This is a genomic window from Delftia sp. RIT313 (assembly GCF_000632165.1).
GTDB lineage: Bacteria > Pseudomonadota > Gammaproteobacteria > Burkholderiales > Burkholderiaceae_C > Comamonas > Comamonas acidovorans.
This window is the reverse complement of the sequence record NZ_JFYT01000063.1, coordinates 1-50,011: the sequence shown is the minus strand read 5'-3', so window position 1 is coordinate 50,011 and position 50,011 is coordinate 1. Positions and strand designations below refer to the sequence as shown.

At 67.3% G+C, this 50,011-nt stretch carries 47 protein-coding genes and 1 tRNA gene; 21 read left to right on the top strand and 27 right to left on the bottom strand.

The genetic code is table 11. The features are described from left to right. Positions 1-265 precede the first annotated feature (265 nt). The 6 genes from BW39_RS19660 to cysS form a co-directional block, all read right to left on the bottom strand. Positions 266-358: transfer RNA gene (locus tag BW39_RS19660), tRNA-Ser, on the bottom strand. A gap of 53 nt (positions 359-411) precedes the next feature. Next, on the bottom strand, positions 412-1,677 hold the full coding sequence (locus BW39_RS19655; protein WP_012204430.1) for an aspartate kinase: 1,266 nt from the start codon (positions 1,675-1,677) through the stop codon (positions 412-414). A 178-nt stretch (positions 1,678-1,855) separates the two neighbouring features. Beyond that, entirely contained in the window at positions 1,856-2,815 is a 960-nt protein-coding gene (tilS, locus tag BW39_RS19650) for a tRNA lysidine(34) synthetase TilS (RefSeq protein ID WP_200871530.1), read from the bottom strand. A 186-nt stretch (positions 2,816-3,001) separates the two neighbouring features. Further along, positions 3,002-3,979, bottom strand: a complete 978-nt coding sequence (locus tag BW39_RS19645; RefSeq protein ID WP_012204428.1) for an acetyl-CoA carboxylase carboxyltransferase subunit alpha — start codon at positions 3,977-3,979, stop codon at positions 3,002-3,004. An 83-nt stretch (positions 3,980-4,062) separates the two neighbouring features. Next, complete coding sequence (locus BW39_RS19640; protein WP_034391589.1) at positions 4,063-4,872, bottom strand: DNA-3-methyladenine glycosylase family protein; 810 nt, start codon at positions 4,870-4,872, stop codon at positions 4,063-4,065. Positions 4,873-4,921: 49 nt separating this feature from the next. Continuing rightward, positions 4,922-6,307 (bottom strand): cysteine--tRNA ligase, encoded by a 1,386-nt coding sequence (gene cysS, locus BW39_RS19635; protein WP_013803373.1) that lies wholly within the window; start codon positions 6,305-6,307, stop codon positions 4,922-4,924. 204 nt (positions 6,308-6,511) lie between these two features. Here cysS and BW39_RS19630 point away from each other — a divergent pair, with 204 nt between their 5' ends. From BW39_RS19630 to BW39_RS19610, 5 genes are all read left to right on the top strand, one after another. Next, the gene (locus BW39_RS19630) at positions 6,512-7,045 is read left to right on the top strand and encodes a tetratricopeptide repeat protein (protein ID WP_013803374.1); all 534 of its coding nucleotides are present in this window, start codon (positions 6,512-6,514) and stop codon (positions 7,043-7,045) included. 144 nt (positions 7,046-7,189) lie between these two features. Then, positions 7,190-7,777 carry a peptidylprolyl isomerase gene (locus BW39_RS19625; protein WP_013803375.1) on the top strand — a complete coding sequence of 196 codons (588 nt, stop codon included), beginning with the start codon at positions 7,190-7,192 and terminating at the stop codon, positions 7,775-7,777. 57 nt (positions 7,778-7,834) lie between these two features. Next, entirely contained in the window at positions 7,835-8,341 is a 507-nt protein-coding gene (locus BW39_RS19620; RefSeq protein WP_013803376.1) for a peptidylprolyl isomerase, read from the top strand. A 164-nt stretch (positions 8,342-8,505) separates the two neighbouring features. After that, positions 8,506-9,354: a UDP-2,3-diacylglucosamine diphosphatase gene (locus BW39_RS19615; protein WP_043823794.1), complete on the top strand. Its 849-nt coding sequence runs from the start codon at positions 8,506-8,508 to the stop codon at positions 9,352-9,354. Continuing rightward, on the top strand, positions 9,351-10,220 hold the full coding sequence (locus BW39_RS19610; protein WP_043823793.1) for a zinc-dependent peptidase: 870 nt from the start codon (positions 9,351-9,353) through the stop codon (positions 10,218-10,220). The genes BW39_RS19615 and BW39_RS19610 overlap by 4 nt, the downstream gene beginning before the upstream one ends. Here BW39_RS19610 and BW39_RS19605 read toward each other — a convergent pair. Then, complete coding sequence (locus tag BW39_RS19605; protein WP_043823792.1) at positions 10,211-11,179, bottom strand: LysR family transcriptional regulator; 969 nt, start codon at positions 11,177-11,179, stop codon at positions 10,211-10,213. The genes BW39_RS19610 and BW39_RS19605 overlap by 10 nt on opposite strands. A 126-nt stretch (positions 11,180-11,305) precedes the next feature. Here BW39_RS19605 and BW39_RS19600 point away from each other — a divergent pair, with 126 nt between their 5' ends. Continuing rightward, the gene (locus BW39_RS19600; protein WP_225614328.1) at positions 11,306-12,061 is read left to right on the top strand and encodes a sulfite exporter TauE/SafE family protein; all 756 of its coding nucleotides are present in this window, start codon (positions 11,306-11,308) and stop codon (positions 12,059-12,061) included. A 28-nt stretch (positions 12,062-12,089) separates the two neighbouring features. Here the strand turns inward: BW39_RS19600 and BW39_RS19595 are convergent, their stop codons facing one another. Beyond that, a complete protein-coding gene (locus BW39_RS19595; RefSeq protein ID WP_043823790.1) occupies positions 12,090-12,761 on the bottom strand; it encodes an HAD family hydrolase in 672 nt (223 codons plus the stop codon). 167 nt (positions 12,762-12,928) lie between these two features. On the opposite strand from BW39_RS19595, the gene BW39_RS19590 reads away from it, so the two are divergent. Both BW39_RS19590 and BW39_RS19585 read left to right on the top strand, forming a co-directional pair. Further along, on the top strand, positions 12,929-14,263 hold the full coding sequence (locus BW39_RS19590) for a DUF2325 domain-containing protein (protein WP_043823789.1): 1,335 nt from the start codon (positions 12,929-12,931) through the stop codon (positions 14,261-14,263). Positions 14,264-14,320: 57 nt separating this feature from the next. After that, positions 14,321-14,533 (top strand): TOBE domain-containing protein, encoded by a 213-nt coding sequence (locus BW39_RS19585; protein WP_043823788.1) that lies wholly within the window; start codon positions 14,321-14,323, stop codon positions 14,531-14,533. A 122-nt stretch (positions 14,534-14,655) separates the two neighbouring features. Here BW39_RS19585 and BW39_RS19580 read toward each other — a convergent pair whose 3' ends face one another. Both BW39_RS19580 and mdeB read right to left on the bottom strand, forming a co-directional pair. Next, a complete protein-coding gene (locus tag BW39_RS19580; protein WP_043823787.1) occupies positions 14,656-16,836 on the bottom strand; it encodes a c-type cytochrome in 2,181 nt (726 codons plus the stop codon). 334 nt (positions 16,837-17,170) lie between these two features. After that, a complete protein-coding gene (gene mdeB, locus BW39_RS19575) occupies positions 17,171-19,801 on the bottom strand; it encodes an alpha-ketoglutarate dehydrogenase (RefSeq protein ID WP_043823786.1) in 2,631 nt (876 codons plus the stop codon). 104 nt (positions 19,802-19,905) lie between these two features. Here mdeB and BW39_RS19570 point away from each other — a divergent pair, with 104 nt between their 5' ends. After that, a complete protein-coding gene (locus tag BW39_RS19570) occupies positions 19,906-20,376 on the top strand; it encodes an Lrp/AsnC family transcriptional regulator (RefSeq protein ID WP_012204416.1) in 471 nt (156 codons plus the stop codon). A gap of 13 nt (positions 20,377-20,389) precedes the next feature. On the opposite strand, the gene BW39_RS19565 is transcribed toward BW39_RS19570, so the two are convergent. From BW39_RS19565 to BW39_RS19535, 7 genes are all read right to left on the bottom strand, one after another. Then, complete coding sequence (locus BW39_RS19565) at positions 20,390-21,310, bottom strand: DUF3014 domain-containing protein (protein WP_043823796.1); 921 nt, start codon at positions 21,308-21,310, stop codon at positions 20,390-20,392. Between the two features lie 190 nt (positions 21,311-21,500). Next, positions 21,501-22,166 (bottom strand): alpha/beta hydrolase, encoded by a 666-nt coding sequence (locus BW39_RS19560; RefSeq protein WP_013803384.1) that lies wholly within the window; start codon positions 22,164-22,166, stop codon positions 21,501-21,503. Between the two features lie 95 nt (positions 22,167-22,261). Continuing rightward, the gene (locus BW39_RS19555) at positions 22,262-23,200 is read right to left on the bottom strand and encodes a dioxygenase family protein (RefSeq protein WP_043823785.1); all 939 of its coding nucleotides are present in this window, start codon (positions 23,198-23,200) and stop codon (positions 22,262-22,264) included. Between the two features lie 82 nt (positions 23,201-23,282). Beyond that, a complete protein-coding gene (gene arfB, locus BW39_RS19550) occupies positions 23,283-23,693 on the bottom strand; it encodes an alternative ribosome rescue aminoacyl-tRNA hydrolase ArfB (RefSeq protein ID WP_017405644.1) in 411 nt (136 codons plus the stop codon). Next, positions 23,686-24,570: an alpha/beta fold hydrolase gene (locus BW39_RS19545; protein WP_043823795.1), complete on the bottom strand. Its 885-nt coding sequence runs from the start codon at positions 24,568-24,570 to the stop codon at positions 23,686-23,688. Before BW39_RS19545 ends, arfB begins: the two co-directional genes overlap by 8 nt. Further along, positions 24,567-25,010 carry a type II 3-dehydroquinate dehydratase gene (aroQ, locus tag BW39_RS19540; protein ID WP_012204410.1) on the bottom strand — a complete coding sequence of 148 codons (444 nt, stop codon included), beginning with the start codon at positions 25,008-25,010 and terminating at the stop codon, positions 24,567-24,569. The genes BW39_RS19545 and aroQ overlap by 4 nt, the downstream gene beginning before the upstream one ends. A 130-nt stretch (positions 25,011-25,140) precedes the next feature. Next, positions 25,141-25,506, bottom strand: a complete 366-nt coding sequence (locus BW39_RS19535; protein ID WP_043823784.1) for a hypothetical protein — start codon at positions 25,504-25,506, stop codon at positions 25,141-25,143. Between the two features lie 230 nt (positions 25,507-25,736). Between BW39_RS19535 and BW39_RS19530 the strand changes: the two genes are divergently transcribed. The 5 genes from BW39_RS19530 to BW39_RS19510 all read left to right on the top strand — a co-directional run bounded on the left by BW39_RS19530 (position 25,737) and on the right by BW39_RS19510 (position 32,241). Next, positions 25,737-27,545 carry a glutamine--tRNA ligase/YqeY domain fusion protein gene (locus BW39_RS19530; RefSeq protein ID WP_043823783.1) on the top strand — a complete coding sequence of 603 codons (1,809 nt, stop codon included), beginning with the start codon at positions 25,737-25,739 and terminating at the stop codon, positions 27,543-27,545. A 130-nt stretch (positions 27,546-27,675) separates the two neighbouring features. Next, positions 27,676-28,392, top strand: coding sequence for a class I SAM-dependent methyltransferase (locus tag BW39_RS19525; RefSeq protein ID WP_043823781.1), 717 nt, complete (start codon positions 27,676-27,678; stop codon positions 28,390-28,392). 91 nt (positions 28,393-28,483) lie between these two features. Further along, positions 28,484-28,801 (top strand): DUF2322 family protein, encoded by a 318-nt coding sequence (locus BW39_RS19520; protein ID WP_043823779.1) that lies wholly within the window; start codon positions 28,484-28,486, stop codon positions 28,799-28,801. 183 nt (positions 28,802-28,984) lie between these two features. Then, entirely contained in the window at positions 28,985-31,249 is a 2,265-nt protein-coding gene (locus BW39_RS19515; protein ID WP_043823778.1) for a DUF3300 domain-containing protein, read from the top strand. Between the two features lie 119 nt (positions 31,250-31,368). Then, positions 31,369-32,241 carry a peptidoglycan DD-metalloendopeptidase family protein gene (locus BW39_RS19510; protein WP_034391556.1) on the top strand — a complete coding sequence of 291 codons (873 nt, stop codon included), beginning with the start codon at positions 31,369-31,371 and terminating at the stop codon, positions 32,239-32,241. A 22-nt stretch (positions 32,242-32,263) separates the two neighbouring features. Here the strand turns inward: BW39_RS19510 and BW39_RS19505 are convergent, their stop codons facing one another. Then, positions 32,264-32,842 (bottom strand): DUF2242 domain-containing protein, encoded by a 579-nt coding sequence (locus BW39_RS19505; protein WP_013803394.1) that lies wholly within the window; start codon positions 32,840-32,842, stop codon positions 32,264-32,266. Between BW39_RS19505 and BW39_RS31560 the strand changes: the two genes are divergently transcribed. Beyond that, positions 32,841-33,029: a hypothetical protein gene (locus BW39_RS31560; protein WP_148078915.1), complete on the top strand. Its 189-nt coding sequence runs from the start codon at positions 32,841-32,843 to the stop codon at positions 33,027-33,029. The genes BW39_RS19505 and BW39_RS31560 overlap by 2 nt on opposite strands. A 145-nt stretch (positions 33,030-33,174) precedes the next feature. Further along, positions 33,175-34,017, top strand: a complete 843-nt coding sequence (locus BW39_RS19500) for an META and DUF4377 domain-containing protein (protein ID WP_043823777.1) — start codon at positions 33,175-33,177, stop codon at positions 34,015-34,017. A 61-nt stretch (positions 34,018-34,078) separates the two neighbouring features. On the opposite strand, the gene cls is transcribed toward BW39_RS19500, so the two are convergent. Both cls and BW39_RS19490 read right to left on the bottom strand, forming a co-directional pair. Next, the gene (gene cls, locus BW39_RS19495; protein WP_043823776.1) at positions 34,079-35,527 is read right to left on the bottom strand and encodes a cardiolipin synthase; all 1,449 of its coding nucleotides are present in this window, start codon (positions 35,525-35,527) and stop codon (positions 34,079-34,081) included. A gap of 366 nt (positions 35,528-35,893) precedes the next feature. Continuing rightward, complete coding sequence (locus BW39_RS19490; protein ID WP_012204400.1) at positions 35,894-36,241, bottom strand: MoaF-related domain-containing protein; 348 nt, start codon at positions 36,239-36,241, stop codon at positions 35,894-35,896. A gap of 90 nt (positions 36,242-36,331) precedes the next feature. Between BW39_RS19490 and BW39_RS19485 the strand changes: the two genes are divergently transcribed. After that, a complete protein-coding gene (locus BW39_RS19485; protein ID WP_043823775.1) occupies positions 36,332-37,705 on the top strand; it encodes an MFS transporter in 1,374 nt (457 codons plus the stop codon). A gap of 1 nt (position 37,706) precedes the next feature. Here BW39_RS19485 and BW39_RS19480 read toward each other — a convergent pair whose 3' ends face one another. After that, positions 37,707-38,705, bottom strand: coding sequence for a diaminopimelate dehydrogenase (locus BW39_RS19480; RefSeq protein ID WP_043823774.1), 999 nt, complete (start codon positions 38,703-38,705; stop codon positions 37,707-37,709). Between the two features lie 194 nt (positions 38,706-38,899). Here BW39_RS19480 and BW39_RS19475 point away from each other — a divergent pair, with 194 nt between their 5' ends. Continuing rightward, complete coding sequence (locus BW39_RS19475; protein WP_043823773.1) at positions 38,900-39,769, top strand: pseudouridine synthase; 870 nt, start codon at positions 38,900-38,902, stop codon at positions 39,767-39,769. Here the strand turns inward: BW39_RS19475 and BW39_RS19470 are convergent. Next, positions 39,709-40,701, bottom strand: coding sequence for a DHH family phosphoesterase (locus tag BW39_RS19470; RefSeq protein ID WP_043823772.1), 993 nt, complete (start codon positions 40,699-40,701; stop codon positions 39,709-39,711). The genes BW39_RS19475 and BW39_RS19470 overlap by 61 nt on opposite strands. A gap of 244 nt (positions 40,702-40,945) precedes the next feature. Here BW39_RS19470 and BW39_RS19465 point away from each other — a divergent pair, with 244 nt between their 5' ends. Then, positions 40,946-42,142: a M20 aminoacylase family protein gene (locus BW39_RS19465; protein WP_043823771.1), complete on the top strand. Its 1,197-nt coding sequence runs from the start codon at positions 40,946-40,948 to the stop codon at positions 42,140-42,142. A 43-nt stretch (positions 42,143-42,185) separates the two neighbouring features. Here the strand turns inward: BW39_RS19465 and BW39_RS19460 are convergent, their stop codons facing one another. Beyond that, positions 42,186-44,477 carry a putative bifunctional diguanylate cyclase/phosphodiesterase gene (locus tag BW39_RS19460; RefSeq protein ID WP_043823770.1) on the bottom strand — a complete coding sequence of 764 codons (2,292 nt, stop codon included), beginning with the start codon at positions 44,475-44,477 and terminating at the stop codon, positions 42,186-42,188. Positions 44,478-44,612: 135 nt separating this feature from the next. Next, complete coding sequence (ylqF, locus tag BW39_RS19455; RefSeq protein ID WP_012204393.1) at positions 44,613-45,566, bottom strand: ribosome biogenesis GTPase YlqF; 954 nt, start codon at positions 45,564-45,566, stop codon at positions 44,613-44,615. A 167-nt stretch (positions 45,567-45,733) separates the two neighbouring features. Between ylqF and BW39_RS19450 the strand changes: the two genes are divergently transcribed. Next, entirely contained in the window at positions 45,734-45,976 is a 243-nt protein-coding gene (locus tag BW39_RS19450) for a hypothetical protein (RefSeq protein WP_043823769.1), read from the top strand. A 2-nt stretch (positions 45,977-45,978) separates the two neighbouring features. Continuing rightward, complete coding sequence (locus BW39_RS19445) at positions 45,979-46,191, top strand: oxidoreductase-like domain-containing protein (protein WP_012204391.1); 213 nt, start codon at positions 45,979-45,981, stop codon at positions 46,189-46,191. A 7-nt stretch (positions 46,192-46,198) separates the two neighbouring features. Here BW39_RS19445 and gshA read toward each other — a convergent pair whose 3' ends face one another. The 3 genes from gshA to BW39_RS19430 all read right to left on the bottom strand — a co-directional run bounded on the left by gshA (position 46,199) and on the right by BW39_RS19430 (position 49,908). Further along, positions 46,199-47,728: a glutamate--cysteine ligase gene (gshA, locus tag BW39_RS19440; RefSeq protein ID WP_043823768.1), complete on the bottom strand. Its 1,530-nt coding sequence runs from the start codon at positions 47,726-47,728 to the stop codon at positions 46,199-46,201. A 270-nt stretch (positions 47,729-47,998) separates the two neighbouring features. Beyond that, complete coding sequence (locus tag BW39_RS19435) at positions 47,999-48,907, bottom strand: SDR family NAD(P)-dependent oxidoreductase (protein ID WP_013803405.1); 909 nt, start codon at positions 48,905-48,907, stop codon at positions 47,999-48,001. Between the two features lie 575 nt (positions 48,908-49,482). Next, a complete protein-coding gene (locus tag BW39_RS19430) occupies positions 49,483-49,908 on the bottom strand; it encodes a hypothetical protein (RefSeq protein ID WP_043823767.1) in 426 nt (141 codons plus the stop codon). Positions 49,909-50,011 lie beyond the last annotated feature (103 nt).

The following is a 50,011-nucleotide window of genomic DNA, read 5'->3' as shown; positions in this document are numbered from 1 at the left end:
CTTCCGACTCGCTGCGATCAGCGAAGCCTTGAATTCTAGCACAGTTTTTAGCGTCGTTGCAATCAAATTTCTTCGATCTTTTCAACACCAGCGATCTGCATCGCTTCTCTTCAGCAGAGCCTTGCATTGTAGCACGTTTTTTCAACCCGCCAACAACAAGAACCCTACCGCAGCAACCAGAGCATCAGCTCCAACCACCGGATCAGGCCGCCGAAGCAACCCTCTCATAAAAAAAGCCACCCTTGCGGGTGGCTTTTTTCTATCCTGGCGGAAACGGAGGGATTCGAACCCTCGATGAGGCTCTACACCCCATACTCCCTTAGCAGGGGAGCACCTTCGGCCACTCGGTCACGTTTCCGGAATGACGTTATTGTAACGTGCTTTTTTGCCGGTTTCGGCAAAACGATGATTTTATTCCGGCTTGTCGAGACCGAAGGCGGTGTGTAGGGCGCGCACGGCCAGCTCCAGGTACTTCTCGTCGATGACGACGGAAGTCTTGATCTCGGAGGTGGAGATCATCTGGATGTTCACGCCTTCCTGGCTCAGTGCACGGAACATGGTGGATGCCACGCCCACATGGCTGCGCATGCCGATGCCGACAATGCTGACCTTGGCGATGTTGGGGTTGCCGACGACTTCGGTGGCACCCAGGGCGGGCACGACCTTGTCGCGCAGCAGCTCCATGGCGCGCTGGTAGTCGCCCTGGCTGACGGTGAAGCTGAAGTCGGTTTTGCCTTCCTTGCTGATGTTCTGGATGATCACATCGACTTCGATGTTGGCATCAGCCACCGGACCCAGGATGCCGTAGGCGATGCCGGGGGTGTCGGGCACGCCGAGAACGGAGATCTTGGCTTCGCCGCGGTTGAATGCGATGCCGGATACGACGGCCTTTTCCATTTTTTCGTCTTCCTCAAAAGTAATCAGCGTGCCGGAGGTGGATTCTTCCTCCAGGTCGATGTCCCAGGGCGTGAAGCTGGAGAGCACGCGCATGGGCACCTTGTACTTGCCGGCAAATTCCACCGAGCGGATCTGCAGCACCTTGGAGCCGAGGCTGGCCATCTCCAGCATTTCCTCGAAGCTCACGGTGTTCAGGCGCTTGGCGGCCTGCACCACGCGCGGGTCGGTGGTGTAGACGCCGTCCACGTCGGTATAGATAAGGCACTCGGCCGCCTTCAGCGCCGCAGCCACGGCAACGGCCGAGGTGTCGGAGCCGCCACGACCCAGCGTGGTGACATGTCCGTTGGGATCGATGCCCTGGAAGCCCGTGATGATGACCACGCGGCCAGCGTCGAGTTCGGCGCGAACGCGTTTGTCGTCGATGGACTCGATGCGTGCCTTGGTGAAGCTGCTGTCGGTGCGCACGGGAACTTGCCAGCCCGAGAAGCTGATGGCTTCCACGCCTTCGGCCTGCAGCGCAATGGCCAGCAGTGCCGACGACGCCTGCTCGCCCGTGGAGGCCAGCATGTCGAGTTCACGGTAGTACGCCGTTTTGGCCGAGCCGGGAGCCAGCTCGCTGGCCAGACCCAGCAGACGGTTGGTTTCGCCACTCATGGCGCTGGGGACGACCACCATCTGGTGACCGGCACGAGCCCACTTGGCCACGCGCTTGGCAACGTTGCGAATGCGCTCTGTCGAGCCCATCGAGGTGCCGCCGTATTTATGAACGATCAGTGCCATTGGATATCAGGGTGACGAAACTGCTTGCCACGGCGCTGTACGACAGAGGGATGCCTGTGCAAGCCAGGATGTTCGAGAGGACTGCGCATGAAGCGAAATGTCCGCCCGGATCCGTCTTGCGCAAGCCGTTTGGTTTTGGCGCGCCGCCGGTTTTCGTACAAAGTTGGACCAAAACTCGTCAATTGTACCAATCGAGCACCGACCCCAGGCGCCGCACAAAACCCCGCCCCATCTTGAGATGGATGCGGTGGCCTCGCGTAAGGCAAACGCCGATCTGCGCGAGCAGCTGATCGAGCTGCGCGGCACTGGGCGTGGTGGCATGCACACTGCGCAGCCAGTGGCGCAGCACATTGGCCTGGCGCGCGGGGCTCAGCGCCTGCAAGGCGGTGATGCCGGGGGGGGTGCCGATGGCTGCCAGATCGGCCTGCGCCATCTCCTGCAGAAGCTCGGCCGCCTCGGCGCAATGCCGGCTGCTGCGCGCGAACGTGGCGCGAAACTGGGGAAAGGCCTGCTGCAGCGCGGGCAGCAACTGGGCGCGGATGCGATTGCGCGTATAGCGTGCGTCGGCATTGGTCGGGTCTTCCACCCACGCCTGGCCACGCGCCGCAAGCCAGTCACGCAGGACTTGGCCGGGCAGATCAAGCAGCGGACGATGCCATTCGAGATCCGCCCTGCTCCACTGCGCCGGCATGGCAGCCAACCCGGCCACACCGGCGCCGCGAGACAGGGCCAGCAGCAGCGTCTCGACCTGGTCGTCCCCATGTTGCGCCAGCGCCATGCTGCGAACGGGCGGCAAGGGCTCTCCGCTGGCGCCCTGCACAGGCCAGGGTTCGCGGGCGGCCTCTATCAGCGTTGCGTAACGCAGCTGGCGTGCGGCGTCCTCAGGACTCTGGCCCGGCGCGTGGCGTGCGTCCACGCGGCGAATCTTCAAAGGAACGGCATGCTGCGCGCAGACTTTCTCGCACTGGCCGACAAAGGCATCGGCGGCCGACTGCAGACCGTGGTGCACATGGATGGCCACGACCTGGCCCGGCCAGCGCTCGGCGCACGCCAGCAGCAGTGCCGTGGAGTCCGCACCGCCGCTGAAGGCCACGGCCAGCGGCAGTTGCGGCGCAAAGCGATGGATGGCCGCGTCCAAAGCGGCACCCGGTGCAGCACCTGGTGCGGCATCTGGCGCGGCTGCCGGAACATTGCGCAGTGGGTCGGTGATCGGAATTTCCACAGGCTTGGATCAGAGGTATCAGGACGCGGGCCAGGGATTGGCGCAAAAAGCAAACGGCTCCCAGGGGGAGCCGTTCAGTGTGCCAGAGCGTGGCGCAGGCCTTCAGCGGTTGTCGGCCTTGGTATCGGCGAAGCGGCCGTAGCTTTGCAGGCGCTCGTAACGGCGGTCCTGCAGTTCCTTGGGCTTGAGGTCCGCCAGCTGGCGATAGGCATCGCCCAGCGCGCGCTTGAGGAAAGCTGCCATTTGCTTGGGGTCGCGGTGGGCGCCGCCCACAGGCTCGTTGACGATCTTGTCCACCAGGCCCAGGGCCTTGAGGCGGTGGGCCGTGATGCCCATGGCATCGGCCGCGTCCTGGGCCTTTTCGCCGGTCTTCCAGAGGATGGAGGCGCAGCCTTCCGGGCTGATCACGGAGTAGACGGCGTATTGCAGCATCAGCACCTGGTCGGCGACGGCAATGGCCAGGGCGCCGCCCGATCCACCTTCACCGATGACGGTGGTGATGATGGGGGTCTGCAGCTGGGCCATTTCGTAGATGTTGCGGCCGATGGCTTCGGACTGGCCGCGCTCTTCGGCTTCGATGCCGGGGAAGGCGCCAGGCGTGTCCACGAAGGTGAAGACCGGCAGGCCGAACTTTTCGGCCGTCTTCATGAGGCGCAGGGCCTTGCGGTAGCCCTCGGGGCGCGTCATGCCGAAGTTGCGCAGCGTGCGCTCCTTGGTGTCGCGGCCCTTCTGGTGGCCGATGACCATGCAGGAAATGCCATTGAAGCGTGCCAGCCCGCCCACGATGGACTGGTCGTCGGCAAAGTGCCGGTCGCCGTGCATCTCGATGAAGTCGGTGAAGCAGTCGCGCACATAGTCCAGCGTGTAGGGACGCTCGGTATGGCGCGCGATCTTGGTGATCTGCCAGGGCGAGAGGTCGCTGTAGATGTCCTTGGTCAGCTGCAGGCTTTTTTTGCTGAGCTGCTCGATCTCTTCCGAGATATCGACTGCGCTTTCGGTCTGCACGTAGCGCAGTTCCTCGATTTTGGATTCGAGCTCGGCGATGGGCTGCTCAAAATCCAGAAAGTTCTTTTTCGCCAACTTGTTTCTCCTTGTCCCAGCCAGGCACGGTGCATGCGTTCCGGCCGGAAAACGGGGGTTGATCGGGTGTGATCGGTTTGTCTTCAGGCTGCAGGCTGCGGTTCGAGCGAGCGCCAAATATACCAAGTCGCCACGGTGCACCACGGCTTCCAGGCCTCGGCAACCTCACGCGCCTCGCTGCGGCTGACGGGGTCGCCTGAAAAATAGTTCTGGCTGATGCCCGAGATCAGGCCTGCATCGTCCAGCGGCAGCACATTGGGCCGCTGCAGGTAGAAGATGAGGAACATCTCGGCGGTCCAGCGGCCCACGCCTCGGATGGACATGAGCTCGGCCACGATGGCTTCGTCACTCATGCCCTGCCAGTCGTCCTGGTGCAGGCGGTGCTCGGTGAAGTGCATGGCCAGGTCCACCAGGTAGTCCACCTTGCGGGCAGACAGGCCCACGGCGCGCATGTCGTCCACCTTGAGCTTGAGCACCAGGTCAGGCGCCATGCGGGCGGGCAGGCGCGCGAACTTGTTCCACAGCGTCTGCGCAGCCTTCATCGAGATCTGCTGGCCCACGATGGAGCGCGCCAGCGTGGCGAAGGCATCGCCGCCGGGCTGCAGGGCCAGGTGGGCAAAGCGCGGGATCAGGCGCTTCATCACGCGATCGCGCCGCACCAGCTGGCGGCAGGCCTCGGCCCAGTAGGCCGGGGCACCCTCGGGCGGTGCGGGCAGGGATATCTTGGCCTTGGGAGCGGAGGCAGCGGCAGCGGCGGCCGCAGGCGCCGATCCTGCGCGCGCGCCCAGCGTCACCATCGGCAGCGGGGCCGGTTGCTGTTCGGGCACGGGCAGATCAGCCACCAACGGCAACTGCTCGAAATCCATGGTGTCCAGGGGTTTGGCGGAGGCCATCAAAGCACCTCCCCGCACCTGGCGCGGCACATCTGGCAAGGCATACGGATCAGCCCTTTGCGGCTGCCTCCCAGGTCGTGCCAGCGGGGGAGTCCTTGAGCACGATGCCCTGTTCCAGCAGCGCCTTGCGGATGCGGTCGGCCTCGGCCCAGTCCTTGGCCGCCTTGGCGGCTGCGCGTGCGGCAATCTGCGCCTCGATGGCGCCGGCATCCATCTCCGACGTGCCCGCCTGCAGGAAGGCCTGCGGGTCGCCCTGCAGCAGCCCCAGGCAGCCGGCCAATGCCTTGAGCAGGCCCGCCGTCTCGGCACTCTTGCTGCGGTTGACTTCGGCAGCCAGCTCGAACAGCACGGCCACGGCCTCGGGCGTGCCGAAGTCCTCGTCCATAGCCGCCTTGAAGCGTGCGGCAGCGGGATGATTCCAGTCGATGGCAACCTCGGCAGGCGCGACCAGGCTCAGCGCCGTGTACAGGCGCTTGAGCGCGCCGCGTGCGTCGTTCAGGTGCACGTCGCTGTAGTTCAGCGGGCTGCGGTAGTGGCTGCGCACGACGAAGAAGCGCACGGTCTCGGCGTCGTACTCCTTGAGCACGTCGCGGATGGTGAAGAAGTTGCCCAGCGACTTGGACATCTTCTCGTTGTCCACGTTGATGAAGCCGTTGTGCATCCAGACCTGCGAGAACGGCTTGCCGGTCGCGCCTTCGCTCTGGGCGATCTCGTTTTCGTGGTGCGGGAACTGCAGGTCGGCGCCGCCGCCGTGGATGTCGAAGCTCTCGCCCAGCATCTCGCAGCCCATGGCCGAGCACTCGATGTGCCAGCCGGGACGGCCCACGCCCCAGGGGCTGGCCCACTTGACCTCTTCCGGCTCGGCGGGCTTGGCGCTTTTCCACAGCACGAAGTCCAGCGGATCCTGCTTGCCGTCCTGCACGGCCACGCGTTCGCCAGCCTGCAATTCGTCCAGCGACTTGCCCGACAGCTTGCCGTAGCCGGGGAATTTGCGCACGGCGAAGTTCACGTCGCCATCCGTGCCCTGATAGGCCAGGCCCTTGTCCTGCAGACGGCCGATCATGGACAGCATCTGCGGCACGTATTCGGTGGCGCGCGGCTCATGCGTGGGGCGCTCGATGCCCAGGGCGTCGGCGTCCTGGTGCAGGGCGTCGATCATGCGGTCGGTCAGCGAGCGGATGGTCTCGCCGTTCTCGACGGCGCGACGGATGATCTTGTCATCGATGTCGGTGATGTTGCGCACATAGGTCACGCGATGGCCGCTGGCACGCAGCCAGCGCTGCACCACATCGAAAGCGACCATGGAGCGTGCGTGTCCCAGGTGACACAGGTCGTACACGGTCATGCCGCACACATACATGCGCACATGGCCCGGTTCGATTGGCGAAAACGCTTCCAATGCACGCGACAGCGTGTTGTAGATACGCAAACTCATGGATGTTTATCAGGGGAGAAAGGGTCGCTGCAGGGGGCGCGTCCCACGCGCCGCCGGACCCTTGGCGCCGATGCAGGCATGCTCAGCAGGGAGCAGGAGCGGCAGGCGCAGAGCCCGTGTGACCCAGCACACCCCTCAGCTACAATTGACCGCAGTATAAGCCCGCGCCGCGGGGCATTCCCCCGAGGCCCCGAAAGCACCTACATGCCTCTACGCAACTCGTTTCGCTCCGCCCTGCGCCTCGCGGCACTGGCGGCCCTGCTCGCAACAGGCCACGCCCACGCCGACGACTATACGGAAGTGAATCAGTTGCTGCGCAACGGCAAGAGCACCCAGGCGCTGGCACGCGCCGATGCCTATCTGGCCAAGAACGCACGCGACCCGCAGATGCGCTTTCTCAAGGCGGTTGCACTGACCGACAGCGGCAAGACAGACGAGGCCATCGCCGCGCTGAACCAGCTCATCGAGGACTATCCCGAGCTGCCCGAGCCCTACAACAATCTGGCGGTCATATATGCCGGCCAGAACCAGCTCGACAAGGCGCGCTCCGCGCTCGAATCCGCCGTGCGCAACAACCCCAACTACGGCGTCGCCTACGAGAACCTGGGCGACATTCATGCCCGCCTGGCCTACGAGGCCTACTCCAAGGCGCAAGGCCTGGATGGCCGCGCGGCCAGCGTGCGTCCCAAGCTCAAGCTGCTGCGCGACCTGCTGGCGCCCGTCACCGCCGCCAAGTAGGCCCCCGGCCCACGCGCGCAGCCCTTGCGCCAGCGCGCGTGCGGCGGTCGATCGGTTCTTGCCATGCCTGGCGCGCACCCGCAGGAACCTGCCCGGTTTTCCCCACTCCATCCCCCAGCCCTTTGGCTCTCACAGGAGATTCGCATGACCACACGCCGCATTGCGTCGCTTTCCCTGGCCGGCATGGCCCTGGCCGCTTCCCTTTTCACCGCCCTGCCCGCCATGGCGCAGAACGCCACGCCCAAGGTGCAGATCAAGACCAGCATGGGCGACATCGTGCTGGAGCTGAACGAAGCCAAGGCCCCCAAGACCGTGGCCAACTTCATGCAGTACGTGCGCGACAAGCACTATGACGGCACGGTGTTCCACCGCGTGATGGACGGCTTCATGATCCAGGGCGGCGGCATGGATGCCAGCCTCAAGGAAAAGCCCACGCGCGCGCCGATTCCGCTGGAGGCGGACAACGGTCTCAAGAATGACCGGGGCACCATCGCCATGGCGCGCACGGGCAATCCCAACTCGGCCACCTCGCAGTTCTTCATCAACGTGGTGAACAACGACATGCTCAACGCGCCCAAGCCTGACGGACACGGCTACGCCGTCTTCGGCCGCGTGGTCCAGGGCATGGATGTGGTGGACAAAATCCGCACGGTGGCCACGGGCAACCAGGGCATGCACCAGAATGTACCCACCAAGCCGGTGACCATCCTCTCGGCCACCGAAGTCAAGTAAACCGCGCGCCGCGCCTTGCGTGGCACGCCCTTCCCCTCCATCCAACAAGGAATCGCCATGAGCAATCCCCAAGTCGAACTCCACATCGCCGACCACGGCGTCATCACCATCGAACTCGACGCCGCCAAGGCCCCGAAGAGCGCAGAGAACTTCCTGGCCTATGTGAACAAGGGCCACTACAACAACACCATCTTCCATCGCATCATCGATGGCTTCATGATCCAGGGCGGCGGCTTCGAGCCCGGCATGAAGCAAAAGGAGACGGACGCTCCCATCGAGAACGAGGCCAAGAACGGCCTGAAGAACGACAAGTACACCCTGGCCATGGCCCGTACCGGCGACCCGCACTCTGCCACCGCCCAGTTCTTCATCAACGTGGCCGACAACGGCTTCCTGAACCACACCTCGCCCAGCGCACAGGGCTGGGGCTATGCCGTGTTCGGCAAGGTGGTCAAGGGCACCGAGATCGTGGACAAGCTGCGTGGCGTGAAGACCGGCCGCAACGGCGGCCACCAGGACGTGCCCAAGGATGACGTGATCATCGAAAAGGCCGTGGCCCTGTAATCAGGCGCTTCCGCACACTCGGCGGCCGTGCCCTTTCGGGTTCGGCCGCCCTGTTGTCCATGCGCATGGCACCAGGCCGTGCGCATGGACAACAGACCCGCTCCAGAGCCGTCCCAAGGCTCCTACAGCCCTTCATGCAGCGCCCTTGCCGGGTGCCCCGTCCCATGGCCCAGACCGCCGCGCCCCGCCCTCTTCCCGTGCCGCCCATTGCGGCCGAGTGGACACTGCCTGCGGGCTGGCGCACGCTGGAGTTCATCTCGGACCTGCATCTGCAGGCCAGCGAGCCCGCCACCGTGCAGGCCTTCCGGAACTACCTGGCCGCCACGCGGGCCGATGCCGTCTTTCTGCTGGGCGACCTGTTCGAGGTCTGGGTGGGTGACGACGCCCTGCTGGAGCCGGGCAGCTTCGAGGCCGAATGCGCCACCGCCATGCGCGCGGCAGCCACCCGCACGCCGCTGTTCTTCATGCAGGGCAACCGCGACTTTCTGACCGGCGCGCAGTTCGATGCGCTGTGCGGCACGACCACGCTGACCGATCCCACCGTGCTTGACTGCGGCGACCAGCGCATCCTGCTCAGCCATGGCGATGCCCTGTGCCTGGACGATGTGGACTACCAGCGCTTTCGCGCCATGGCCCGCTCGGCGGCCTGGCAGGCAGGCTTCCTGGCCCAGCCGCTGCAGGTGCGCCGCGACCAGGCACGCGGCATTCGGCAGGAGAGCGAGTCGCGCAAGCGGGAATCGGACGGCCATGGCGCCGCCATGCCCACCTATGCCGACCTTGACGCGCAGGCCACCCGCAGCTGGCTGCATGCCGCAGGTGCCACCGCCCTGATCCACGGCCACACGCACCGCCCGGCCGACCATGACCTGGGCGATGGCCTGCGGCGCATCGTGCTCAGCGACTGGGATCTGGCGGCGCCCGCGCCCCGCGCCGAGGTGCTGCGCTGGGAGCGCGGCATGGGCCTGCGGCGCCTGCCGCTGTCCGATGTTCTTGAACAGGCCAGCCCGCCATGAGCCTTTGGCAACACCTGGGCCGCTGGGTCCGCAGACTGGGCCGCCGCGCACGCTCCACGGTGTCGCCAGTGCCCGAGATTCCCGCGCCGCTGTGGCTGTCCACGCTGGCCGCCTACCCTTTTCTCGCGTCGCTGACGCTGGAGGAGCAATCCAAGCTGCGCGCCCTGGCCGCCGTCTTCCTGCAGCGCAAGCGCTTCCACGGCGCCCACGGCCTGCAAGTGAGCGATGCCATGGCCCTGGAGATTGCCGCCCAGGCCTGCCTGCCCCTGCTGCACTGGGGCGAGCCGCAGGGCGCGCTGTCCTGGTATGACGACTTTGTCGGCATCGTGGTGCACCCGGGCGATGCCGTGGCACGGCGCCAAAGCATGGACGAGGCCGGCGTCATCCATGACTACGACGAAGTGATCATGGGCGAGGCCATGCATGGCGGCCCCGTCATGCTCAGTTGGCAGGCCATTGGCGCAGGCCGCGGGCCGCATGCCAGCCACCACGGTCACGGCGGCCAGGTAGCCAACGTGGTGATCCATGAATTCGCCCACAAGATCGACATGCGCAACGGCGGTGCCGACGGCTGCCCGCCCCTGCCGCCGGGCTTCATGGGCAGCAGCTCCGCGCGCCAGGCCCGCGAGATATGGCAGGCCGCCTGGGCACCGGCCTACGACGCCTTCCGTGAGCAGATCACCATCGCCGAGCGCTTTGGTGGCGAATGGCCCTGGCTGGACGGCTATGGCGCCACGGCGCCCGCCGAATTCTTCGCCGTGGCCTGCGAGGCCTTCTTCGTGGACCGCGCCCGCTTTGCCCTGGAATTTCCCACGCTGGCGCCGCTGCTGGCTGCGCTCTTCAAGCCGGCCACCAGTCAATCCTGATCGGAGCAAACCTCCTTCAGCGCCTGGGCGAACAGGCGCTGCTCCTCGTACTGCCCGCCCGCCTTGCGCTCGAACAGGGTGATAGGCGGAAGGGTCCAGCCGAAACGGTGGCGCACAATGCCCACGCCCGCGATGCGCACCAGTTCCTCGGCAATGTCGGCCGGCACGATGGACACGGCACGCTCATTGGCCGCCACCAGTTCGCCGATCACCTTGGCCGAGAGTGTTTCCACAAACGGCGGCGGCGGCTCCACGCCCGCGCGCAGAAAAAAGTCGGTGATCTGCTCGCGCATGGGCGTGCGGCGCTGGCCCAGCACCCAGTCAAGCCCCGTGAGCTCGGCCCACTGCAGAGGCCGGCGCCCCAGCCGCGTGGCCAGGCTGCGGTGGGCGATCAGGCGAGGCTCCTGCTCATAAAGCACGCTGTGCCGTATGCCGCTCATGTCCAGCACGGCCGAGGCGCGGCCAATCACGCAGTCCAGCTCATGTGCGCGCAACTTTTGCAGCAGGCGGTCGCTGGTGTCCTCATGCAGCGTGACCGTGATGCGCCGGCCCTGCGGCCGCGTCCTGCCGATGGCATCGGCCAGCATGCGCGCCGGCAGGAAGGGGATGACACCCACCTGCAGGTGCGCCGCACGCTGCTGCCCCACGGCCTCGATGTCGTGGGCCCAATGGTCCAGATCGGCCAGCATGCCCCGGGCGCGCGCCAGCACCAGCGCGCCCAGCTCCGTAGGCTCCATGCCGCGCGCAGAACGCAGGAACAGCGGCGCGCCGAACAACGACTCCAGCTCGGCCAGGGCCTGGGTCACGGCGGGCTGGCTGGTGGCCATGCGCTCGGCCACGCGGGTCAGCGTGCCCAGCTCGCTGATGGAGCGCAGCAGCAGCAAATGCTTCATCTTCAGGCGCGTGGCCATGCGGTGGGCCAGTTGGGCAGCGGACGATGCAGTGCGGTTTTGCGGCATGGATTCAGGCGTGGTGCGGCATAAGCAAAACCATATTGAACAATAAAAACAAACGAATTTCTGCTTATGCATGCGTTCCAGAATTCCTGCGTCTTGCACACCCAAAACGAAAGGACCAGGCAGACCATGGATGGCATGTTTTTCATCATCGCGCTGGGCGCGGCGGCGGCCGGATTCGTGCAGGGCCTGTCGGGCTTCGCCTTCGGCATGGTGGCCATGTCGTTCTGGGCCTGGGTGCTGGAGCCGCGCGATGCGGCCGTGCTCACCGTCTTCGGCTCGCTGCTGGGCCAGGTGCTGTCGGCCATCACCGTGCGGCGCGGGTTTGCGCTGGCAAAGCTGCTGCCCTTCATCCTGGGCGGGCTTGCCGGCATTCCGCTGGGCGTCTTGCTGCTGCCGCACCTGGACATGGCCTGGTTCAAGGCCCTGCTGGGCGGCATGCTGGTGCTGTGGTGCCCGGTAATGCTGCTGTCGGCCCGGCTGCCCAGGCTGGCGCGCGGCGGCCGGGTGGCAGACGGCGCCGTGGGCCTGGCGGGCGGCGTGATGGGCGGACTGGGCGGCTTCACGGGCACGCTGCCCACGCTGTGGTGCACGCTGCGCGGCTACCCCAAGGATGAGCAGCGCTCGGTCATCCAGAACTTCAACCTGTCCATGCTGGCCGTGACCATGGCCACCTACCTGGGCACCGGCATGGTCACGCGCAGCATGCTGCCGCTGTTCGCCATCGTGGCGCCGGCCATGCTCATTCCATCGCTGCTGGGCTCCAGGCTCTATATCGGTATCAGCGAGGCACGGTTCCGGCAGATCGTGCTGGGCCTGCTGTGCCTGTCCGGCGTGGCCCTGCTGGCGTCTTCCGTGCCCGTACTTTTGCAGCGCGTGGCCTGAGCCCAAGCCCCCTTCAGACCACCAGCACCTAGACCGTCTCGGGCACGGACAGCATGTGGACCAGGTGGCGGAAGTCCGTGGCGACCACCTCGGCTCCCGCGTTCTTCAGCAGCTCGGCCTTGGCACCCGCGCCCACACCCACGAATTGCAGCCGCAGTTGCCTTGCGGTGTGCAGATCCCAAAGCCCGTCGCCGAAGGAAACGACCGATGTGATCTGCGATGCATCTCGGCCAGCGCTGGCGGCAGCGATGGCTGCGCTGACGATTTCCTCGCGCGTGGCGAATTCGCTGGCTGTCACCAGCGAGCGCTCGGGGCAGGCAATGCCCGCCGCCGCCAGCTTGGCTTGCGCCAAATGCCGATAGGAACCCGTGGCAAAGGCAAACCGTATCTGGCCGGACTCGGCCAGCTTGGCCATGAAGTCCGCGGCGCCGGCAATCTCCTGCACCTGGGCAGGAACCTTTTCCCATTCGCGGACCAGGGCGCTGACAAAGCGGGCCTCGTCCTCGACGGACGCTTCGCGGCTGTGGGCACGCGCGAAGGCTTCGCGGAAGATGCCTGAATCCGTGTGGTGGCGGTAGCCGCCCCAGTTCTCGTCCACCTCCCGCATGCCAATGGCGCGAAAGGCTGCGCCAAAGCAGCGCTGGTGCGCGGCAACGCTGTCCGTGAGGGTTCCGTCTATGTCGAAGATGTAGATATGCATGGCAGGGAAAAATCCTGGATGGCCGCTCCGCGAATGCTGCGGTGCAGCCAGAGCATGCCGCGCACCCGGACCGAAGCCTCGGTCAACTTTGAAGTCTTCATGCACGCATACGCTATGCTTCATCATATATTACGAACTGCACCAGCCCATCCATGAGAGGCCTTCCGATGTTGACGCCCCCCTTCAAACTCAGCGCAGGCGGCATGGCCGCCCTGGGCGCCGCCGTGTCGGCAGGCGCGTTGCAGTCCGGGGACGGCCAGTGCTGCGGGCACGACCATGTCCGCGAAGAGCATGGCGGCGCAGCGCACGCCCAGGCGCGCACCCGGCTCTATCAGCTGGACACGCATCTGCACTGCTCGGTGATAGGCACCTGCCTGAGCCCGGCCGAGCTGCGCAAGCTGATGGGCAGGCACATGGATATCAAGGGCAAGACCGACCTGGAACTGCACCACCAGGCCGTGGGCCTGGCGCATGAGAACGGCGACCTGTCCAAGGCCATCCACAAGGCGCTGGACCAGCGCCATGCCGCCGTGATCAAGGGCTTTGCCGCCGCCCAGGACGAGGCTGCACTGGAGGCCGCGTGGAAGCAGGCCTGGCAGCAGGGCGAGATTCCGGGCGCCTACTGGGCCCTGCTCACGCACAAGTGCACCAGCTTTGCGCTGCGGCAAATGGCCTTTGGCGAGGTGCACATGCTGTCGCACCTGATGGGATCGGCCAACCGGCATGAACTCAAGCGCTTCGTGGCACTGGAAAAGGAAAACCTGGAACTGCAGGACAAGCTGGAACGCGAACGCCAGCGCCACCACCAATCCCAGCTCGAACGTGATGCGCTGGCCGGCCAGCTGCGCCAGCAGTCCCTGGACTTCGAAGCCCGCCCGTCGCAACTCAGGGCGGGGGCCGCCCCGGGGGGCGAGACCCGCCCCGCCGATGCCGGCGCCCTGGTGGGCATGCACACCGAACGGCGCGAGCGTGCAGAACGCGCTGCCGAACAGGCCTGGGCCGAGGCTGGCCGCCTGCAGCAGATGGCCGAGCAATTGCAGCAGCGCGTGCAATGGCTGGCCGAGGAACTGGCCGCCGCCGAAAAGGAACTGCATCGCGCCGCCACCCAGCCCCAGGCCCCCGATGCCGCGCAGCAGCAGGCGCTGCAGGGCCGCAAGCTGCTCTACGTGGGCGGGCGCCCCAGCTCCACCCCTGCCATACGCGACCATGTACAGCGCCATGGCGGCGAATTCCTGCACCACGACGGCGGACTGGAAACGCGCAAGGGCCTGCTGGCCGCGCAGCTGCCCCGCGTCGACCTGGTGGTGTTCCCCGTGGACTGCGTGGACCATGATTCCGTGGTCAACCTCAAGCGCCTCAGCGAGCGGCATGGCGTGCCCTTCATCGCGCTGCGCACGGCCAGCCTGGCCAGCTTCGCGGCCACCGTGGCGCGCGAGTTGGCACCGCCCGACGCGGGAACCCGCACCACCAGCGCATCACACTTTTGCCTGCGCCACAGTTGATGGTGCCGCGTGGCGCGGACTAACATCCGGTCTTTGCACATCCATCAGGAGTCCAGCATGAAGATCAGCGCGCGCAATGTGCTTTCGGGCACGGTCGTTTCCATCGTCCGGGGTCCGGTCAGCACGGAAGTGACGCTGGAGATCGCCCCCGGCATCCAGATCACTTCGAGCATCACCAGCAATTCGGCCGATGCGCTGGGCCTCAAGGAAGGCGCCAAGGCCTATGGCGTGATCAAGGCCTCGTCCGTGATGATCGGCGTGGACGACTGAAGCCCGGGAAACCAGGCGCGACACGTACGCAAGAAGCACAAGGCCCGGCGCGGGGAATCCAGCGCCGGGCCTTGTGTTTTCAGGATTTAATCAGTACCTCAGTACCTCAGTACCTCTGCATCTCAGTACCGCGCATCGGCCGGCTTCTTGTCCTTGGGCCAGTCCTTGTGCTTGTTGGCAAAGTCCGGGCGCGGCTGGTGGCTGAAGTACTCGGCCACATCCACGGCCTCCTGGTCGCTGAGGCCGCCCTGGCCCAGCGGGAAGTTGCCATGGAAGGCGATGGGCATGTTGCGCTTGACGAAGGCCGCTGCCGTGTAGGTGCGCGCCATGCCCGCGCCGATGTTGAAGGACTCGTCACCCCACAGCGGCGGATAGACCCACTGGCCCTTGGCATTCTTCACGCCCTCGCCCTCGCCGCCATGGCAGACCGCGCACTGGGCCGCATAGACCTTCTTGCCGTTGTCCACGTTAGGCACGATGGACTGGCTGATCTTGCCCACGCCCCGGCCTTCGACCTTGTCTTCGGGTTTGGTTTCGCGGCGCATCCAGTCGAAGTAGGCCACCATGGCCTTGATCTCGTCGGACTCCAGCGGCAGCGGCTTGCCGTTCATGGAGCGCAGGAAGCAGCCATTGATGCGGTCCTCCAGCGTGATGACGCGGCCCGCGCGCGGCGCATAGCCGGGGAAGAAGGCCGAGACACCGATGTAGGGCGAACCATCGGCCACCGTGCCCGCGTTCAGGTGGCAGCTGGCGCAGTTCAGCGCATTGCCCACATTCCTGGGCAGCAGGTCACGCGTCTCTATGTTCAGGCGGGCGCCGTAGACCAGTTGCTTCGCGTTGGATTCGTCCAGCATGGCGGCCAGGCGCGGCGTCTCGAAGGGGCGTGCGCTTTCGCCCTTGGCGTCGACCTGCTTGCGCATGGATTGCACCTCCTTGGCATGGATCTCGCGCGCATCGGCACGGCCCCAGCTCTTGCGGGCGAAGTTGAGGATGTCGGCGATCTCCGCATCTTTGAGCTGTGCGAAGGCCGGCATGGTCAGCGGCCGTGCATGGCTTTGCGTGACGGGAGCCTTCCAGCCCACCAGCATCAGATGGATCAGCGTGGACGGGTCCTGCGACTGCAGCGAGAAATTGCCGGCCAGTGGCGGGAACACGTCCTTCACGCCACCGCCATCGGCACGGTGGCAGTCGGCGCAGAACTGCAGATAGCCCAGGCCGCCCCGGCTGGCGTAGAGATCGGCAGGCACGTCGGAAGACACTGCCGACGTGGCGGACGGCGCATGCCCGGAGGCCTGCGGCGCCGGATGCGGGGCGATGACCGGCCCCGGCCCCTGGGCCACCTGCATGGGCAGATCGTTCTTGCCTGCGGGCAGCGACTTCAGATAAGTGCCAATGGCCAGCAGGTCCGCATCGCTCATGTACTGCGTGCTGTGCTGCACCACATCGACCATGTTGCCGGAGACCGTGCCGTGGCTGTTGCGCCCGGTCTTGAGCAACTGGGCGGTTTCCTCGGGTGTCCACAGATTGCGCAGGCTCAGCGCGCGCCAGTTCTCCACGGTCTCGCCGGCCAGGAAATACTCGCCCTTGCTGCCCTCGCCGGTCATGGTCTTTTCCTGGAAGCCCACGCCGCGCGGCGTATGGCAGGCGCCGCAGTGGCCCAGGCCCTGCACCAGGTAGGCACCCCGGTTCCACTGGGCAGTTTGCTGCGGCTGGGGCTGGAAGGGCGTGTCATCCAGAAACACCCAGTTCCACAGCGCCAGGCCCCAGCGCTGGTTGAAGGGAAAGCCCAGGTCGGACTCCTTGTTGGCCGCCTTCACGGGCGCCACGCCCTGCAGCAGATAGGCGTACAGGGCCTGCATGTCCTCGGCCGTCATCTTGGCGTAGGAGGGATAGGGCATGGCCGGGTACATGTTGCGGCCATCGGCCGCGACGCCCTTGCGCATGGCGCGGTCGAACTGCTCGAAGCTGTATTTGCCCATGCCCGTATCGGCGTCGGGCGAGATATTGGTGGAATATATCTTGCCGAATGGCGTCTCCAGCGCCAGCCCACCACCCATGGGCTGGGATTTATTGCCGGTGTGGCAGGCAACGCAATCTCCCAGGCGTGCGATATATCTGCCGCGATCGACCAGATTTCTTTGCTCCACCGTCAGGTCCGCTGCGTAATCGGCAGGCAGGTCATCAATGATTTGTGGCATTTGCGCATGGTCCACTCCGGGCGCCGGCGCCGAAATGGCCAGTTGCCAGGCGGCGGCCGACAGCGCGGCCACGCACAGCAGGCCTTGCTTGAGCGAGAGTTTCATCGTCTTCGATCCACTGAAATGAATTATTATTGAAAGAGGAAAAACGGATATTGACGAGATATTCAACCCAACACCTGCAGCCATTGCAGCAAATGATCATCTCTTTGCGCAATATCTTCTTATATATACGAATTCTAGTGGTATCTCCCTATTTTTTCCATGCAAGCCGACGAAAACGATAAGCCAATAGCGCATTTAACGCGGGCTTAATCAATGCAAGGAAAAAGCGCGCGCAGCCTCCTCGGGCGCGCACGAAAAAGCGGCCCGCAAGGGGCCGCTGATTTCACCGTCGGTGTATCCGTCAGTGTATGGGGTGGCGGCTCGCCCGCCGGGCTCAGGCCGCCTGGCTGCAGCGGCGCGCCGCCTGCGCCACGCTGTGCGCGTCCACGCCAAAGTGGCCGCGCAACGCGGCACGCGTGTCACTTCGGCCAAAGCCGTCCGTGCCCAGGGTGAGGAATCGCCTGCCTGCGGGCAGGAAGGCGCGCACGGTCTCGGGCACGGCGCGCACATAGTCGGTGGCGGCAATCACCGGGCCCTGCGTGCCGTCCAGCAGTTGGGCGATCCAGGGCTGGCCAGGTGCCTCACCTGCCAGCATGCGCTGCTCGCAGGCCACGCCATCGCGCGCCAGTTCGCTCCAGCTGGTCACGCTGACCACGGTGGCGGCCATGCCCTCGCCGGCCAATTGCTCGGCGGCCTTGAGCACTTCGGTGAGGATGGCACCCGATCCCAGCAAGGTGACATGCTGCGTGGCACGGCCCGCATCGCCAAAGCGGCCGAACACATAGCCGCCGCGCAGCACGCCTTCGGCCGCGCCCGGTGGCAGGTCGGGCTGGGCGTAGTTCTCGTTCATCAGGGTGATGTAGTAGAAAACGTCGCGCTGCTCCACCAGCATCTCGCGCATGCCGGCGTCCAGGATCACGGCCAGTTCGCCCGCATGCGCGGGGTCCCAGGCCTTGCAGTTGGGAATGGTGGCCGCCACCAGATGGCTGGAGCCGTCCTGGTGCTGCAGGCCTTCTCCGCCCAGCGTGGTGCGGCCCGAGGTGGCGCCCAGCAGAAAGCCGCGCGCCCGCTGGTCGGCCGCCGCCCAGATGGCGTCGCCCACGCGCTGGAAGCCGAACATGGAGTAGTAGATGTAGAACGGCAGCATGGCCAGGCCGTGCACGCTGTAGCTGGTGGCCGCCGCCGTCCAGCTGGCGATGGCGCCGGCCTCGCTGATGCCCTCCTCCAGGATCTGGCCGTCCAGTGCCTCGCGGTAGGACAGCACGGAGCCGATGTCCTCGGGCGCGTAGCGCTGCCCCAGGCTGCTGTAGATGCCCACCTGCTTGAACAGGTTGGCCATGCCGAAGGTGCGCGCCTCGTCCGCCACGATGGGCACGATGCGCGGACCCAGCTGCGCGTCCTTGAGCAGGCCGCCCAGCATGCGCACGAAGGCCATGGTGGTGCTCATCTCCTTGCCGGCAGGCGCCAGCGCGAACTGCGCGTACTGCTCCAGGCCGGGCACGGGCACGCGGTCGCACACCGTTTCACGGCGCGGCAGTGCGCCGCCCAGGGCCGTGCGGCGATCGCGCAGGTACTGCATCTCGGCGCTGTCATCGGCAGGTTTATGGAAGGCCAGGCCCTTGGCCTGCTCGTCACTGAGCGGCAGGTTGAAGCGGTTGCGGAACTCGATCAGGTCGGACTCGTCCAGCTTCTTCTGGCTGTGCGTGGTCATCTTGCCCTGCCCGGCCGATCCCATGCCGTAGCCCTTCTTGGTATGGGCAAGGATCACCGTGGGCTGGCCGCGATGGGCGGCAGCCGCTGCATAGGCCGCATGGATCTTCACCAGGTCATGGCCGCCGCGCTTCAAGCGGTCGATCTGCTCGTCCGTCAGACCCTGGGCCAGGGCGGCGAGCTCGGGGTTCTGTCCGAAGAAATGCTCGCGGTTGTAGCGTCCGTCCTTGGCGGCGAAGGTCTGCATCTGCCCGTCCACCGTGCCGCCCAGCGTGCGTGCCAGGGTGCCGGTGAGGTCGCGCGCAAACAGCCCGTCCCAGTCGCTGCCCCACAGCAGCTTGACCACGTTCCAGCCCGCGCCGGCAAACAGCCGCTCCAGCTCATCGACGATGCGGCCGTTGCCGCGCACCGGGCCGTCCAGCCGCTGCAGATTGCAGTTGACCACCCAGACCAGGTTGTCCAGCCCCTCGCGCGCGGCCAGCGTGAGAGCGCTCATGCTTTCGGGTTCGTCCATCTCGCCGTCGCCGAACACGCCCCAGACCTTGCGTTCCTGGCAGTCCAGCAGGCGGCGGTGCGTGAGATAGCGCATGAAGCGCGCGTGGTAGATGCTGCTGATGGGGCCAATGCCCATGGAGCCCGTCGGGAACTGCCAGAAATCGGGCATCAGCCAGGGATGGGGATAGCTGGACAGGCCTTGCGCGCCAGCGGCCGGCGCGCTGATCTCCTGGCGGTAGTGCTGCAGGTCCTGCTCGGTCAACCGCCCTTCCAGGAAGGCCCGCGCATACACGCCGGGCGCGCTGTGCGGCTGAAAGAACACCAGGTCGCCCCGGTGCTGGCCCGGCTCAAGTCCCTCCCGGGCATGGAAGAAATGATTGAACCCGGTCTCGAACAGGTCGGCCGCGCTGGCATAGCTGGCAATATGGCCGCCCAGCTCGCCATAGGCCTGGTTGGCGCGCACCACCATGGCCAGCGCGTTCCAGCGCATGATGGACGCCAGCCGCTCCTCGATGGCCAGGTCGCCCGGAAACACCGGCTGCTGCTGCGCCGCCACGGTGTTCACATAGGGCGTGTTCAGGTCAGGCTGCCAGCCCAGGCGCTGCTCGCGCGCCATGCGCGCCAGCTCTTCCAGCACGAAGCGCGCGCGCTGCGGACCTTCTGTGGCGACCAGGGCCAGAAAGGCCTCGCGCCATTCGGCGGTTTCCTGGGGATCGGTATCGATATCGGCCAGCGCGGCCAGTGGCGTGGGTGCGTTCATGTCCGCCACTTTAGGACTGGCAGGCCGGCATGAGCAGCCGTTCATGGATAAGGAAAACGCCATATTCCAGCATTTCATGCCGGTATTTACATAAAATCCAGCACATGAAACTGGACACCATCGACTTGCGCATTCTGGCCGAGTTGCAAACGGACGGCTCGCTGTCCAACGTGGAACTGGCGCGGCGCGTGCATCTGTCGCCTTCGCCATGCCTGGCGCGCGTCAAGGCACTGGAGAAGGCCGGCGTGATCGCGCGCTATGTGGCGCTGGCCAATGCGTCGGCGCTGGGGCTGGGGCTGAATGTGTTCATCAACATCAGCCTCAAGTCGCAGGCCAAGGAATCGCTGGCCGACTTCGAGCGCCGCATTGCCGAGCACGACGAGGTCATGGAGTGCTACCTGATGAGCGGCGACGCCGACTATCTGATCCGCGTGGCGCTGGCCGACATCGGCGCGCTGGAGCGCTTCATCGTGGAGCAGCTCACCCCGATTCCGGGCATAGAGAAGATCCGCTCCAGCTTCACGCTCAAGCAGGTGCGGTACAAAACCGCCCTGCCCCTGCCTGCGGCGGGTTGATCCGACCCTCGACTCAGCCCGCAGGCTTGGCCATCTCGCCGGTGGCGATGCGGCGGCGCAGCTCGCCCAGCACGGCCTTGAGGCGGCGCTCGTTGTCCAGGCCCACGCGCACCAGCATCTTCTGTCCGCTGGACAGGGCCTGCAGCTCAGGGTCGGCGTACTCGTAGCGCACCCAGGGCTGGATGGAGGGCACCTCGCCCTCCACCTTGGTCAGCCGTACCTGCACCGGGCCTGCAGGCTCGGGCGCGGCGCGCAGGTGGTCTATGACGGCAATGAGGCGATCGTTGAAATAGCGGCTGGGATAGCCCAGGTCTTCATAGGCGGTCTGGAACAGGGGGTACAGCCGGGCATAGAGCTTGACGGCCCCGTCCATGGGAATGGACTCGGCAAAGGTCACAAAGGCCTTGTAGCGTGCGGCGTTGGCGGGGGCGATGGCCTGCGCCTCCCCCGCCTCTGCCGCGCCCTCCACCGTGAAACGCTGAGGCGCCGGGTGCACGGGCCAAAGCCGTGCAGGGGCCTGGGAACGGGTCAGGTTGTCCACGGTGGCCACGGCGCGGCGCACAAAGCCGTCCATCTGCAGAAAGCTGCCTGCCTTGTCACGGCCCAGCAGGCCGTTGAGGGCCTGGGTGACATGGGCGTCGGAGTCCTGCAGCGCGGGCAGGCCGGAGGCGGGCTGCTCCAGCGCATCGACAGGGTTCTGGGGCTCGGTCAGCTCGGGCGCGGGGACGGGTTCAGGTTCGGAGGGCTGGGTGGACTGGGCGGGCGCCTGCGCCACTTCCGGCGGCGCCTCGGGCACGGCGGCGGGACGCCACCAGTACCACCAGGCCGCGCCCCCCAGGGCGGCAGCCGCCAGCACCGCTGCGGCGATGCCGAAAGCCGATGGGCCGGAGGATCTGGCGCGGGGGCGGAAGTCTTGGGGATCGCGTTCTGGCATGGATGGGTCCTTTGGCTTGGGCAGGGGCTGGCAGCTCAGTTGCCGCAGGACGTGCGACAGCAAAGCACAACCAGGGTTCCCCGGCTTTGCTGACACCGGCCCCTGCCTTGTGTTTATAAGCCGCCCCGCTGCCTGCACAGGCCATCGGGCGCGCCAGGCAACAAGGCGTTACCCGGCTTACCCGGCCGTCTCAGCCCTGCGTGCCCAGATCCTGGAGCCAGGCCATGGCGGCCTGCAGCTCGTCAGGGCGGATTTCGTGCATGCTCGGGTACTCGTGGTAGCTCAGTTGCAGCGGCAGGCGCTGCACGTGGCTGCGAATGGCGTGGGCGCTGGTCAGCGGAATGACGTTGTCGTAGGTGCCGTGGCTGACCCAGAGCGACTTGCCGTCAAAGGCCGCATCAGGGGCCTGGTGCGGCAAGGCCTCGGGCAGCAGGCGGCTGTGCCAGCACATGGCGGCGCGCAGCAGCGCGGGCTGGGTCAGCAGCAGGCTGAGCGCCATGATGCCGCCCTGGCTGAAGCCGCCCGCCACGGTTCGCTGGGCAGGGATGTCCAGCCGCGCTCCGGCCTGCTGCACGGTCTGGGCCACCAGGGCGCGGCTGTGCTCTTCCTGCGATGCGTGGATGTGGCGCGTGCCGTTGGCATCCACCGTGAACTGGAACCAGGCATGGGCTGAGGGACCCATGGAAAACGGAGCGCGCAGGCTGAGCACGTGGAACTGCGGCGGCACGAACGATGCGAGGCCGAACAGATCCTGCTCATTGCTGCCAACGCCATGCATGAGCACCAGCAGCCAGGGCTGCTGCCCCGGTGCGGGTTGTGCGGGGCGCTCCAGCGCCACCAGAGGCAGGTCGATCATCACGGACTCCTTGGTTTTTTAGCGATTTCCAGGACCGGGGTGGTCCCGGGCAACGCGCCATTGTGGCGCCTCGCCAAGTCCGCGGCAGCAGGAGGTTATGCCGCCTGCGCGTCCTCGAAGGCCATCGCATCCATGGCCAGGATGGAATACATGACTTCGCGGCTCAGATACCGTGGCCGCGCTGTCGCGCCGGCCGCGCCCAGCGCGAAGTACAGCGGCATGAAGTGCTCTTCGCTGGGATGGGCGCGCCGGGCCGAAGGCGCGCGGGCGCGGTAGTCCAGCAGCGCGGGCAGGTCCTGTGCCTGCAGGCGCGATTCGATCCAGCGGCTGAAATCCTGCACGTAGGGCGAGGAGGCGCTGGAGCCGCCGACGGCATGGTCGTCCTGCAGGCCATCCTGGCTGCGCAGGGCCTGCACGGCGTCGTCCACACGCACCGTGGTCTCGCCCGTGCCGCCCCGGAATTCGCCCAGGTTATGCGTCATGCTGCCGGAGCCAACGATGAGCACGCCCTCATCGCGCAAGCCCGCCAGGGCTGCGCCCAGCGCATGGGTTTCGGCCGGCCCGGCCGAGGCGGGCAGGGACAGCTGCACCACGGGCAGGTCGGCATCCGGCAGCAAATGCATCAACGGCACCCAGGCGCCGTGGTCGAAGGGCCGCTGCGCGTTGGCGCTGGCGGCAATGCCTGCGGCCTGCAGGCGGTCCATGACTTCCTGCGCCAGTTGCGGCGCGCCGGGGGCCGGGTATTGCAGTTCGTAGAGCGCGGGCGGAAAGCCGCCGAAGTCGTGCCAGGTGGAGGGCGTGGCACCGGTCATGACTTCCACGCCCTGCGACATCCAGTGCGGCGACATGACGACCACGCCGCGCAGCGGGCCGTGGGCCTGGCGCAGCGCCCTGCCCCATTGCGCGAGCACGGGGCCGGTTTCACCCGGCTCCAGCGCGAACATGGGCGAGCCGTGGGAGATATAGAGCACGGGCAGCCGGGCACCGGCAGCGGAGGAAACCCGGGGAGAGTGGGGAGCGTGGGAGTCTTGCATTCCCCTAATGTAGGGACGCCCGGGCGCCGCGCCAAGCCGCCAGCGGCAGCACACATTGTTGCGCTGGCCGGGCCAATCCGAATCAATCGTCGCGCGGGCGCCCGCGCAGGGCCTTGGTGGCGCCGTGCCGGCTCTTGCTTTCCAGGCGGCGCCGCTGCGACCCCAGCGTGGGCCGGGTGGCGCGGCGCAGGATGGGCTCGGGATAGGCGGCGGCCACCAGCACGTTGAGCCGCTGCAGCGCGGCGCGCAGGTTCTGCTCCTGCGTACGGTGTTGCTGTGCCTTGATGACGACCACGCCCTCGTTGGTGATGCGGCCGTCGCGCAGGGCCAGCAGGCGCTGCTGCACGGCCTCGGGCAGGCGCGAGGCGCGCACGTCAAAGCGCAGGTGCACGGCGCTGGAGACCTTGTTCACGTTCTGGCCGCCTGCGCCCTGGGCGCGCATGGCGGTCCACTGCACCTCGTGCAGCTCGATGGGCCGCATGCGCTCAGGCATCCAGCGCAGCGGTCAATGCCGCCACAAAGGCATCGGGACGCTCATGCATGACCCAGTGGCCCGCGCCGGGCACCAGCGCCAGGCCGCGGAAGTCGCGCGCATGGCGTGCAAAGGCCTGGGCCAGCTCCTGCATCATCGGGCCCGGGTAGAGCGCGTCGTGCTCGCCATAGATGGCCCATACGGGGCCGTCCACGGCCTGCAGGGCACGCGCCAGCACGTCGGTGTGCGAGAGGCGGCGGCGCGGAAGGCGGTCACGCTCCACGTTGAGCACATGCAGGGCCAGCGTGTCCTCGTCGATGAGGCTGGCGTCATGCAGCATCAGCGCCTGCAGGTTGTAGCGATGGGCCACGGCCTGCGCCTCGGGCGTGGCCAGGTGGCGCCAGCCCTTGAGCCGCACGGCCAGGCCCTTGCCCACGCCCATGCCGGGCGCCCCGGCCAGCACCAGGCACCGGGCCAGCGTGCCGTCGGCGGCGGCCAGCATGCCGGCCGTCATGCCGCCAAAAGAGAAGCCGACCAGATCACACAGCGGGGCGGCGGGCGCACCGTCATCGGCCAGCAGTTGCCGCAGGCCCTGGCGCAGCGGCTCGACCAGGGTGTCGGCATCCTGGCCGCCCGGCACGCCGTCGGAATCGCCGAAGCCGGGCAGGTCGGGTATCCACAGCTGGCGCCCCTGGGCCAGCAGCGCGTCCATGCAGCGCAGCCAGTGCGTCCAGCTGCCGCTGCCGCCGTGCAGCATGACGATGGGCAGCACGCCCGCGCGTGCCTCGCCCCAGACATGCCAGACCATGTGCCCGTCCTCGGGCTGCGCGGCAGACAGCGGCGTAGTCAGGCGCCGCGCCTGGGCGCGCAGGCGCTCAATGGCGGCGGGCGTATTCACCACTGGGCCACGGCGTCAATGGCCAGGCCATAGCCGGCCACGCCAAAGCCGCACATCACGGCGCGCGCGGCGGCCGACAGGTAGGAGTGGTGGCGGAAGCTCTCGCGCGCATGCACGTTGCTGATGTGCAGCTCCACCAGCGGCACGCCCGTGCCCTTGACGGCATCCAGCAGGGCCACGCTGGTGTGGGTGTAGGCGGCGGCGTTGAAGATCAGGCCGGCCAGGCGGCCTTCGGCGTGCACGCGGCCGGCTTCGTGGACCCAGTCCACCAGTTCGCCTTCGTGGTTGCTCTGGCGGAACTCCAGCCCCAGCCCGTAGCGCGCGCAGGCGGCTTCGCACAGCGCACGCACATCGGCCAGGGTCTGGGAGCCATAGATGGCGGGTTCACGCAGGCCCAGCAGGTTCAGGTTCGGGCCATTGAGGACATAGACGGTTTTCACGGCGGGGACACTCCAGGTTTCCAACGGGCTGGATTATGCGGGCCATCCCAGGCCCGGTCTTGGCGCAGGCACCACGGAAAAAGCCGCCCCAAGGGGCGGCAAGAGTCGGTTCAGCGCGGTTCAGCTCAGATCAACGGCGCCAGTGGCCATGCCCGTGGCCATGGCCATGGCGGTACTCGCCACGGTATCCACCCCGGTAGCCGCCACCATAGCCGTATCCATAGCCGGGAACGACCACGACGGGCGGAGCACGGTAGACGGCGCGCGGCGCGTAGTAGACCGGCGGCGGGGGCGCGTAGTAGATGGGCTGGGGCGGTGCCACATAGACGGGGGCAGGCGCGACATAGACGGGCGGGCCATACATGCCCGGCGAATTCAGGCTGATGGACCATTGCACATCGCCCCGGGCCTGGGCGGCGCCCGAAGCCATGAGGGCGGCCAGGGCCAGGCCGGCTGCTGCTGCTTTTGCAACCCACGGGGAAGCTGTCGTTGTCATGGTGTCTCTCCTCGAAGTTGGACAGGCGTGGCAGGCATTGCCGCTGGTGCCGCCTTCCCGCACTTTGGCACAGGGGGACGGCATACGCCCTGCATTCTCAACGCGCGAGAGGGGTCTACGGATGGCAGGCTTTTATACAAGTTTGTTTCCAAATGCCTCAACCCTTGGCTGGCGCGGCTGTCCGAAAGCCGTCCGGAGCGGGTCTGCAGGCGGGCGCCTACAATGCTGCGATGAGCTCTGCTGACGCCTCCCCCATCTCCAAAGATCCGGTCAAACCGAGTAACTTTTTGCGCCAAATCATCGAGGCCGACCTGGCCAACGGTACCCACGCCCAGCGCCGCTGGGGTGGAAGCCCCGGTGATGGCGACCACCACAACCAGGGCCAGGTGGACGTGGCGAAGATCCGCACACGCTTCCCGCCCGAGCCCAACGGCTACCTGCACGTGGGCCACGCCAAGGCCATCTGCCTGAACTTCGGCCTGGCGCGCGACTACGAAGGTGCCTGCCACCTGCGTTTCGACGACACCAATCCCGAGAAGGAAGACCAGGAGTACGTGGACAGCATCATCGATGCCGTCCATTGGCTGGGCTTCGGCTGGAAGGAAGCCGACGGCCACGAGAACCTGTACTTCGCCAGCAACTACTTCGACTTCATGTACCGCGCAGCCGAGTACCTGATCGAGCAGGGCCTGGCCTACGTGGACGAGCAAAGCGCCGACGACATGAAGGCCAACCGCGGCGATTTCTCGCGCCCCGGCGTGGACAGCCCGTTCCGCAGCCGCACGGTGGCCGAGAACCTGGCGCGCTTTCGCGAAATGCGCGACGGCAAGCTGCCCGATGGCGCTGCCGTGCTGCGCGCAAAGATCGACATGGCATCGCCCAACATCAATCTGCGCGATCCCGCCATCTACCGCGTGCGCCATGCCGAGCACCACAACACCGGCAACCAGTGGTGCATCTACCCGATGTACACCTTCGCCCATCCCATCGAGGACGCGCTGGAGCACATCACCCACAGCATCTGCACGCTGGAGTTCGAGGACCAGCGCCCGTTCTACGACTGGCTGCTGGACCATCTGCGCGAAGGCGGCCTGATCGCCGCGCCGCAGCCGCGCCAGTACGAGTTCTCGCGCCTGCACCTGACCTATGTGATCACCAGCAAGCGCAAGCTCAAGCACCTGGTGGACAACGGCATCGTCAGCGGCTGGGACGATCCGCGCATGCCCACCATCGTCGGCCTGCGCCGCCGTGGCTACACGCCCCAGAGCATCCAGGCCTTCTGCGAGCGCATCGGCGTGACCAAGGACTACGCCTGGATCGACTACTCCACGCTGGAAGGCTGCCTGCGCGAGGACCTGGAGAACCAGGCCCATCGCGGCATGGTGGCCCTGGACCCGCTCAAGCTGGAGCTGACCAACTGGGCCGAGGTCTTCGGCAGCGCCGAGCACCTGGAAGCCTGCGAGCTGCCCGCCCTGCCCCACGCCGCCGAAGGCCAGCAGGTGCCGGTGCGCCGCTTCACGCTGGGCCGCGAGGTGTGGATCGAGCGCGAGGACTTCGCCGAAGTGCCGCCCAAGGGCTACAAGCGCCTGTTCCCCGGCAACAAGGTTCGCCTGAAGGGCGGCTACGTGATCGAGTGCACGGGCTGCGAGAAGGATGCCGAGGGCAACGTCACCAAGGTGCTGGCCACCGTGGTGCCCGACACCAAGAGCGGCACGCCGGGTGCGGACAGCGTCAAGGTCAAGGCCGCCATCACCTGGGTGGGCGTGGCCGACGGCGTGCAGGCCGAGGTGCGCCTGTACGACCGCCTGTTCACCGACCCGCAGCCCGATGCGGGCGGCAAGGACTTCCTGACGCTGCTCAACCCGGACAGCCTCAAGGTGGTGACCGCCTATGTGGAGCCTTCGCTGGCCAACGCTCAGCCTGACGACAAGTTCCAGTTCGAGCGCTTCGGCTACTTCGTGGCCGACCGCAAGGACCACACACCGGGCAAGCCCGTGTTCAACCGCGCAACGGGTCTCAAGGACTCCTGGGGCAAGTAGGCGCATGGCCCGTTGACGGGCACCTGCACCGCTCCTCCCCCGAAGATGGCCCACCATCCTGCTTTGCAGGGGTGGGCCATCGCACATGGGCGCTTTTGCAGGGACCGTGGCCTCAGCACAATGCTAGGCCATGAACCAAGCCTTGCCACAGGCGGCTTCCGCCGCCAAGTTCGACACCTCCCGCGCTGCCGAGTACGAAACGCAAAGCCGCATCGCACTGGCCGGCTACGACGCCTGCCACGAGCTGGCCGCCTGCCTGCTGGCCGCCTGCCTGGATGCCGGCCCGAAGTCCGTGCTGATTGGCGGTGCCGGTGGCACGGGCCAGGAGATCCTGGCCACGGCGCGTCTCAGGCCGCAGTGGAAATTCACGGCTGCCGACCCCTCGGCCCCCATGCTGGACCAGACCATGGACCGCATCGCCGCAGCGGGGCTGTCGGCCCAGGTGCAGGCCGCTGCCTGCGCCGTGCAGGACCTGCCGGCCGGCACGGTGTTCGACGCAGCCACGCTGATCGGCGTGCTGCACCACGTCCCTGACGACGCGGACAAGCTGCAGCTGCTGCAGGCCCTGTCGGCGCGGCTGGCGCCTGGGGCGCCCTTCATCCTGGCCTGCAACCGCCACCGCTATGACAGCGAGCCGCTGTTCCTTGAAGCCTGGGCCATGCGCTGGCGCATGGCGGGCGTGGACGAGGCCGCCGTCCATGCGAAACTCGGCAAAATCCGGCAGGGCGCGGTTCCACCGGCCTCGGAAGAGGCGGTGGAGCAGATGCTGGCCCAGGCCGGTTTCGTGCAGCCCAAGCGCTTTTTCTCCAGCCTGTTCTGGTGTGCCTGGATTGCCTTCAAGGCCTGACCACTGAACCACTCAGGCACTGAAACACCAGAACGCCCGGCGCCGGTTGGCCCTTCCCTTTCTCCCTTTTCCCTTTGATTTGCCTTTCAGCATGAACTTCTCCGCACGCCTTCAGCAACTGCCCACCGTCACCCACCTCGCCGCGCTGCAGCTGGCCGACGCCCAGGGCCAGGTCGTGGCCACCATCGAGAACAAGCCCGGCCAGACCGGCTCGCTGGCCGTGTACCACGCGCTGGCCGCGCTGTACGGCGGCACCATCACGCCGGCTGCCGCCGAGCTCGGCCTGGAGTGGTATGCCGAGCACACGCAGGACGCCATCGCCTTCCCCGGCAAGCACCCCAATATCGACCGCCTGCTGGCCTGGTCCAAGGGTGCCGAGAGCTACCAGGCCCGCCTGATCGCGGCTTGATCGCGGCTTGATCGCGGCTTGATCGCGGCCTGATTCAGCCTGGGTAAACACCGCGTCACAGAAGTTGCGCGGACTGGGGGCATCGGCTGACACGCCGGTGTCAACGCAGGGCGCACTTTGGCGTTCAAATGACATGTGCCTTGCCGCTTCGGCGCGCAAGGCGTTCCTGCCCAGGAGAACGCAATGCTGCAACCCGCCGTGCCCACAGCACGCACCACGGCCCGCTCAACTTCCCACGCTGGCGTCCTGCGCCTGAGCGTGCTGGGCCTGGCCGCCGCCATGGCGCTGAGCGCCTGCAACGAATCCCAGGACAAGCCCCCGCAGGCCGCCAGCGCGCCGCTGCCGCCTGCCACCGAAAGCGCCCAGCCCGTCGCCACGCCCGTGGCCTATGTGCCGCCTTCGGCCGAGACGCTCTACCAGATGGTGGCGCCCATTGCGCTGTACCCCGACAAGCTCGTGGCCCAGGTGCTGGCCGCCTCCACCTATCCCGACCAGGTCGGCGCCGCCGAGGTGTGGATGGGGCAGAACCCCGGCCTCAAGCCCGAGGAACTGCAAAACGCCGTCAACAGCCAGGACTGGGACCCTTCGGTCAAGTCGCTGGCGCAGTTTCCCAATGTGCTGGCACAGCTGTCATCCAACGTTCCCTGGACCACGGCCCTGGGCAAGGCCTACTACAACGATCCGGCCGATGTGATGAACGCCATCCAGGTGATGCGCCAGCGCGCCTACAAGGCCGGCACGCTCAAGGACTCCAGCCGGCTCAAGGTGGCCGTGGCCACGGCCGATGCCCCGCCCCCCGTGCCCCAGCCCGCACCGCAAGCCGTGGGCGAGCCGCTGTCGTCCATGCTGCCCGTGCCAGTGATCGACACACCGCCGCAGTTCATCGAGATCGCACCGGCCCAGCCTGACACCGTCTATGTGCCGCAGTACGACCCCGGCGTTGTTTATGGCGAGCCCGTGCCCATGTACGGCGGCTACCGGCCCATCGTGGCGCCGCAACCCGTGTATGTGGGCAGTTCGGCCGCGCCCGTGGTGGCGGGGCTGATCGGCTTCGGCGCAGGCGTGATCCTGGCCGAGTCCGTGGACCGCCGCCCCTGGGGCTGGAACTCCTGGGGCATGCGCTGGGGCGAGCCCGGCTACCGCTGGCACCGCAACGAGCCGCCGCCACCGCCCTCGCGCCGCCCGGCCGTGATCTACAACAACAACACCTACGTCTCGCGCTCGACCACGGTGGTGCAGAACATCCACAACACGCACATCAACAACGTTGGCAACGTCACCCACATCGCGAACAACCCGCACTTCAAGCCGCGCCGCCCTGACTTCCCGCAGCAGAGCGGTGATCCTCGCTTGGGCGACCCGCGCTCCGGTGACCCTCGTTCTGGTGACCCTCGTTCAGGCGGCATGGCCGCTGCGGCCCTGGCCGGTGCCGCAGGCATGGCCGGCGCCGCCGCCGCAGCGCACTCCGGCATGCCCCAACGCCTGGGCCTGAGGCCGCCACAGGGCGGCCCGCCCCCGTCCGCCCAAGGCATGGTGCCGCCCGGCGGCGCCCAGGGCTTTGCCCGGCACGATGGCGCAGATCGCGGACGCCCGGGCCTCAGGCCTGATGACCGGCCCCAGGCCTCGCTGCAGCCCCGTATGAACCCGGTGCCGGCCTCGCAGCCGGGCCAGTTCGGCAAGTGGCCGCAGTCCCCTCAGTCTGCGCAATCGGCCCCCTCATCCCCACCGGGCGCCGCGCAGCGACCCGCGCCAGCACTGCCTGCGGCAGCCATGCAGGGTGACAGGGGCCGTGACTCCCGCGTGCCTTCCTGGTCTTCCGCAGCCACGCAGCAGGGCGTGAGGCCACAGGACCGGCAGAACGGCCTGGACAGGCAGGACCGCGACCGCTCCATGGCCGATGCAGCGCGCCAGCGCCAGCAGCAACAGCAGCAAATGGAGACGCAGGCCGCCCGCCTTCGCGGCGAGGAACAGGCGCGCCAGCAACAGCAGCGCCAGGCCCAGATGCAGGCCCAGGCGCAGATGCGGGATCAGGCGCGTGACCAGGCCCAGGTTCAGGCACAGGCCCAGGCCCGCCAACAGGCCGAGCGCGATCGCCAGGCCTTGCAGCAGCGCTCCCAGGACCAGGCGCGCCAGCAGCAAATGCAGCAGCAGCAACAGCAGGCACGCGCACAGGAGCAGATGCAGGCAAGGATGCAGGCCCAGCAGCAGGCGCAAAGACAGGCCCAGATGCAGGAGCGGCAGGCGCAGCAGCAAAGACAGCAGCAGTTCGAGGCTGCCCAGCAGCAACGCATGCAGGCCCAGCAAGCACAGCAGGCCCAGGCACAGGCGCGTGCCCAGCAGCAGCAGGCCCGCGCGCAGCAGGAGCAACGCCAGCAACAGCAGCGCATGGCCAACGCGGCCCGCCCACAGGAGCGGCGCGGCGGGCGCGACGAGCGCCGGGACCGTTGAGCGGCGCGCAAGCGCATTTGAATGCCATGGCGTCATGGCGTCATGGCGTTGAGGCGATGGCAAGCTGGCGGCCGGCATGGCGGACAATGGGGCGCTCGACCACAGCCCCCGCTTCCCTCATGCAGATACCGACGACGAATTCCCGCTCCCGCCGACTGTTTGTGCAATCCCTGTGCGCCTCGGGCGCCGGCCTGATGGTCCCGGCCTGGGCCGCTGCGGCCTCCGGGGAATCCCCCTGGCCGCATGACAGCCGCGTGCCCGGTGGCGTGGCCCGCCTGTCGCTGGGGCCATCGGCCCAGCGGCCCCAGGTGCTGGCCGGCGACGTGCCCGTGCTGGTGGTGGGCGACATGATCGAATGGACGGCCGTGGTCGGCATTGCGCTGTCGGTGGCGCCCGGCACGCATGGCGTGACGGTGAAGGGCGAAGGCGCACCGCGCACCCTGCCCTACGAAGTGCGCGACAAGAAATACACCGAGCAGCGCCTGAAGGTCTCGCCCAAGACCGTGGACCTGTCACCCGAGGACGATGCCCGATACCAGCGTGAACGCGCCCACCAGCAGACCATCATGGCGCTGTTCACCGAGCCGCCCGCACGCCCTGGCGACCTGCGCATGCGCCAGCCCGTGCCGGGCCGCCGCAGCAGCAGCTTCGGCCTGCGCCGCGTGTTCAACGGCCAGCCGCGCAATCCGCACAGCGGCATGGACATCGCGGCAGCCACGGGCACCAACGTCGTCGCGCCGCTGCCGGGCAAGGTGGTGGATGTGGGCGACTATTTCTTCAACGGCGGCACCGTGTGGCTGGACCACGGCGGTGGCCTGCTGAGCATGTACTGCCATCTGAGCAGCGTGCAGTGCAAGCTGGGCGATCAGCTGGACACGGGAGATGCCTTCTGCAAGGTCGGCGCCACGGGCCGCGTCACCGGCCCGCACCTGCACTGGGGCGTGATGCTCAACCGTACCATGGTGGACCCGGCGCTGTTCCTGGCGGCGTGAACCGGGCCGGCGCCCGCAGGCGTCAGTGGTTGGCCGAGGGAATGGTGTTCTGCGGCGCCACCGGCGTGGGCACGGCGATGGACTCGCGGTCCTGCGCCAGGTAGCGCGACACCAGCTCGAAGAAGCTGTCGTAGAAACCGCTCTTGGCAATCGTCTCGCTGCCCACCTTGACCATGGAGTCGCTGCCCGAGGAGAACGGCAGCGACACCGACCCCAGCGCACCCACGCCCAGGCTGGCCGAGTTGGCGCTCTTCTTCAAGGTATAGCGGTCCTGCAGCGCCGTGACAAAGCCGATGCTGACCTGGCCATCGGCTGTCTCGGGCACGCAGACCACGCGGATGTTCATCTGCAGGTTCAGTTCGGGGTCGGGCTGGAAGCTCTTGCTGCCCTCTATGAGTTCGGCCGTGCGCGCCATGGCGATGTAGCCCTGGCTCAGCAGCGCGCGGCGCGCGGCCTCGCAGGTCTGGGCCGGCGAGGCATCGAACATGCGCGAGAAGGTCTCGGTGGAGCCGAAGCTCTCCTGCACGGGCACATGCTGGGGAATGGTCGAGCCGCAGCCCGCAAGCATTGCAATGATGGCCAAAGCTCCCGCGTAGCGCATGCCACGCACCCTGTTTGCTGCACTCCAACGTCGATACACGAACCTGCTCCTTGCTGCGGCGCCGCAGCCTGCGGATGGCATGGCGGCTGGCCGCCTATTCTCACCTGAGCGCAACGCATCGGCCGGCAACTTTGCAGCAATCCGTTTTTTCCGCCTGCATCAAATAGATGCAAAGGAATGTGAATAGCGCCCCGTTCTGACAGGCGCCGCCCCGCATCTGCGTTATGGTGCCCCGGTTCGGCCAGGGCCGGCGCGGCACATGCCGCACCAGGGCTGCCACCAGCCCGCCGCGCCTGAGCCTGTCTCCGTACCCATCAACCAAGGAATTCAACATGAAGCCAAGCTGGACCTGGTGCCTGCCCGTGATCGTCACCATGGGGCTCGGCGCCTGCAGCCATATCGACAAGGGTGGCAACGCCGAAGAAGGCGCCAAGACCCAGGCGTCGGCCCCTGCCGGCCCACCCGGTGATGCCCAATCGCTGACCGCCTACCACTGGAATCTTCGCCAGGCCTTCACGCCCCAGGGCACCGAAGACCAGAGCTGGTTCCTGACCGCCGCCTCGCGCAAGCGGCCCCTGCAACTGGAATTCGCCGACCAGCGCCTGGCCGTCAAGAACCTGTGCAACGTGGTGACCACGGGCTACCGCACCGAAGGCAACCGCATCGCCACCCAACGCGCCGCCAGCACGCTGATGGCCTGCGACGACGACCAACTGATGGCGCTGGAGCAAAAGGTGGCCCGCATCCTGCCCACGGCCAAGCAATGGTCCGTGCAACTGGGCGAAGGCAAGCAGCCTGCGCGCCTGACGCTCACCTTCATCGACGGCACGCGCTGGCAGTTCGACGGCTCGCCCACGGCCCAGACCCAGTACGGCAGCGCCGGCGAGCGCATCTTCCTGGAAGTGGCACCCCAGCGCACGGCCTGCAATCACCCGCTGATCAAGGACTTCCAGTGCCTGCGCGTGCGCGAGATCCGCTACGGCGACAACGGCGTGAAGACCTCCACCGGCGAGTGGGAGAACTTCTACAGCGAGATCGAGGGCTACAAGCACGAACTCGGCATCCGCAACGTGCTGCGCATCCAGCGCTACAAGCGCCAGAACGTGCCCGCCGACGCATCGGCCTACGCCTATGTGCTGGACATGGTGGTCGAGAGCGAGCGCGTGGGCCGCTGAGCGCGTCTGCCTCCCAACAGCCCTGAAGGCCTGCATTGCGCAGGCCTTTTTCTTTGCAGGCTCACAGCACCGGGCTCAGCATTGCCAGCAGGTTGTTCCAGATGCGGCGGCCCCAGTGCCAGGCGTGGACCTGGGCGGCGGTGATGCGGTCGGACTGGCGGATGTAGTCGCCCTGGCGCTGGCGGATGGCGCGGGTCACGGCCTCGTCCTGCAGCAGCACGTTGTTCTCGAAGTTCAGGTCGAAGCTGCGCAGGTCCAGGTTGGTGGAGCCCACGAGGGCCACCTGCCCGTCCACGCACAGGGTCTTGGCATGCAGCAGGCCGGGGCGGAATTCATGGAGGATGACGCCGGCCCGCAGCAGGTAGCGGTAGGTGCTGCGGCTGGCCGCGCCCACGATCCAGGAATCGTTGCGCGCCGGCAGGATGAGCGTGACCTGCACGCCGCGCCAGGCGGCGGCGCACAGGGCCTCCAGCACCGTGGCATCGGGGATGAAATAGGGCGTGGAGATCACCACTTCGCGCCGCGCACTGGCCAGCAGGGTGGACACCAGCTGCGAGGTGGAGCGCGGCCGCTCGGCCGGGCCTTCGGCAATGACGACGGCGGCAAAGCCTTCGGCGGGCATGTCGGCCGGCCCCGCTTCAGGTCCGGCGGCCAGGGGCATGGACAGTCCATGGTCTGCGCTGCGCGCCTGCGCCCAGTCGCTGGCAAAGACCTGCTGCATCTGCGCCACCACCGGGCCTTGCAAGCGCAGCATGATATCGACCCAGGGCGCGTAGCGGGCCTTCACGGCGAAGGCCTCGTCCGCGCAGTTCTGGCTGCCGCAATAGGTGATGGCACCATCGATCACGGTGATCTTGCGGTGGTTGCGCAGGTCCAGCCGGCTGGTGAACATCACGCGGATCGGATGGCTGGTGGGCAGGGCCACAGCCAGCTGCACGCCCGCCTGGGCCATCTGCTGCCAGAGGTCGGAGCGCAGCAGCGCGCGCGAGCCCAGCCCGTCCACCATGGCGCGGCAGACCACGCCACGCCGGGCCGCGCGCACCAGCGCCTGGGCCACGGCCGTTCCCGTGTCATCGGCCAGCCAGATGTAGTAGAGCACGTTGATCTCGTGACGGGCGGCCTCCATGTCGGCCAGCATGCGCGCGCGGGCCTGGGCACCATCGGCCATGAGCTGCGCGGCATGGCCCGGCTGTACGGGAAAGCGGTTGATGGACGCCGCATAGCCAAAGGCCGCCTGCCATTGCGGCGCGATGCCCGCCACCGGCACGCCGCTGCCCGTGACCGGGGCGCCGGGCGCAAAGTCCTGCACCTTGCGGTACCGGGCCCGGCCTCGGCGGCGCAGCGTCACCTCGCCAAACAGGTAGTACAGCGCGCAGCTCGCATAGGGGAGCAGCACGATGACGGTGAGCCAGCCCATGCGCACGTCGGGCCGCACATCGTCGCGCAACAGGATGCGCAGGCCAAAGCCTGCAATGAGCAGCAGATGCAATGCAAGAAACAGCCAGGTCATGCAGCCAGCATAGCCGGGGGCCTTGCGGACGGGATTGGGCGGAAGGGATGTTTCACGGCGGCAAACCTGGATCTGCGCGCGGCCGGCCTCGCCTCAGGCAATGAACCGGAATTCCATGCACCCGCCGATCCTTGGATTCAACGATAGTGCACACCCACATTCCAGGAACTTTTCCGCAGCATGACGAAAATGACCGCAGCGTGACGGTTATGCCCAGCGACTGTGGGCCTGCCTGTGGACAAGCTTCGGGACAACCCTGCATTGCCGCGCCAGCCATGGGTTTGCCGCAGGCGCTGAAAAAACAGGCAGATCGCGCAGATGCCGCAATGTTTCACGCGGCCGGGCTGCGCCGTGCAGGCGGGCGCCTCAACGGAAGCGGAAACGGCCTTCGACGAACATGGAGGAGCGGTGGCCGCCTTCGCTGGCCGGGTCGGCAAACGACCAGAAGGCCTGCACCGTGCCCTGGGCCGTATCGATGACCTGGCTGACGGTGAAGCCCGTTTTCTCGATCCAGTTGAGGAAGTGCAGGCTGTCGCTGACCTGCAGGTAGCTGAGCCGTTCGCAGCCATCGGATACATGGCCCAGGGAATCGACCACATGCCAGACCATCTGGCCTTGCGGCGTGTACCGCACATCAGCCTTGCTGTCGGGGAAGTCGATGACCGCTTCGCGCCCGATCAAGGTGCCGGCGTATTGCATGGACAACATGGACATGGTGTGTTGCTCCTCTGATGCGGGGTTCTGGCCTGACCCGTGATGGCATATTCTCGCGCCGCGCCGCGGGTGTTTGTGGGAGCAGACCGCATGCCTTCGTCGGCAGCGTGGAGCGGGCACAACGGCCAGCAAGGCGCCGGCATTTCGCAGATACTGCGCGTGCTCCTCCACGGATATCCGATCTTGCCCTCCTCCCCGCTTCCCCCCTCATCGGCCGACAGCCCCGCTGCCGGCCTGCGCAGCAGCGCCTTCGTCCCCTTCGTCATGGCGCGCATGCTGTCCATGTTCGCCCAGCAGATGCAGGCGGTGGTCGTGGCCTGGCAGGTGTATGACCTGACGCGCGACCCCATGTCCCTGGCCTACGTGGGACTGGCCCAGTTCCTGCCCATGCTGGCGCTGCTGATTCCGGCAGGCGACCTCAGCGACCGCATGAGCCGCAAGCGCCTGCTGTCGGGCAGCTGGACCGTGGCTGCCCTGTGCTCCCTGCTGCTGCTGTGGCTGTCCTGGCACGAGGGCGCGGCCGCGCACGATGTGCACTGGATCTATGCCGTGCTGGTGCTGTTCGGCTGCAGCCGCGCCTTCACGGGGCCGGCCCTGCAAAGCCTGCTGCCGCAGATCGTGCCGCGCGAGCAGCTGGCTCAGGCGCTGGCCACCAACAGCATGCTGATGCGCACGGCCGCCATTGCGGCGCCTGTGCTGGGCGGAGTGCTCTACGCCTGGGGCGGCGCCGTGCTGACCTATGCGGTCTGCGGCGTCTCCCTGGTGCTGGCCGTGCTGCTGCTGGGCACGGTGCCCGTGCGCTTTGCCGGGGCCATGGCGCCGGCGGGCGGCTCGCTGTGGCAGCGCTTTGGCGAAGGCATCCATTTCATCCGCACGCGCCCCATCATCCTGGGCACGATTTCGCTGGACCTGTTCGCCGTGCTGCTGGGCGGCGTGGTGGCCCTGCTGCCCGTGTATGCGCACGAGGTGCTCAAGGTCGGCCCCGAAGGCCTGGGCCTGCTGCGCTCGTCCATGACCGTGGGCGAGGTGGCCATGGGCCTGTGGCTCTCGGCCCGTCCCATCCAGCGCCATGTGGGCCGCGTGATGTTCGCCGCCGTGGCCATCTTCGGCGTGGCCAACCTGGTGTTTGCGCTGTCGCACTGGTTCTGGCTGTCCATCGCCGCCCTGATGCTGGCCGGCGCGGCCGACATGGTGAGTGTCTACATCCGCTCGGCCCTGGTGCAGTTTTCCACGCCCGACTCCATGCGCGGGCGCGTGAACGCGGTGAACATGCTGTTCATCGGTTCGTCCAACGAACTGGGCGAATTCCGCGCCGGCACCAGCGCCGCCTGGCTGGGCGCCGTGCCAGCTGCCGTGGTGGGCAGCCTGTGCACGCTGGGCGTGGTCGGCAGCTGGATGACCCTGTTCAAGCCGCTGCGTGATGTGGACCGGCTGGAAGACGCGGCCCGCGTGGGCCAGGGCTAGGCTAGAGAAGTGCGGCGCGCAGCTCGGCCGCACTCCTGGGCGACAGCAGGCCGGGCGCCACGTCAAACACGGTCTTGCAGCCCGTCTGCCCCGACTGCTGCAGCCTGTGCACGGCGCGCGCATAGGCCACGAGCACGCTGGCCGTGAATTCCGGATTGCTGTCCAGCTGCAGGCGGTATTCGATGGAGTGGTGCAGCCCCTGCGAGCTGCGGCCGCTGCGGATGACGAATCCGCCATGCGGCATGGCCGCATGGTCACGGGCCAGTTCCTCGGCGCTGATGAAATGCACCGTGGTGTCGTATTCGTCGAAGTAATGCGGCATGCCGGTGATGGCCTGGCGCACGCCATCGGCATCGGCCCCCTGCTCCAGCACCACAAAGCACTCGCGCCGGTGGCGCTCGCGCGCAGACAGTTCGGGCCGCACGCCGCTGCGCACGCGCTGCACGGCCTCGTCCACGGGAATGGTGTACTGCACACCGCCGGCCACACCGGGAATGCGGCGGATGGCGTCCGAGTGCCCCTGGCTCAGGCCCTTGCCCCAGAAGGTGTAGGTGGCGCCATCGGGCAGCAGGGCCTCGCCCATGAGGCGTTGCAGGGAGAACATGCCCGGGTCCCAGCCCGCCGAGATCAGCGCCGTGGTGCCGGCTGCGCGGGCGGCGGCATCCACCCGGTCGAAATGCTCGGGAATGCGCGCATGGGTGTCGAAGCTGTCCACCAGGCTGAAATGCGCGGCCAGCGCGGGCGACTGCTGCGGCAGGTCGTCCTTGGAGCCGCCGCACAGCACCAGCACGTCGATGCCGGCGCGATGGGCCAGCAGGCTGTCCATGCCGTGCACGGGCGTGCCGGGCTGCAGCGGACACAGCCGGGCCGGATCACGGCGGGTGTAGATGCCGGCCAGCACCATGTCGGGGTTGCGGGCAATGGCCGCCTCCACGCCACGGCCGAGGTTGCCGTGGCCGACGATGGCGATGCGGATGGGAGCGGTGCTGCGATGGTCCATGCGGTGTGGTGCGTTGCGTTTGAGAGGGTTTCAGAAACTCCGGTTCACGCGGCGGCGCAGAACCAGGCGCGATCTTGCATCGCCCTGAAGCCGCCAGTCGTGCAATGACAGGCAGCACTGCGTTGCCCTGCACGGGGGTAGTGCACGGGGGCCTGCATTGGCGGTGGGCGGACAGCGCCTACACTCACGCCCTCATGTTCCAGCCTTCATCCATCCCCTCCCTGGCCCAGCCGCCAGAGCCCGACGACGCGCCGCTGCACATCCTCTGGCGCGACGAGCATCTGGTGGCGGTCTACAAGCCCGCAGGCTGGCTGGTGCACCGCACGGGACTGGACGCGCACGAGACGCGCTTTGTGCTGCAGACCCTGCGCGACCAGTTGGGCTGCCATGTGTACCCCGCGCACCGGCTGGACAAGGGCACCTGCGGCGTGCTGGTCATGGCCTTGCATGCCCAGGCCGCCCAGCGGCTGGGCCAGGCCTTTGCCGGGCAGGAAGTGCGCAAGCAATACCTGGCGCTGGTGCGGGGCTGGCTGCCGGATGCGGTGGAGGTGGACCACGCGCTCAGGCCCGACGATGCGCCCGAGGACGCCCCAGCCCAGCCCGCACAGACTTCGCTGCGCTGCCTGGCGCGCCTGGAGTGGCCCGAGGCCTTTGACCCGCGCCACGCGGCCACGCGGGTCTCGCTGGTCGAGGCCCTGCCCGCCACGGGCCGGCGCCACCAGATACGCCGTCATCTCAAGCATGTGGCCCATCCCATCATTGGCGACGCCACGCATGGCAAGGGGCCGCTGAACCGCTGGTGGGCCGAGCGGCTGGGCCTGCAGCGGCTGTGGCTGCACGCCCATGCGCTGGAGCTGGCGCACCCGATAACGGGCGAGACGCTGCGCTTCGAGGCCGACTGGCGGCAACTGGGCCATGTGGCCGATGTGCAGCACTGGCGCGCGCTGTGCGCCCTGCCCGGCTGGCAGGCCTGTGCGGGCCTGCCAGCAACGGCCCGGCCGGATCAGACAGCTTCGGCAGGCGCGCCCGTTTCAGGCTGCTCCATCAGCGGCGCTGCCACGTAGGCGTAGTCGGCCGAGGCATCGGCCTTGAGCACGCCAGACAGCAGCTCCACCAGGCGTTCGTTGCCCATCTTGAAGCCGCAGGCCTGGGCATGGCCACCGCCGCCAAAGCTCTCGGCCAGCGGAATGCAGTTGAACTCCGAGCGCGAGCGCAGGCCGATCTTCACGCCCTTGGTGCTGGCATGCCACATCAGCGCGAAGCTGCCGCTCTGGCGCGCCAGCAGGTCGCCGACCTGGCTGTGGAACATGCCCGGGCAGTTGACCATCAGCCCTTGCATGCCGTTGAAGACCAGGGGCTGGGCCGCCTCGGAAATGTCGGCGCACAGCTTCTGGAATTTTTCGTCCATGGCGCCGCCGCGCGCCATGAAGGCGGCTTCCTGCTCGGGCGTGAAGGCCGCGATCTCGGCCCAGCGCTCGAAGCTGCGCGGCTCCATGTCCAGCGCCGCGAGAAAGCCCGCGCTCTCGGCGAATTCCCACTTCCAGATGTCGCGGTCCTCGATGAAGCGGATCAGGCCAGGCACGGGCTTGTCGGCCTGGAAGAACTCCCAGGCCAGGCGCGCGCCGGACTTGTTCATGTCGAAGTGCACGACGCCGCAGCGGCACTGGTAGCCGCTCAGCTTTTCGGCAGCGCTCTTGTGGTGGTCCAGCACCACGAGCTTGGAAACGCGCGACTCGATCTCGGCCATGAGCTCGGGCTCGAAGGCGAAGTCCAGCACGTAGACGGCGCGGCCGGCCAGCTCGCCCAGGTCGTCGGCCTTCTGGATCTCGCCATGGTCCAGGCCCCGGAATTCGGCCTGCCCGCCGTAGTACAGCCAGGCCGCCAGCGCCGCGCCGTAGCCGTCCGGGCAGCGGCGGCCATGGTAGAGGATCAGGGGCTGGGGATCGTCATGCTCGGGGCGCACGAACAATTGCAGGGGCAGGATGGTGTTTTTCATGATGGGGGCGATTGTCGGTCCTGGCGCCATTCCCCTGCACTTGCTCCAGCGCCCGGGCACCCTGGGCAGCCGGGCATTGCGCGGGCTGCTCGCAAGGAACGTAGCGCAAAGCCTGGGCAGCACAAGGCCTATCGCCCCGGCAGGCGCCGCAGGCAAACCCCAGGACCTATCATGTCCGCCTTGTCATTGAATTGCTGCGACCGCCTGCGGACCCGCTGGGCGTGCAGGCCGCCGCGGCCCCTGTATGCGATCCACACCCGACATCACCCCCCACCTCGGCTCCCTGCTGAAGTTCCGCCACGACCTGCATGCCAACCCCGAGTTGCGCTACGAGGAGCACCGCACCGGCGACAAGGTGGCGGCCTACCTGATGGCGCTGGGACTGCAGGTGCACCGCGGGCTGGGCAGGACCGGCGTGGTGGCAAGCATCCACGGCCGGGGGCGCAGCGCCGCCAACCCGGGCCGCAGCATCGGCATACGAGCCGACATGGATGCGCTGCCGGTGACGGAGCTCAACGCCTTCAGCCACGCCAGCCAGAACCCGGGCTGCATGCATGCCTGCGGCCATGACGGCCACACGACCATGCTGCTGGGCGCGGCCACGCTGCTGGCGCAGCAGCCGGATTTCGATGGATCGGTGCACCTGATCTTCCAGCCCGCCGAGGAAGGCGGCGCAGGCGCCAAGGCCATGATGGAGGACGGCCTGTTCGACCGCTTCCCCTGCGAGGCCGTGTTCGCGCTGCACAACTGGCCTGCCCTGCCTGCCGGCGAGATGGCGGTGCGCGTGGGGCCCATCATGGCCTCCACGCTGCGTTTCGAGATCCGTGTGCACGGCAAGGGCGGGCACGCTGCCATGCCCCACACCACGCTGGACCCGATTCCCGTGGCCTGCGCCATCGTCGGCCAGTTGCAGACCCTGGTGTCGCGCAGCACCGATCCGCTGGACAGCGCCGTGCTCACCGTGGGCAAGATCACCAGCGGCACAGTGGAGAACATCATTCCCGACGAGGCCAGCATCTTCGGCACGGTGCGCGCCCTCAGGACCGAGACGCAGCAGATGTTCATCGAAGGCATGCAGCGCATCAGCGAGCATGTGGCGGCCGCCCATCTGTGCCGCGCCGAGTTCATTCTCAAGCCCGGCTATCCCAACACCACCAACCACGCGCACGAGGCCCGCTTCATGGCCGACGTGATGCGCGAGGCGGTGGGCGAGGACCGCACCCACGCCGACATCCTGCCGGCCATGACGGCCGAGGACTTCGGCTTCATGCTGGAGGCCGTGCCCGGCGCCTATGGCTGGATAGGCAACGGCCCCGCCACGGGCGAGCCCGGCGTGGGCCTGCACAACCCCGGCTACGACTTCAACGACGACAACCTGGGGCGCGGCGCACGCTTCTGGGACCTGCTGGCGCGCCGCTGGCTGGAACAGTCCAGGACCTGAACGCCGTCATACGCAGGCTCTTGGGCTGGCCTCACGCCGGCTTTCACACGCCGGCAGGCGCACCCAGCTGCAGATCCACCCACTCGACCGCCGGCAGGGGCCGGCCGTAGTGGTAGCCCTGGAACAGCACGTCCTGATTCCAGGCCCGCAGCGTGCCGGCCTGCTCTTCGGTCTCCACTCCTTCGGCCACCACGCGCAGGCGCAGGCGTCTGGCCAGCAGCAGGATCGCCTCGACCATGGCGGCATTGCCCGGCGAGGTATGGCAGTCCTGCACAAAGGACTTGTCGATCTTGAGTTCACGGAATGGCAGCCGCTGCAGATAGGCCAGCGATGAATAGCCGGTGCCGAAGTCGTCCAGCCCCATCTCCACGCCCAGCAGCTGCAGCTCGGCCATGCGCTCGCGCGCCTCGTCCACATCGCGCATGACCACGCTTTCGGTGACCTCCAGCGTGAGGCGGCGCGGGTCGGCCCCGGTTGCGGCCAGGGTGCGCTTGAGCTTGTCCACCACGTCGGGCTGGCGGAACTGCCGCCAGCTGACGTTGACCGACAGCCGCCAGCCCTGCTGCACGAACTCGGGCCGCACCAGCATGCGGCAGGCCTGCTCCAGCATCCAGTCGCCCAGTTGCACGATCAGGTCCGATTCCTCGGCCACGGGAATGAAATCACCGGGCTCGACCATGCCCAGGCGCGGATGGTTCCAGCGCACCAGCACCTCGGCGCCCACACAGCGCCCCATGTGGTCCACCTGGGACTGCAGATAGGGCTGCAGCTCGCCAGCAGGAATGGCGCGGCGCAAGTCCTTTTCGATGCGAAAGCGCTTGCCCACGGCCTCGGCCATGTCGGGCTGGAAGATGACGACCTGACCGAGCCCGGCCTGCTTGGCCTGGTGCAGGGCCACGCCCGCGCGGCGCAGCACATCGTGGCCACCGCTGTCGGTGCGCGAGGCGGCAAAGCTGGCCGCGCCAATGCTGCAGCTGGCCTGCACTTCCTCGCCGGTTTCCTCCAGCCACAGCGGCCGCTCCAGCGCGTCCTGCAGCACCTGGGCCAGGGCGCGCATGTGCTGATCGACCTCGGCCGCCTCCTGGCCAACCTTCTCCAGCAGCACGGCAAATTCGTCGGCGCCCATGCGGGCCAGCAGCACGCCGTCGGGCAGGGCATCGGCCAGGCGCAGTGCCAGCGCGCCCAGCAGCGCATCGCCGCGCACCGTGCCGCGCACATCGTTGAAGGCGGTGAAGCGGTCCATGTCCAGCAGCAGCAGGCCGTGGCGCGGCTCACCGCCCTTGCCGCCCTCGCGGAATTCGCGCGCCAGCGCGCGCAGGCGCTGGGTCAGCGACAGGCGGTTGGGCAGGCCCGTGAGCGCGTCGAAATGCGCCAGTGCATGGATCTGGCGTTCTGCGCGCATGCGCTCGGACAGATCCTGCTTGAGTTCCACATAGTTGACGATGCTGCCGTCCGAGGCGCGTATGGGCGCCACCAGCACGGCCTCGGGCAGGTCCTCGCCCTGGCGCGTGCGGTTGGTCATCTGGCCGCGCCACAGCGCGCCCCGGCCCAGCTGGTGCAAGGCCTCTTCCCAGGCCGGCGCGTCCAGGCCCATGGTGGAGTAGCGGTGCGTGGGCTGGCCCAGGACCTCGTTGCGCGCAAAGCCGGTGCGCTGCAAGAAGGCCTCGTTCACGTAGACGATGTTCTGGTGCACGTCGGTGATGACGATGCTTTCGGGGTTCTGCTCCACGGCGCGGTAGAACTTGCGCAGATCGTCCTGGTGCTGCTCCAGCGAGCCCAGCGTGTCCTGCAGTTCCTGGGCACGGCGGATCAGGCTGCGCCTTGCCATCAGCGTGACCGTGCCCGTCAGCCCCAGCATGCCCACGAAGTACAGCATGGAGAACACGGGCGAGGTCTCGCGCTGGCCTATCCAGTCAACCCCCTCGCGGCCCGCCACCCAGAACGCGGCCATGGCCAGCACGGACAGCACCAGCATGGCCAGCGTGGTGCGCACGCCCAGCACCCAGGCGCACATGACGAGCAAGGCCGGAAAGGCCAGCACCGAGCTGCTTTGCACGCCGCCCGTGGCAGCCACCACGGTCACGGCTGCCACCCAGGTGCCCCAGACCAGAAGATTGGAGGCCAGCTTCCAGTGCCGGCGCCAGCCCAGCAGCACGGCGCCGAAGCTCACGCCGGCGGCAACCAGGTTAAGCCGCACGCTGGGCCAGGGAACGGGGTCCTGCGTCAGAAGCGCCATGGCCAGGAGCACGGTGAGGCTGGTGATCCATAGGCTGCCGACCAGAACGACCCGGCGCAGGGACAAATGGATTTCCGCCTCGACTCGATGACGCCGCATGAAAAGCCCCAACAGAGAAAGAACACTCAACATGCTAGCGGTCGGCGCCGCCTGCGGCTGTGGTGGTTGTGCCACCGCCCCGGTCGGACGCCCTCTTGCACCAAACGGGGTATGCCGGCGCCGGCCGGCGGTGCCTCAGGGCGCGCTTTTGCGCTCGCGCGGGGGGCGCTTGCGCGCCTTGCTGGCGTCCTTGCGCGCCTGGCGCTCGGCATCGCGTTCCTGGCCCACGGCCAGCCACTGCGCGTATTCGTCGGGCGTCTCCAGCGTGATGCGGCCCAGGATCGCTCCTCGGAAATCCGTGAGCACCAGCTCGGCAGCTTTTTGCAGATTGACACGTCCGCCGCTCATCATGGCGCCGCGGCGCCGGCCGATGGCGTCCAGCAGCTCGTCGTCATGCAGGGCGGCAATGCGTTCGTTGTCCAGGCCCAGCTTGTAGCGCGCCTCCAGCAGGTCCGCGTAGTTCTTCTGCAGATAGCCCAGCAGCTCCAGCGCCACCAGTTCCTCGTCATAGGCGTTGCGGCCCACGGCGCCGCTGGCGGCCAGGTTGTAGCCGCTTTGCTCGACGATGATGCGCGGCCACAGCATGCCGGGCGTGTCCCAGAGGTAGAAGTCGTCGGCCAGCACGATGCGCTGCTCCAGCTTGGTGATGCCGGCCTCGTCCCCCGTCTTGGCCTGCCGCTTGCCGCTCATGGAGTTGATCAGCGTGGACTTGCCCACGTTGGGAATGCCGCAGATCAGCACGCGCATGGGCTTGGCCATGCCACCACGGTTGGGGGCCAGCAGCTTGCAGGCCTCGATCAGCCGGCGCGTGGGTGCGGGCTCGGAAGCGTCCAGCGCAATGGCGCGCGTGTCGCTCTGGGCGTTGTACCAGTCCAGCCACAGCGGCGTGCGCGCGGCATCGGCCAGATCCTGCTTGTTGAGCACCTGCAGGCGCGGCTTGTGGCCCGTCAGCTCCTGCAGCAGCGGGTTGCTGCTCGACCCCGGCAGGCGCGCATCCAGCACTTCGATGACCACATCGATTTCCTTGACGCGCTCGGTGATCACCTTGCGCGTGAGATTCATGTGACCGGGGAACCACTGTATGGCCATGGGATTACTTTCTGGGAAACGGGGGAACTGGCAGGGGCGCAAGGATAATTCATGGCTTGCGCAGACAGGATGGAACAGCGCGCTGCGCCCCAGCGCAAACCGCAGGCTTCATTCTTTCTTGCGCAAGCCGCAATTGTCCCCCGCTTTTACGCCCCGCCTCACTGCCTATGTCCTTGCCCGATACCCCCTCTTCCCGCTCCGCCTCGCGCAAGGCCGACATCGAACTGTTGATCAAGGGAGTGACCTGCGCCGTGATCGGCCTGGTGATTCTGCTGGCGCCGCAGTTCATGGCACCCGGGGGCATCGTGCAGATGATGGCCCAGTCGTACCTGGTCGGCTGGTTCGCCCTGCTGCTGGGCACGGCCTTCATCGTGCTGTTTGTGGTGCGCCGCAGCAAGGCGCGGCGCTGAGCATGGTGCAGGGCCCGCTGGAGCAGGCGCTGTCGCAGATCGGGCTTTGGCAGCAGCGCGCCCAGGCTGCAGGCATTGCGCTGCGCCCGGCGCCGCCCCAGCCCACCAGTTGCTGCGGCCGCGGCTGCAACGGCTGCGTCTGGGAAGGCTTCTACGACGCCGTGCTGTTCTGGTGCGAGGATGCAGGCCAGGCCCTGAGCGGCGGACCTGGCTGAGGCACGGTCAGCGCAGGTTCTCGGGCGACATGTAGCGCAGGCGCCATTCCTCGAAGGACAGCGTGTCTGCGGCCTCGATGTCGCGCTGGTCCTGCACGGACTGCGCCGACCATTGCTCGAAGCGCTGCTGCTGCGCCTGGCTCCAGGGCAGGGCCAGCAGCGAATCGCGGGCCTGCTCGGAACGGGCCAGCGTGAAGCGCGAGAAGCTGTTGCCGTACTCGCCCGTCAGCTCGCCCAGCACATGGGCCGACGGCGTGCGCTCGGGATGCTCCAGGCGTTCCAGCGCCTGGGCCAGCGCGGCACTGTAATCCTGCGTGCCGTGCGTGCTGTCCAGCGCCTGGGCATAGGGGCGGCACTGGTCCAGCACTTCATGGGCCCAGTCGCGCAGCGGCACCTCGCGGCCCGCGCGCACCAGTTGCAGGCCGGGCTCGCGGCCACGCTCGGCGGTCAGGTGCTGGTTGTGCTTGAGTTCGGCGATCTCGGCCGGCGTATCGGGCGGGCTGTCGGCATTCAGGCAGTGCAGCAGGAACACGTCCAGCATGCGCATGGTGGGGGCGGCAATGCCCACATCCTCGAAGGGATCGAGATCCATCAGGCGCACTTCCACATACTCCACGCCGCGCTCGCGCAGGGCATGCAGCGGGCGCTCGCCACGGCTGACGGTGCGCTTGGGGCGGATGGTGCCGTAGAACTCGTTCTCGATCTGCAGCAGACCCGTGCCCAGCTGGTTGTAGTCGCCGCCGGGATTGCGCACGCCCAGCATCTCGTAGGCCGGGTAGGGATGGGTCAGCGCCTCATGCAGCGAATTCGCATAGCCTTCCAGGCCGTTGTAGCTGACGTTGATGCTGGCCTGCGCATCGCTCTGGTAGCCCAGGCGGCCCATGCGCAGCGAGGTGGCATGGGGCAGGTACAGCGCCTGGCCCGTATTGCCCAGCGGCTTCAGGCCATGCTCGCGCCCCTCGACGAAACAGGGACACAGCGCGGGCGATGCGCCGTACAGATACAGCAGCACGAAGGCATGGCGCCGGAAGTTGCGGATCAGCGAGAAATACTGCTCGCTGGCCACGCCGGGCAGCGACCAGTTGTAGTGGATGCCCGAGATGGTCTGCATGCGCCGGCCATAGCGATGGCCCAGCCCCATGCGGTACACGCTCTTGGATCGACCCGAATGCGAGGAGCCATAGCGCGCCAGCGGAATCGTCTCGTCCGTGGGCAGCTGGCAGGGCATGCTGGACGACCACAGCATCTCGCCGCCCGCATCGCGCAGGCTGCGCAGCACGAACTGGTGGATCTGCACCAGCTCGTCCAGGCATTCCTGCACGCCCAGGCGCGCGCCCGTGATCAGCTCGATCTGCGATTCGCTGTAGTCGGTGGTGATGTGCGGATGCGTGAGCGCCGAGCCCAGTGCCAGGGGATGCGGCGTCAGCGCCAGGCTGCCGGAAGGCAGCACGCGCAGGCCCTCCTTTTCTATGCCACGGCGTATGCCCTTGAGCCGCTGGGGATCGGGAACCGCCATGGATGCCTGCGATGTTTTCATTCTTGTTTACCGATTCGTTGATGGGCACCGGCCCACACGGAAACCACCAGGATTCCCGGCGGACCCGACCCGGACGCCGAATGATAGAGAAACGGCAGGAAACGCGATGGCGCCTGTCCGCTTAACCACGCGTTTTGGCCTGTTGCCCCGCATGGCACCGCCGCGAGCGAAAGGAATATGTCAGAGTTTCGCCCTCCCGGCCGGCCCCGTCTTGACGCCGGGCAAGGGCTGGCCGGCCAGCGGTGAAATCACTTGCCGGCCCCCGCTTCATCAACGGGCAGCGGCCATGGCCTTGCCCACTTCCAGCGTGCCCTGCGCGGCGCCGCTGGCGGGCACCTGTTCGCCGCTGCGGTCCAGCACCTGGGCCAGTTGCGCAGCCAGTTGCTCCGGCACCTGATCGCCCTGGCCCAGATACACGCCTTCGGTCAGCGTGATGAAGGCCGCCTCGAAGCCGCCCGCGCCTGCGCACAGCGTGGTACGTGTGGGCGCACTTTCGTGGGCCAGCACCAGCATGGCGGGCACCACGGCCTCGGGCTTGAGTGCGGCCAGCACGGCCTCGGGCATCAGGCCTTCCGTCATGCGGGTGGCCGCCGTAGGGGCCAGCGCATTCACATGGATGCCGTGCTTGGCGCCTTCGATGGCCAGCGTCTGCATGAGGCCGACCTGGGCCAGCTTGGCCGCGCCGTAGTTGGCCTGGCCGAAGTTGCCATACAGGCCCGTGGACGAGGTGGTCATCACGATGCGCCCGTAGTTCTGCGCCTGCATGTGCGGCCACACGGCCTTGCAGCAATGGGCGGCGCCCATCAGGTGCACTTCCACCACCAGGCGGAAATCATCCATGTCCATCTTGGCGAAGCTCTTGTCGCGCAGGATGCCGGCGTTGTTGACCAGGATGTCCACGCGGCCCCAGGCATCGACGGCCTGCTGCACCATGGCCTGCACGGCCGCGAAATCGGTGACCGATGCGCCGTTGGCCAGCGCCTGGCCGCCTGCCGCGCGGATCTCGTCCACCACGGCCTGGGCCGCCGTGGCCGAGCCGCCGCTGCCATCCACCGCGCCGCCCAGATCATTGACCAGCACCTTGGCGCCGCGCGCCGCCAGCGCCAGCGCATGCAGACGCCCCAGGCCGCCGCCGGCCCCCGTCACGATGGCCACGCGGCCTTCAAACTCAATCGCCATGGAGATGCTCCCTTTGTTGCATTGGATGCCGGCTCCGCCCGCCGGATGGCAAGGCGCCGGTCACCCAGCAATGTAGACGGACGCCGCCTTCATTCCGGTTGCCCAAGCGACTGCGGCAGGCCCGCCAGCCTTGTCCCCACCATTGCGTGACAAGCCTGTGGACAACCATGTGCTGGCCCGGGACTGGTGACCCAAGCGGTTGTTTTGAATGGATTTTTTTCTTTTGCCTATTTTTTAATCAAATCCACAAGTCGTCTGCCCGACTTATCCCGTCTCACCCTGAACAATCTTGTGAACAACTTTCACAGCAGGCGGGATAAGCCACATAAGCCATTGATTCAAAAGGAAAACATGCAACATGCTTAAAAAACAGGCAGAAGACCCCGGATTTTCGGGCCGCGTCCCGCTTATCCACCGCGCAACCCGCATGTACGCATTTACCCCCATTCGGACTGGACAAGCATGTGGACAAGCCGCCAAAAATGCCAAATTCGCAACATAAGTCATTGATTTGTCAAACAAGCCTGCCAATTGCTCAAAAAACAGGCAAACCTGTGCTTCACAGCCGGACGCGTTCAAACGCCTTGCGACCCGCTCCCCTCACAGGCCTCATCTCGCGCATGCGCTGCAAGCGCCCCGCAGACGGCACCGGCAACCAGGGGAAAGACATAGACGCTGAGGGATCTGGGAAACGGCGTGCCGGAGGTCGCTGCAAAGCATGCCGCCAGCGCAGCGACACCGCTCACCGCACCCAGCACGGCGCCGAACTCCCTGGTGCTCAGTACCTGGAGCAGGCCCCTGAGAGGCCAGCCGACCACATAGATCACCCCCGCCAAAGCGGCAGGAACAGCTCCTATGCCATAGCCAAACAGGACGAGCAGCCAGTTCACCGAAAGGGACGGCACACCGTCCGCACCCAGAAGCATCACGGTCAGCACGCCCACACCGGGACCGACCAGCAGGAAGACAACCACAGGCAGGAGGTAGGGCTTGATATGCATGGCGCCAAGCCTAGCGCACCGCCGACCGCTGACCGCTGTCCGGGAGACCCACCCCAACCCAGCCCCCTGGCGCCAGACATGGCCCGAGACAGGGTACAAACAC

Excerpts from the sequence above, each read along its gene's own strand:
- BW39_RS19655 (WP_012204430.1), bottom strand. The coding sequence starts at position 1,677 with ATGGCACTGATCGTTCATAAATACGGCGGCACCTCGATGGGCTCGACA.
- BW39_RS19640 (WP_034391589.1), bottom strand. The coding sequence starts at position 4,872 with ATGGCCTCCGCCAAACCCCTGGACACCATGGATTTCGAGCAGTTGCCG.
- cysS (WP_013803373.1), bottom strand. The coding sequence starts at position 6,307 with ATGAGTTTGCGTATCTACAACACGCTGTCGCGTGCATTGGAAGCGTTT.
- BW39_RS19630 (WP_013803374.1), top strand. The coding sequence starts at position 6,512 with ATGCCTCTACGCAACTCGTTTCGCTCCGCCCTGCGCCTCGCGGCACTG.
- BW39_RS19625 (WP_013803375.1), top strand. The coding sequence starts at position 7,190 with ATGACCACACGCCGCATTGCGTCGCTTTCCCTGGCCGGCATGGCCCTG.
- BW39_RS19620 (WP_013803376.1), top strand. The coding sequence starts at position 7,835 with ATGAGCAATCCCCAAGTCGAACTCCACATCGCCGACCACGGCGTCATC.
- BW39_RS19615 (WP_043823794.1), top strand. The coding sequence starts at position 8,506 with ATGGCCCAGACCGCCGCGCCCCGCCCTCTTCCCGTGCCGCCCATTGCG.
- BW39_RS19610 (WP_043823793.1), top strand. The coding sequence starts at position 9,351 with ATGAGCCTTTGGCAACACCTGGGCCGCTGGGTCCGCAGACTGGGCCGC.
- BW39_RS19605 (WP_043823792.1), bottom strand. The coding sequence starts at position 11,179 with ATGCCGCAAAACCGCACTGCATCGTCCGCTGCCCAACTGGCCCACCGC.
- BW39_RS19600 (WP_225614328.1), top strand. The coding sequence starts at position 11,306 with ATGGATGGCATGTTTTTCATCATCGCGCTGGGCGCGGCGGCGGCCGGA.
- BW39_RS19595 (WP_043823790.1), bottom strand. The coding sequence starts at position 12,761 with ATGCATATCTACATCTTCGACATAGACGGAACCCTCACGGACAGCGTT.
- BW39_RS19590 (WP_043823789.1), top strand. The coding sequence starts at position 12,929 with ATGTTGACGCCCCCCTTCAAACTCAGCGCAGGCGGCATGGCCGCCCTG.
- BW39_RS19585 (WP_043823788.1), top strand. The coding sequence starts at position 14,321 with ATGAAGATCAGCGCGCGCAATGTGCTTTCGGGCACGGTCGTTTCCATC.
- BW39_RS19580 (WP_043823787.1), bottom strand. The coding sequence starts at position 16,836 with ATGAAACTCTCGCTCAAGCAAGGCCTGCTGTGCGTGGCCGCGCTGTCG.
- mdeB (WP_043823786.1), bottom strand. The coding sequence starts at position 19,801 with ATGAACGCACCCACGCCACTGGCCGCGCTGGCCGATATCGATACCGAT.
- BW39_RS19570 (WP_012204416.1), top strand. The coding sequence starts at position 19,906 with ATGAAACTGGACACCATCGACTTGCGCATTCTGGCCGAGTTGCAAACG.
- BW39_RS19565 (WP_043823796.1), bottom strand. The coding sequence starts at position 21,310 with ATGCCAGAACGCGATCCCCAAGACTTCCGCCCCCGCGCCAGATCCTCC.
- BW39_RS19560 (WP_013803384.1), bottom strand. The coding sequence starts at position 22,166 with ATGATCGACCTGCCTCTGGTGGCGCTGGAGCGCCCCGCACAACCCGCA.
- BW39_RS19555 (WP_043823785.1), bottom strand. The coding sequence starts at position 23,200 with ATGCAAGACTCCCACGCTCCCCACTCTCCCCGGGTTTCCTCCGCTGCC.
- arfB (WP_017405644.1), bottom strand. The coding sequence starts at position 23,693 with ATGCCTGAGCGCATGCGGCCCATCGAGCTGCACGAGGTGCAGTGGACC.
- BW39_RS19535 (WP_043823784.1), bottom strand. The coding sequence starts at position 25,506 with ATGACAACGACAGCTTCCCCGTGGGTTGCAAAAGCAGCAGCAGCCGGC.
- BW39_RS19530 (WP_043823783.1), top strand. The coding sequence starts at position 25,737 with ATGAGCTCTGCTGACGCCTCCCCCATCTCCAAAGATCCGGTCAAACCG.
- BW39_RS19525 (WP_043823781.1), top strand. The coding sequence starts at position 27,676 with ATGAACCAAGCCTTGCCACAGGCGGCTTCCGCCGCCAAGTTCGACACC.
- BW39_RS19520 (WP_043823779.1), top strand. The coding sequence starts at position 28,484 with ATGAACTTCTCCGCACGCCTTCAGCAACTGCCCACCGTCACCCACCTC.
- BW39_RS19515 (WP_043823778.1), top strand. The coding sequence starts at position 28,985 with ATGCTGCAACCCGCCGTGCCCACAGCACGCACCACGGCCCGCTCAACT.
- BW39_RS19510 (WP_034391556.1), top strand. The coding sequence starts at position 31,369 with ATGCAGATACCGACGACGAATTCCCGCTCCCGCCGACTGTTTGTGCAA.
- BW39_RS31560 (WP_148078915.1), top strand. The coding sequence starts at position 32,841 with ATGCCACGCACCCTGTTTGCTGCACTCCAACGTCGATACACGAACCTG.
- BW39_RS19505 (WP_013803394.1), bottom strand. The coding sequence starts at position 32,842 with ATGCGCTACGCGGGAGCTTTGGCCATCATTGCAATGCTTGCGGGCTGC.
- BW39_RS19500 (WP_043823777.1), top strand. The coding sequence starts at position 33,175 with ATGAAGCCAAGCTGGACCTGGTGCCTGCCCGTGATCGTCACCATGGGG.
- cls (WP_043823776.1), bottom strand. The coding sequence starts at position 35,527 with ATGACCTGGCTGTTTCTTGCATTGCATCTGCTGCTCATTGCAGGCTTT.
- BW39_RS19490 (WP_012204400.1), bottom strand. The coding sequence starts at position 36,241 with ATGTCCATGTTGTCCATGCAATACGCCGGCACCTTGATCGGGCGCGAA.
- BW39_RS19485 (WP_043823775.1), top strand. The coding sequence starts at position 36,332 with ATGCCTTCGTCGGCAGCGTGGAGCGGGCACAACGGCCAGCAAGGCGCC.
- BW39_RS19480 (WP_043823774.1), bottom strand. The coding sequence starts at position 38,705 with ATGGACCATCGCAGCACCGCTCCCATCCGCATCGCCATCGTCGGCCAC.
- BW39_RS19475 (WP_043823773.1), top strand. The coding sequence starts at position 38,900 with ATGTTCCAGCCTTCATCCATCCCCTCCCTGGCCCAGCCGCCAGAGCCC.
- BW39_RS19470 (WP_043823772.1), bottom strand. The coding sequence starts at position 40,701 with ATGAAAAACACCATCCTGCCCCTGCAATTGTTCGTGCGCCCCGAGCAT.
- BW39_RS19465 (WP_043823771.1), top strand. The coding sequence starts at position 40,946 with ATGCGATCCACACCCGACATCACCCCCCACCTCGGCTCCCTGCTGAAG.
- BW39_RS19460 (WP_043823770.1), bottom strand. The coding sequence starts at position 44,477 with ATGCGGCGTCATCGAGTCGAGGCGGAAATCCATTTGTCCCTGCGCCGG.
- ylqF (WP_012204393.1), bottom strand. The coding sequence starts at position 45,566 with ATGGCCATACAGTGGTTCCCCGGTCACATGAATCTCACGCGCAAGGTG.
- BW39_RS19450 (WP_043823769.1), top strand. The coding sequence starts at position 45,734 with ATGTCCTTGCCCGATACCCCCTCTTCCCGCTCCGCCTCGCGCAAGGCC.
- BW39_RS19445 (WP_012204391.1), top strand. The coding sequence starts at position 45,979 with ATGGTGCAGGGCCCGCTGGAGCAGGCGCTGTCGCAGATCGGGCTTTGG.
- gshA (WP_043823768.1), bottom strand. The coding sequence starts at position 47,728 with ATGAAAACATCGCAGGCATCCATGGCGGTTCCCGATCCCCAGCGGCTC.
- BW39_RS19435 (WP_013803405.1), bottom strand. The coding sequence starts at position 48,907 with ATGGCGATTGAGTTTGAAGGCCGCGTGGCCATCGTGACGGGGGCCGGC.
- BW39_RS19430 (WP_043823767.1), bottom strand. The coding sequence starts at position 49,908 with ATGCATATCAAGCCCTACCTCCTGCCTGTGGTTGTCTTCCTGCTGGTC.